This is a genomic window from Streptomyces ureilyticus, assembly GCF_011045025.1.
Taxonomy (GTDB): Bacteria; Actinomycetota; Actinomycetes; order Streptomycetales; family Streptomycetaceae; genus Streptomyces; species Streptomyces ureilyticus.
The window spans coordinates 1-55,834 of sequence record NZ_JAAKZX010000014.1; the positions used below are offsets into that span (position 1 = coordinate 1).

Genomic DNA, 55,834 nt, shown 5'->3' on the forward strand with positions numbered 1-55,834 from the left:
CCCCCTGTCCCTGCCCCCGGCCCGCCCGTTCGTCCGCTCATCTTCAGCTGACCGGGAGTGGTTGTTCGGCCCAGATGGTTTTGCCCGTGGCGGTCTGGCGGGTGCCCCAGCCCTGGGTGAGCTGGGCGACCATGTGCAGTCCGCGGCCGCCCTCGTCGAAGACGCGGGCGCGGCGCAGATGGGGAGCCGTGTTGCTGGCGTCGGAGACCTCGCAGATCAGGGCGCGGTCGCGGATGAGCCGCAGGCCGATGGGGACCGCTCCGTACCGGATGGCGTTGGTGACCAGTTCGCTCACCACCAGCTCGGTGATGAACGCCGCGTCCTCCAGACCCCAGGTCGCCAGTTGACGGGCGGTCTGGGCGCGGGCGGCAGCGACGATCGCCGGGTCGGACGGCAGGGCCCAGGCGGCGACCTGGTCGGCGTGCAGCGCGCGGGTGCGCGCGAGGAGGAGGGCCACGTCGTCGTCGCGGCTGTCGGGGAGCAGCGCCTTGAGGATGGCGTCGCAGGTGACGTCGAGCGAGGGTACGGGGGAGGCGAGGGCCTTGCAGAGCCGGTCGAGTCCGGCGCCGACATCGTGGTCGCGGGCCTCGACCAGACCGTCCGTGTAGAAGGCGAGCAGGGAACCCTCGGGCAGTTCGATCTCGGTGGACTCGAAGGGCAGCCCGCCGACCCCGAGGAGCGGCCCCGGCGAGAGCTCGACCAGGGTGACCGTGCCGTCGGGCCGCAGCACGGCGGGCGGCGGATGGCCGGCGCTGGCCAGGGTGCACACGCGCGAGACCGGATCGTAGACGGCGTACAGACAGGTGGCGCCGATCTCGCCGAACTCACTGGGGTCGGGCAGGTCCGCGGAGATGCTGTCGTCGCCCGAGGAGAGATGGGTGACCAGGTCGTCGAGGTGGGTGAGGAGTTCGTCCGGCGGCAGATCGACGTCGGCGAGGGTACGTACCGCCGTACGCAGCCGTCCCATGGTCGCCGAGGCGTGCAGCCCGTGACCGACCACGTCCCCGACGACCAGGGCGACCCGCGTCCCGGACAGCGGCACCACGTCGAACCAGTCGCCGCCCACCCCGGCCCCCGAACCGGCCGGAAGATAACGGAACGCGACCTCGACGGCCGCCTGTTCGGGGAAGTCGCGCGGCAGGAGGCTGCGTTGCAGCGTGAGCGCGTTGCTGCGCTCGCGGGTGTAACGCCGCGCGTTGTCCACGCCGACGGCCGCCCGCCCCGCCAACTCCTCGGCGAGCACCAGATCGTCCTCCTCGAAGCGCTCCGAGGACCGGTCCCGGGCGAAGACGGCCACCCCGAGCGTGATCCCGCGGGCCCGCAGCGGAACCGCCATGATCGAGTGGAAACCGTGCCCGCGTACGCTCGCGCTCCTGACCTCGCTCTGCCCGATCCACCGCACGAAGTCGGGATCGTCCGCCCCGCTGAGCACCGCCCGCCCGGTGGCCAGACAGCGCGCCGGCGGCGAGTACGGGGGGTAGGTGTCGGCCTCGCCGAGGTCGACCGCCGCCTCGGGCGAGTCCTCGGAGCCGGAGGCGTGCGCGATGCGCCGCAGCACCACGTCCGCGTCGACCGGTCCGGCGACCGGTTCGTCCCCGCGGGTCACGGATTCGAGCAGGTCCACGCTGATGAAGTCGGCGAGCCGGGGCACGACCAGACCGGCGAGTTCCTGGGCGGTACGGGTCACATCCAGGGTGGTGCCGATAGAGGTGCCCGCCTCGTTCAGCAGGGCCAGCCGCTGCCGCGCCCAGTGCTGCTCGCTGCTGTCGAACGTGGCGGTGCCGACCCCGCACACCCGGCCGGTGCCGGGATCCCGGACGGGCCACATCTCGGTGACGCGGGCGTGCTCACGGAGGGCGAACGGGGCCGGTGTGGAGCGCTCGTAACGCGTCGGTGCCGCCTGCTCGGCGACTTGGCCGATGTGCCGCAGGAACGCCTCGTCGCCCTCGTCCGTCTTGTCTTCTTCGTCCTCTCTGCCTGCCTCGTTCGTGTACTGGTCGCCGTAGTGTGCTGACGCGGCGGCGTGCCACCCGCTCGAGTCCTTGGTGAACGCGGACAGGGCGATCGAGGACTGGGCGAAGGCCCACTCCACCACCTCGCCGCCGTCCATTGCGCGGTCGTACGCCGGCTCGGGCGCGTCCGTGGTGGCGGTCACGAGGTGCGCCTCGGTCTCGCCGTTCCCGTCCAGCGAGGGAGTGGAGTGCAGGGTCAGATCGAGGCGGTGACCGTCCCGGTGGCGGAGGGCTGCCGTGCCGCTCCATTCCCGCGAGGCGGCCAGGGCGTAACCGGTGGCGTCGGAGAGTCCCACCGTGGCGAGCAGATCGGCCGCGCGACGCCCCACGATCTCCGGTGCGCTGTAGCCCAGCAGCCGGCGAGCTCCTTCGCTCCAGCCCGTGACGATGCCCTGCGGGCTGATGGTGGCTGTGGCGGTGGCGGCGGTGTCCATCGTTCGCTCAATTCGCGCCAGTCATGTCAGTCATGTCAGCGATAGTCCTGTTCAGTCCTCAGCGTGCGCGCTCAGGACTGAACGGACAAGTCGGACTCATGCCGAAAACGAATGCGCCGAAGACCGTACGAGGACGGTACGAAGACCGCGCACCGTGAGCGCGTCTTCGTCGCCGTACGTACCACGAAGGGGAGCCCGGATCGTTGCCCGCTCCGGACTGCCGTCACAACTTCCAACTCGGGTTGTACTTAAGACGTCCTTACCGTTAACAGCTAGCATCGTCCCCGTTGTCGAGTGAGTGGGGTGGGCATCGTGTCGGTCGAACCGCGGATCGCTGTCGCCGTGGTGACCATGGGGAACCGGCCCGTGGAGGTCGAAGCGCTACTGGTCTCGGTGGCCAAGCAGGACCTCCCGCCGGCCAGAGTCGTGATCGTGGGCAACGGCTGTCCTCTGCCCGAGTTCACCGGCCTCCCCTGCGAGGTCACGACCATCGAGCTCGACGAGAACCTCGGCTGCCCGGGCGGCCGGAACGTGGCGCTGCGGCAGCTGCGGGAGTTCGGTGACGTGGACGTCGTGGTCGAGCTGGACGACGACGGTCTGCTCGTCGACACCGACGTCCTCAGCAAGGTACGGGACCTGTACGCCGCTGATCCGCGCCTCGGCATCGTGGCCTTCCGCATCGCCGACGAGCACGGCGAGACGCAGCGGCGCCATGTGCCCCGGCTGGGCGCCAAGGACCCGCTGCGCGGCGGACTCGTGACGGGTTTCCTCGGGGGCGCGCACGCCTTCTCGATGCGGATGCTCGCGGAGATCGGCGACTGGCCCGCGGAGTTCTTCTTCGCCCACGAGGAGACCGACCTGGCGTGGCGGGCCGCGGACGCCGGCTGGACCATCCGGTACGTACCTGAGCTGCTGCTCCAGCACCCCAAGACCTCGCCCGCCCGGCACGCCATCTACCACCGCGTCACCGCCCGCAACCGCGTCTGGCTGACCCGGCGCCGGCTGCCCCTCCCGCTCATCCCCGTCCACCTGGCCGTCTGGATCGCCCTGACCCTCCTGCGCACGCGCTCAGTCGGAGGCTTGCGCGCCTGGTTCGGCGGCTTCGTGGAGGGACTGCGGGAGTCGGGCGGCGAACGGCGGCCGATGCGGTGGCGCACGGTGTGGCACCTGGCTCGGTTGGGACGTCCGCCGGTCATCTGAGGTCCGCGGACTTGGGCGGCCTTTGCGAAGTCCGTGCGCTAACTCCGCACCCCGCGGGGGCCGCAGGCCCCAGGAAGCGCGGGGCCGCGACATATGTGGCTCCGCCGCGATGGGGGTACCCCGCACTCCAGGGGCCGCACGCCCGCTTGAGGTGCCGCAGGCCCGATAGGGGCGCGGGGCTGTGACATTTGCGGCTCCGCCGCGCGACCAGCCCCCACCGGCCCGCAGTCGAATCTGCACTTCCAGCGGAGCTACTTCGCGTCCGCGTAGCACTCCACCACCGCCGTCGTGAACGGAAACCGCACCGGCGTCTCGCCGAACGTCAGCCGGCCCGCCAGGTCGGCCGCCTCCCGGATCGCGGCCACCACCGTGTCCGCCTCCTCGGCCGGACAGTGCACGATCACCTCGTCGTGCTGGAAGAAGACCAGCTCGGCGGCCAGTCCCGAGCAGCTGCGCCGGAGCGCGGCGAGCAGCAGCAGGGCCCAGTCGGCGGCGCTGCCCTGGACGACGAAGTTACGGGCGAAGCGGCCACGCGCGCGGGAGTTGGTGGACGCGTACCCCGGCACCCACTCTTCGGTGTCGACGGCCTCGACAGGCGGCGCGTCCTGCGGAATCCCCGCCTCCTCGCCCGAGTCCGCGGCGCCCACCGCCGGAGGACACGTCCGCCCCAGCCACGTTCGCACAAGCCGCCCCTCCTCACCCGCCCGCGCCGCGTCGTCCACATACGCCACAGCCCTCGGAAACCGGCGGCGCAGCGCGGCGAGGTTCTTCAGACCGTCCCCGGAGGTCTGGCCGTACACCGCGCCGAGCACCGCGAGCTTCGCCTGGTCGCGGTTGCCGGCGAAGGCGCGGTCGGAGACGGACTGGTAGAGGTCGGTGGCCCGGCCCGCGACCTCCATCAGGCCCGGGTCGCGCGAGATCGCGGCCAGTACGCGCGGCTCCATCTGGTCGGCGTCCGCCACGACGAGCCGCCAGCCCGGGTCGGCGATCACGGCGCGGCGGATCACCTTGGGGATCTGCAGCGCGCCCCCGCCATTGGTCACCCAGCGCCCGGTGACCGTCCCGCCCGGCAGGTACTCCAGCCGGAACCGTCCGTCCCGCACCCAGTCCTGCAGCCACGACCAGCCATGGGCGACCCAGATGCGGTACAGCGTCTTGTACTCCAGCAGCGGCTTCACGGCGGGATGTTCGACGGCTTCGATCTCCCACCGGCGCGTGGACTTCACCTTGATCCCGGCCTGCGCGAAGGCCTTGACCACATCGGCGGGCAGATCGGGCCGCACCCGGCGCCCGAACGCGGCCGACACCTCGTCCGTCAGCTCGGCAAGCCGCTTGGGCTCGCCCCCGCCCGCATACCGCTCGCCGAGCAGTTCGTGCAGCACCTCGCGGTGCACCTCCGCGCTCCACGGCAGCCCGGACGTGTTCATCTCGCCGGCCACCAGCGTGCCCGCCGACTCGGCGGCGGTCAGCAGCCGCACCCTCTCGGGGTACGCGGTCGCGTCGTGCCGCCGCTGCTGATCCGCGTACACCTCTATGAGCTGTTCCAGCGGTACGTGTACGGGGCGCGGCTCGAACAGGGAGGACTGCGAGCCCGGTTCGGCGGAACGCTGCGGCGGATCCGGCGGTACGGGGCCGCCGCGCAGCCTGGCCAGCGCGGCTGCCGCCGACCGGGGTTCGCCGAGCCGCCCCTCGTGGCCGAGCAGGAGGTTCTCGGCGACCTCGATGTCGTAACACCGCTCCACTCGGACGCCCGCGTCGAGAAGCCGGGGGTAGACCTCGCCCGTCGCCCGCCACACCCAGCGGGCGACCTGCGGCCGGGTGCGCACGGCCGTGACGAGGTCCGGCTCCTTCACGACCGGCCCCGCGGGCAGCCCGTCCGGGCCGAGGGGGGCGAGCTCGGCTCCGCCCTCCTCGGCCGGTGCGAGAGCCCACCGGTCGCTCATGATGGCGAGTCTCGCAGGAGGGTCTGACAACGGGGTCGCGTCAGCGGGGCGGCCGAGGGCCTGCCCAGCCCGTGACCTGCGCTTTCAGCCCTTCTCTCAGTCCTGTTCAGGCCTCTTCCTGGAGGGCCTTTGTCACCTTCTCCAGCCACTTCGCGATGCTGGCCTCCGCCGCCGCCTTGTCCATGCCCAGTCCGCTGAGGAGGCCCGTGCCGCCCTCGTGCTCCAGCAGCGCGAGCAGGATGTGTTCCGTGCCGATGTAGTTGTGGCCGAGCCGGAGGGCCTCGCGGAAGGTGAGTTCGAGGGCTTTCTTGGCGCTGCTGTCGTAGGGGATGAGCGCGGGTACGTCATCGGCGCGCGGCGGCAGGGCGGCGGTCGCGGCCTCGCGTACGGCGTCCAGGGTGACGCCCTGGTCGGTGATCGCCTTCGCTCCGAGGCCGTCCGGCTCGGCGATCAGGCCGAGGATCAGGTGCTCGGGGCGGATCAGGTCGTTGCCCGCGTTCTTGGCCTCGTTCTGGGAGATGACCACCACGTTCCTGGCCCGTGGCGTGAAGCGGCTGAAGCCCTGGCTCGGGTCGAGGTCCGACTCCGCCTTCGGCACGAACCGCTTCTGGGCGGCCTGTCGGGTGACCCCCATGCTCTTGCCGATGTCCGTCCAGGACGCGCCCGAACGCCGGGCCTGGTCCACGAAGTGACCGATCAGGTGATCGGCCACGTCGCCGAGGTGATCCGCGGCGATCACCGCGTCCTGGAGCTGGTCGAGCGCGTCGGTGTGGACCTTCTTGATGGCTTCGATGAGGTCGTCGAGACGTACGGATGCCGTGACAGCTGAGTTCTCGGTCATGCGTCAACCTTAGGTTGACAATAGAGGAGCGTCAACCTTGAGTTGACAACCGTCTGGGCGGCCGCCCCTTCAGGATTCTGTGAATGCCTGTCGGCTGTGCACGAGCAATTCACGCAGGGCGGGGCTGCGCGTGCTCTTCCAGATCAGGGCGAGCAACGCTGATGTTTCGACGTCATCGATGGTGCGGGCGATGAGCCGGTCGCCGTAATGCGCGGCCATCGAGTCGCTGAGGATGGCGACGCCGAGCCCGCGTGCGGCCAGGTCGGCTATGGCGTCCGCGGAGCTGGCCTGCAGCGCGATCGCGGGTTGGAGGCTCTGTGCGGCGCAGGCACGGTCGAACACCGTACGTAGGCCCGTGCCGAGTGGCATGCACACGATTGGGTGGGCGGCCAGGTCGCGCAGAGCGACCCGCCGCTGGTCCGCCAGGGGGTGCCCGGAAGGAACCGCTACGACGAGCCGCTCGCTGACGATGGTCAGCGCGTCCAGCCCGTGTGGGGTGGGGGCTGCGGTCCCGATGAGAGCCAGGTCGATGGTGCCGGCGCGTACGCCCTCGACGAGCCGGTCGGAGTTGTCCTCCAGTAGCGAGATCTCCACTCCGGGATGTGCCCGGTGGAAGGTGGCGAGAGCGTCGAACAGCGGTGTGACGGTGCAGCCGATGACCATCCCGACCCTGAGCCGACCCCGGATCAGGTCGGTCACCTCGCCCACCGCTTGGCCGGCCGCACCGGCTGCGGCCAGCGCGGCGCGGGCGTGTTCCAGCGCGGCCTTTCCCGCGGCAGTCAGGGTGGCCGTCCGCGCTGAGCGGTCGAACAACTCGGCGCCGAGTTCACGCTCCAACTGGCGGATCTGGGCGCTGACGCCGGACTGGCTGATGTGTACCCGCGCGGCCGCCCGAGTGAAGCTCTGTTCTTCGGCGACCGCGACGAAGTATTCCAACTGCCTCAATTCCATGACTGGCAATTCTAGATTCCAGAAGAACCATCTGTTGGACTTCTGAACAGCGGGTGATCAGGCTGGGAAGCACCGAAGCCCGACGCCAGGAGGTACCCGTGCCGGAGTACGAGAAGGCCATGCGCCCCGAAGACATCACCCGCTTGTTCGTCGAGCGGTCCAACGCCGGTGACGCGGCCGGGGTCGCCGCACTGTACGAAGAGGACGCAGTGCTGGCCTACCCGCCCGGCGACCAAACGGTGGGACGGGAGGCGATCCGCGCGCTGTGGGAAAAGGTGCTGGCCAACCGCCCCCACTTCGAGCCGGAACAACCGCTGCCAACGCTGGTCAGCGGCGACATCGCCCTCACCTCGACCCCGCCGAAGGACGGGTCCGGTGCCCGAGCCCAGGTCGTCCGCCGCCAACCCGACGGAAGCTGGCTACGCCTCCTCGACCAGCCCGAGTTCGTCCCTCCCTCCCGCTGAACACCTCGAGCGACATCGCCGTCTTCGCACTGAAGTTCGCGGTTGTTGCCCGGCCTGCTACTTCGGCGAAGCCACCAGCAGTCGAACCGCGAGCCCTGTGAAGACCGTCCCGCTGAAGATGTTCAGCCCCCGGGCTACGCGCCGACTGCGGCGCAGCAGGTTGGAGAGTCGCCCGGAGAGCAGGCCGACCGAGGCGTCGACGGCGAAGCCGATGACGACCAGGGTGACGCCGAGGATGAGGAACTGGCCCATGACGTGGCCGAGTTCCGGGTTCACGAACTGCGGCAGAAACGCCACGTTGAAGAGGATCACCTTGGGGTTGAGCAGATTGGTGACCGCCCCCTGCCAGAAGGCGCGACGCCGGCCCGGCCCAACAGCGCCGCCCTCCTCGACCGGTACGGAGCGGTCCCGGAACGCCTTGACCGCGAGATAGAGCAGATACGCCGCTCCAACCCAGCGAAGCACGTGGTACAGGGTCGGCAGGGCGGTGAACAACGCCGACAGCCCCAACATCGCGGCCACCGCATGCACCAGCATCGCGAACGCCACCCCGGCCGCCGCCATCACCCCCGCGACCGGCCCACCCCGGCCGCCCATCGCCACGATGAACATCATGTCGGGCCCAGGACTCACGACCAACGCGAGTGCGGCCACCAGAAACGCTGCGTAGAGGGAGGTGTCGACCATGCGCGCATGCTTCTCGTTGCCCCTACGGGGTGCGACCGAATTTCACGGACTGAGACAGGGTGCCTCCGGCAGCGGGCGGGTTCGCGCGTGGAGGCGCGCAGCGTACCCGGCACTGGTCGGGACGGGTCCCGCAAGTCCGGGAGTTCAATGCCTTGTTGATGTGCCTGCCTCAGGCCTGGCGCTGGATGATTCGGACGGGCGGCCTCCTGCCGCCCAACGGAACCTTGTAGGGGGACGCGTGGCAGGCTCACCCGACAGGCCCGACTCGCGGTCCGACGATGCCGAACAGCGTTTCAATCTGCTCATCATCGCCTCGTTCCTCCTCGGCTCGTGGCAACTCTCGTCGGGGCAGCGAGCCTGGTGATCCACCACAACATCGAGACGCCCAGGCCATACCAGGTGGCGTTCTCAACGGTCGGCGACAAGTGCCACGAGGATTCGGAAGACGAGGACTCGGGTCTCATCCTCGACCGCCGCTCCGGTCAGGTGCTGCACTGCGGCTTCGCCGGCTTTGGCGGTTCTGGCTCAGTCGGCCCCGACTACTACGGGCCACAAGGTGTATTCGCGGGCGACGAGGTCTATCGGGTCACGAAGCTGTCGCTGCCCCTCGCGCGCGGCGACGGTTTGAGCGACGCGGACCAGGACGCCGTGGAAAGACTGGTCGAGAAGATCGCCCGTGAGAACGGGCAAAAGGAGTCGCCACCGTTGCTTGAGCGGGTGACCTGGGAACTGGGCCTCAACGGCCTGGTTCTGGGCCTGACTTTGCTCATTGCCCTCGCTCTGCGGGGCTACTACATGGACCTGTAGACCGAGTTGAGCAGTCACGGGCGGTGCAGTGAACCGCCTGGGGCGGGTCGGAGGCTACCGGTGCCGGGTCGAGGCTCAGGCAGGAGTGCAGGGCCGTGGTCAGGCGGGTGTCGTTACGGGGTGCTCGCGCAGCAGCCGGGCGGCGCGCACGATCTGCGCCGGTAGGCGGCTGGTCTGTGGCGGTGTGCCGCCGGTGCAGCTCGCCACATCCAGCAGGCGGTCCAGTTCCGCCTCGCATGCTTTCTGGATGAGGACCTGGAAGTCCGGCCAGTTGCGGTAGAGGTACTGGCGGCTGGTGGCGGCCCCGCCGCGCGACCTCCGCCTCTCACCGCCGGCCCGAACCGCGTCTCGTACATCCAGGTCCCCGCCCTCAACGGCCTCACCTGGCCCCTGACATGGCGTTATCGGCCGACGACCCGTGACCACCTCGTCCACGCACTGCTCCTGCGCGGCGCCCTCCATCCCGAAGAGCCGTGACACGATCGAACACGTGAGTACGAGTACGCCCGGCACCCTGACCGTGGACCGCGCCTTCGAAACCGCCCTCTACGCCGACTCCGACACGGCCCTCGACACAGGCGCGTCCCTGCTCGCCGCCGACCCCTCCGCGGACGCCGAACTTACCCAGCGCGGCGAGGAGTTCATCGCCACGGCCTGGCGGCGCGGCTGGCAGCCCGCAGACGTTGTACGGATCGTGCGACGCGAGCTGGACGAGACGCACGTACGCCTGGTGTCGAGCCTCATCCTCAGCGCGGAGGCCCGCCAGAAGCAGCCGCGTGGACGCCGATGGTCGGCCCAACTCGAAGACCTGGACTCCAGCGACGTACAAGCCGAGCGCACGGACCGCTTCTCGCACGCGACCGCCGTACTGGAGCTCTACCGCCTGCTCCTCCGCCTGCCACCTCTCGAACCACTCGACGACCCGACCGCCAAGCCACCCCACAAGACACCGGGGGAGCGGCAGGCGCCCGAGTCCCGCATACTCCCCCGCATCCGCGCCCTCCTCGCCAAGGCGGAGGCGACCGGCTTCCCGGAGGAGGCCGAAGCCCTCACCGCCAAGGCACAGGAGCTGATGGCGCGGCACAGCATCGACGAGGCCCTGCTCGCGGCGCGCACCCCCGCATCCGCCGACGCACCCGGCGCGTGCCGGATCGGGATCGACCCGCCGTACGAGACGGCCAAGGCCACCCTCCTCGACGCGGTCGCCGCCGCGAACCGTTGCCGCGCCGTGTGGAACGAACCCCTCGGCTTCTCCACGGTGGTCGGCTTCGAACCCGATCTGGAGGCCGTCGAACTCCTCCACACCTCACTGCTCGTGCAGGCCACCGCCGCGATGACGAAGGCGGAGGCAGCGGCCCGCGCGTCCGGCCGCCGCCGTACGAAGACCTTCCGCCAGTCGTTCCTGGCGGCGTACGCCCACCGCATCGCCACCCGCCTGAAGTCCGCCACCGAGACCCAGGTGACCGAGGACCTCCTCCCGGTCCTCGCCACTCGCGAGGCCGCGGTCAGCGACCGAACGGACCGCATGTTCCCGGAGACGACCACGACCCGCCTGCGCGGCGTCAGCGACGCGGCGGGCTGGACCCAGGGCGCCGAGGCGGCGGACCGGGCCCAGGTCGAACGACATCAGCAACTGCCCTGACCGGCAGACACCGGAAGTAGAGCTCACGAACCCAGGCTCGCCGTAGGCAAGCCCTCGGGCCACTTCCCGTCCTCCGACCTCGTGTATGTCTCCTCGCCGAACCCCTCCCATGTGACCTTCATGGTCGAGGAGTTGACGGAGTCGATCACGCCCGCGGCCCGGTCCTTGTTGCCGTCGGTGCATTTCAGGGCGATCTTCTGCTCGCCCGACGGCCCCCCGGCGGTCCCACTGCACACGGACCCGCCCGTCGAGAACAGTGCGGCCTTCGAACCCTCGACCATCAACGCGACGAGCTTGCCCTCCTTCGAGGTGACCCAGCTGCCCTCCACCCCGTCGGCCCCGGCCGCACCCCCACCGGAACCACCGCCGGAGCCAGCCGAGCTGGCCGCAGCGCTCGGCTGCGGGGACGAGGCCTCGTCCCCGCCCCCGTCATCGCTGCCGCTGCACCCGGTCAGGACGAGCGCGGCAGCCAGCCCCGCCGCCACGGACGCGCTCCGCGCCTGCCTGCGCGAGAAGGTCGCCGAAGTCACTGAAGCCCCCAAGGGTCTGGCCGAAGAAGCGGGTCGCCGAACGACCACAAGCCGGTATCGACCGCAAGCTGGTAACGACCGCAAGCTACCAGTGCGTATACCAGGACCGTCTACCCAGGACCGACAGGACCGTCAGGACCCGTCTACCAGGACGATTTGCGCACACCGGGCAGAAAGCCCGCGTGTGCCTGCTTCCGCAGATTGACCCGCGAGAGCCCGAAGTTGCGCAAGTAGCCGCGCGGCCGTCCGTCCACACTGTCCCGGTTGCGTACGCGCGTGGCGCTGGCGTCCCGCGGCTGCCTGCGCAGTTCCTCCTGGGCGGCGAGCTTTTCGGCCTCCGAGGAGGACGGCCGGCGGATGATCTCCTTCAGCTCGGCGCGGCGGGCGGCGTACCGCGCGACGATCTCCTGGCGCTTCTCGTTCTTCGCGATCTTGCTCTTCTTTGCCATCAGACCTTCACCCCACGGGCACGAATCCTGGCCACGGCCGCCTCGATGCCGATCGTGTCGACGGTCTTGATCCCCTTCGTGCTGAGCTTCAGCCGTACGTGCCTGCCCTCGCTCGGCAGCCAGTAGCGCTTGCTCTGGATGTTGGGGTCGAAGCGGCGGGACGTACGCCGGTGGGAGTGGGAAATGGTGTTGCCGAAGCCTGGTTGGGCTCCGGTCAGCATGCAGTGGGCGGACATGGTGACGTACCTCTCTGGTTCGCTCTGCGCCCCGTTATTGGAAACGGGACCCGTTTTCATATACTAGCCACATGGCACGCAACGAACTCCGTCCGGTCATCAAACTCCGGTCCACGGCCGGGACCGGCTACACGTACGTCACACGCAAGAACCGGCGTAACGACCCGGACCGGCTGACCCTGCGCAAGTACGACCCCATGGTGGGCCGCCACGTCGACTTCCGAGAGGAGCGCTGATCCCGATGCGTGAGGGGATTCATCCGGCGTACGGCCCTGTCGTCTTCCGCGACCGTGCCGCGAACCACGCCTTCCTGACCCGCTCGACCATGACGAGCGAGAAGACCATCGAGTGGGAGGACGGCAACACCTACCCGGTCGTCGACGTCGAGATCTCGAACGTCAGCCACCCCTTCTACACGGGCACGGCCCGTGTGCTGGACACGGCGGGCCGCGTGGAGCGCTTCGAGCAGCGGTACGGGAAGCGCGGGGCCCGCTGATGCTGTCCGTCGCCATCGTCGGCGGACTGCACGCCGATGCCCGCAAGGCGGCCGTCGACCGGCTGCTCGCGGACGTACCGGGGGCCGTCGCGCTGCACCATGACCTCGCAACCGCCGTGCAGGGCACGGTCGTCCGGACAATCCGCAACAGCGACGGGCCGGTGTCGATCGGTGAGGCGCAGCTCGTCAACGACTGCGCGTGCTGTGCGCTGCGCGAGGACCTGGTGCCCGAGCTGGAGCGGCTCGCGGAGGACGGGACGACACAGCTCGCGGTCGTGGAGCTGTGGGAGTCGGTCGAGCCCAAGGCGATGGCCGAGGTCGTCGCGGGCGCCGGGCTCCGGCTGACCGGCGTGATCACTGCCGTCGACCCCGCGCTGGTGCTTCCGTATCTCGGCAACGGCGACGATCTCGCGGATGCGGGCCTCGCCGCTGCCGCCACCGACCAGCGCACGATCGCGGACACGTTCGCGCGTCAGCTGGAGTACGCGCCCGTGCTCGCCGTCGTCGAGTCCGAGGCGGCCGATGACGAGGACCGGGCGCTGCTGGCACAACTCCATCCGACTGCCCGCCAAGTCCCGCTCGGCCACGGTGGCTTGGCGGGCGCCGCGCTGGCCGGCTTCGACGTGGAAGCCGCCGCTGCCGCCCAGCACCCGGCCTGTGCACTGCTGCCGGCCGAGGCCGACGAGTGCGGTGTCTCCACTTTCGTATGGACCCGTCGGCGTCCCTTCCATCCGGAGCGGCTGTACGCGGCGCTGGAGGACCTGACCTGTGCCGCGGCCCGCAGTCGCGGCCGGTTCTGGCTCGCGGACCGGCCCGACACCCTGCTGCACTGGGACGCGGCCGGGGGTGCCCTGTGCGTGGAGAACGCGGGCCCGTGGCTGGCCTCGCTGCCGGACGCGGCCTGGGAGATGGTGCCGCCGGTGCGCCGCGCCGCGGCTGCCCTCGACTGGCACCCGGAGCACGGCGACTGCTGCCAGCACCTGGTCTTCACATCCCCGGGCCTGGACCGCGACGGCCTTGAACGGGTCCTGGAGTCCTGCCTGTTGACCGAGGCGGAGTACGCGGCGGGCCGCACCGCCTGGAAGCAGCTCCCGCCCGCCTTCGACACCCTCCTGGAGGTCTGACCCCATGCCCCGCAAGCCCGAGCGCAAGCCCCAGAAGTCCCGCCCCAACCCGCTGGACGTGGCCGGGATCACGTATATCGACTACAAGGACACCGACCTGCTGCGGAGGTTCATCTCGGACCGGGGCAAGATCCGCAGCCGCCGGGTCACCCGGGTTTCTTCCCAGCAGCAGCGCCAGTTGGCGCGCGCGATCAAGAACGCACGGGAGATGGCGTTGTTGCCGTACGCGTCACGGTAGTCACGCGCCGTCTCAACGGCCCTTCACCAGCGGTGTTCCCGCCGCCGGTGGAGGGCCGTCGTCGTTGACGGCCGGTCAGTTCGGCGACTGTTCAATGGAACACAAACCGTGCGAGATGCGTCTGTTCCTATAGAACGAGGGATTCGACCCGTACGGGACCAGTACGAGACCGGCACGAGCCCAGTACGGGGCCGGAGGCCGCATGCCATGCGATCTCCGGGGCAGGCGCTTGGTACGGCTGTGAACGTGTGAGGCGCGCGGGGCCGCTGTAACCGCAGGGCCACCGCGCGTGCACGTGCATCTGCCCATGCATCCGCACGTGAAGAGGGCTATGATCCGGGTCAATTGACCACTGCATCACTGGCACCAGAAACGCCAACTGCGCCACCGGGGAGCGACCTGTGGACCACGACGTGTACAACGGCATGGCTGCCACGGAGCTGTACGGGGCGGCCTGGCAGAAGAGCAGGCACAGCAACTCGCAGGGCTCCTGTGTGGAGTTCGCCCGGCTGCCCGGAGGCGAGGTGGCGGTGCGCAACTCGCGCTTCCCGGACGGGCCCGCGCTCGTCTACACGCGCGCCGAGATCGAGGCCATGCTCCTGGGCATCAAGGACGGCGAGTTCGACCACCTGGTGGCGGGCAACTGAGGGCGATCGCCCCCTCGCACGCCGTAACGCGCGTAGAACCGCGGCGCGAAAAAACGCCGCGGTTCCTCAGCCGGCCGTATGGAGCCGGAACAGCGCCCACACGACCTTGCCGTTGAGCGCGCCCGCGAGCGGGTGCCATCCCCAGCTGTCCGCGAACGAGTCCACCAGGAACAGTCCGCGCCCCGACTCCGCCGAGCAGTCGTCCGAGTCGCGCGCCTCCGGACTGTCGTGACTGGGGTCGCGCACGGCGCACACGAGTCTCCCGGTCCAGTGCATCAAGTGCAGCCGCACGGGCGGGCCTTGCTCGGGTCCGCGTGGGGTGTCCGAGGGGAGCGCATGCCGCAGCGCGTTGGTGACGAGTTCCGAGACCACCAGGCAGACGTCGTCGAAGCGGTCGCCTATGTCCCACTCGTCCAGAGTTCCACGCGTGAACTTCCGCGCGTCGCGCACCGCTTCGTAGCGAGCGGGCAGAGCACAAGAAGCGGCGTTGGACACGGCCGCGGGATCCAGTGGCGGAAGGCCCTGCCGTAACGGCTCGAGCATGGTCGATCCATTCGTCCCCATGCGAGGCACTCCCGGGAATTCGCGGTCGTTGCGATGCAGCGGTGGCGCGGGACCATGGTTCCGAATGCGTACGGCAGATGCAAGGGCAGATGCACGTGCACGCGCCTGAATTGGACCTTGACGTACCACTTCTTGCTCATTTTTTCCGCCATCTTCTTGCCGCTTTCTTGCCGTTGACGCCCGTCAGACCTCTCTCGAAACTCCCTCCGACCCTCCTTCCGACCCTCCTTCGAACCCCTCCGGCCTCCCTCTGGCCGGTCTTCGCCTTGTCACTTCCTGTCCAACCGCCCCGCGGGTCTTGCCGTTTGTGTAACCGAACGAGTACACCGAGGAGTGATTTAGTGGCAGACTGCGGCCCCTGAAGACGGTTGGGGAGGCTGACGAACGTGAGCGCGCAAGAGTCGGGATCGGTGGTACGTCGCATGCTGCTCGGCTCGCAACTCAGGCGGCTGCGGGAGTCGCGGGGGATCACGCGGGAGGCGGCCGGGTACTCGATCCGCGCCTCCGAGTCGAAGATCAGCCGCATGGAACTGGGGAGGGTGAGCTTCAAAACGCGTGACGTCGAGGATCTGTTGACGCTGTACGGCATCACCGACGAGACGGAGCGCAACTCACTGCTCTCCCTCGCCAAGGAGGCCAACGTCGCGGGCTGGTGGCACAGTTACTCGGACGTGCTGCCCACCTGGTTCCCGACCTATGTCGGCCTGGAGGGCGCGGCGTCCCTGATCCGGTCGTACGAAGTGCAGTTCGTGCACGGTCTGTTGCAGACCGAGGCGTACGCGCACGCGGTCGTCGAGCGCGGCATGAAGAACGCCAGCGTGTCCGACATCGACAAGCGCGTGGCGCTGCGCATGGAGCGCCAGAAGTACCTGCTGTCCGACAGCGCCCCGGACTTCCATGTCGTACTCGACGAAGCGGCACTGCGACGCCCGTACGGCGACCGGGAAGTGATGCGGGGTCAGCTCCAGCATCTGATCAAGGTGTCCGAGCGGCCGAACGTACGGCTTCAGGTCATGCCGTTCAGCTTCGGCGGGCACGCCGGCGAGAGCGGCGCCTTCACGGTGCTCACCTTCCCCGAGTCCGATCTGTCCGACGTGGTCTATCTGGAGCAGCTCACCAGCGCGCTGTATCTGGACAAGCAGGAGGACGTCACGCAGTACGGGAAGGCGATGCAGCAGCTCCAGGACGACAGCCCGGGGCCGAACGAGAGCCGGGACGTGCTGCGGGGTCTGCTTCAGCTTTCCTGAACGTCCTCTTCCTTGAAAGTTTCACAGGTTCTCCCAGATCTGTCCCAAGTCCCTTGGGCCACAAGTACGATGACGCGTGATCAGACCTTGACCATGAATCGGGGATTGAGGGTCACATGTCGTCCTACTTCACGGACCTGGCTCAGCAGTACATCGACGGAGAATGGCGTCCGGGGACGGGGTCCTGGGAGATCATCGACTTCAACCCGTACGACGGCGAGAAGTTGGCGTCGATCACCATAGCCACGGTCGACGAAGTGGATCAGGCCTACAAGGCGGCCGCCCGTGCTCAGAAGGAATGGGCCGCGACCAACGCGTACGCACGGCGCGGGGTGTTCGAGAAGGCCCTGCGGATCATCGAGGACCGCGAGCAGGAGATCGCCGATACGATCATCGCCGAGCTCGGCGGTACGCATCTGAAGGCGGGCTTCGAACTCCACCTCGCCAAGGAGTTCCTGCGCGAGGCGATCCATGTGGCGCTGCGTCCCGAGGGCCGGATCATCCCCTCGCCGGTCGACGGCAAGGAGAACCGCGTCTACCGCGTCCCCGTCGGCGTCGTCGGTGTGATCAGCCCCTTCAACTTCCCCTTCCTGCTGTCGCTGAAGTCCGTCGCGCCCGCCCTGGCGCTGGGCAACGCCGTGGTCCTCAAACCGCACCAGAACACGCCGATCTGCGGTGGCTCCCTGGTCGCGAAGATCTTCGAGGACGCGGGGCTGCCGGCCGGCCTGCTGAACGTCGTGATCACCGACATCGCGGAGATCGGCGACGCCTTCATCGAGCACCCGGTCCCCAAGGTCATCTCCTTCACCGGCTCCGACAAGGTGGGCCGCCACGTCGCCACGGTCTGCGCTTCGCAGTTCAAGCGCGCCATCCTCGAACTCGGCGGCAACAGCGCGCTGGTGGTCCTCGAGGACGCCGACGTCGACTACGCGGTCGACGCGGCCGTCTTCAGCCGGTACGTCCACCAGGGCCAGGTCTGCATGGCCGCCAACCGCGTGCTCGTGGACCGCTCGCTCGAGGCGGAGTTCACCGAGAAGTTCGTCGCCAAGGTGAAGACCCTCAAGGCGGGCGACCCGCGCGACCCGCAGACGGTCATCGGCCCGGTCATCAACTCCTCGCAGGCGGACGCCCTTTCGGGCGCCGTCGACCAGGCGATCGCCGAGGGCGCCACCGCGCTCGTGCACGGCTCCACCACCGACAACCTCGTCGAGCCCAGCGTCCTGACGGACCTGCCCGCCGGCGCGTCGATCCTCCAGCAGGAGATCTTCGGCCCGGTCGCGCTCCTCATCCCGTTCGACGGCGAGGAGGAGGCCGTACGCCTCGTCAACGACACCCCGTACGGCCTGAGCGGCGCCGTGCACACGGCCAACATCGAGCGCGGCGTCTCCTTCGCCAAGCAGATCGACTCAGGCATGTTCCACGTGAACGACGGCACGGTCCACGACGAGCCCCTGGTCGCCTTCGGCGGCGAAAAGTCCTCCGGCATCGGCCGCCTGAACGGCGAGGCGACGGTAGAGGCGTTCACGACACAGAAGTGGATCTCTGTGCAGCATGGGCGGAGCTTCTTTCCGTTCTGAAGCCTGCGCCTGAGGCCTGAGGGCCGGGCCGGCTCAGCCGTCGGTCCGGTCCCACGCCACCAGCGCCGCGCCCAACGCTGTGCCGAAGGTCAGTTCTGCCATCGAGGGTGTACGGGCACGTCGCCGAAGCGCCCGCAGCACGTCGCCGAACGGTTCCGCGCGCAGAACCGCAGCCGTCTCCTCGGCTCCTGCGAGGTCATCCCGGAGCACCTTGGCGTGCCAGACCGGCAGCAGATCCTTGCACAGGCGGTACATCCGCACGCGGCCGAGACGTAAGTCCTCGCGGTTGAGGTCGAAGACCCGGATCGAGTGGCAGCCCTTGGCTGTGATCGCCCGGTACTTCCCCGAGGCCGGAAGTAACTTGAGGTGGTCGGCCGGGTCGTCGACGGTTGGGTCGATCAGGAGGCTCTCACCGGTCACTTCGTCGCAGGGGTACTCCTCCCGCTTGGCGTTGCTGTTGCAGAACGAACAGGCGAGCAAGTGGTTGAGCCAGTCGAAGGTCCGCAGGGGCGCGAGTGCCTTGGGCTCGAAGTGATCGATGTCGGTGCCGAGATTGTCCAGGCAATACATGCACCGCCGGATACCAGGTGCCATGGGCTGGAGCAGGGAACGTATCGCCTCCTTGGCGGCTTGGGCCTTGTCCCACTGCGACGTTGCTGCCTCAACCGTGGCGCCCTGCTCCTTGATCTTCAGCGTCCGGCTCTCGCACAGCCGGGTGAGTCTCGCCGTCGGAGCGGGTCTCCGTAACGGGATCACCGGCGCCCTCCCAGTCTCGCCGCCACTTCGTCCACACGTGCCGAGAGCGAGCTGGTGAGGAGATCGCTCAACTCGCGGTATTCGCGGAGTTCCTCCTCGCTGGCCTCGTCGTCGAATACCTTCCGTTCCAGCCGTACGAGCCGTGCGCGCCGCTCCTCGGCCCGGCTGGAGTACGGAGTCTCCAGGCCGAAGAGCTCGGAGAGGGCTGCGTCCTCCCCGCTGCCGTAGACGATGCGGTGGTAGAGCGCGTCGTCTACGATCTCGGGCCCGCGCTCCTCCTCGGGGCCGGGCAGGCGGATGAGACCACCCGGATCTGCCGCCTGGCAGATGTACGGGCTGTGGCTGGTGACGATGAACTGGATCCGCGGGAAGTGCGTCCGCAGCCAGTCCCCTATCCGCCGCTGCCAGGTGACGTGGAGGTGCGCGTCGATCTCGTCGATGATGACGACGCCGGGCATCCGGACGACGGGACGTTGTTCGTCGTCCAGGGCGAAGTCGAGCGTCCCGTACGCGTTCTGCAACTGGCGGACGATGTCCAGGACGAGTGAAGTGACGGTACGGAAGCCATCACTCAGCTCCCAGAGAGGATGAGCGCGTTCAGGATGGTCGTTCGGGGCGATCCACAGCCCGTCGGCAGTGACGCGTAACGCGCGGTAGTCGTCGGGGAGGAGGCCATCGGAGAGCAGTGCCAGAACGGTCTTCATGAGGATGGCGGCATCCGTCTGGTCTTCGAGGCTGCGATGGCGCAGTTCCTTGAGCCAGGCCACTCCTTCGGCCAGGGAGGCATCCTCATTGAAGAGCGAAGCCATACGGCCCGCCGGGCCCGGAGCGAGCATCAGCCGCTGGGCGTCGCCGGCACCGCCCGTGAGGCGACGGAATGGGCCGTAGGCGGCGCAGAACCAGCCTTGGGGGTTATCGGCCCAGGGGCCGCGTGCCGCGCCTCTCCAGCCGAACTCCTCGCCGTCGTACGGAGCCAAGTGCGGTTGTGGGGGTAAGCCGTAGTTCTGCCGGTGGGTCGCGCCTTCTGGGAGGGTCCAGTCCAGCCCGAGGACGATACGACCGCTGGGTGCTCCGCCACTGCCGGTGAGGCGGTCGACGCCAGGGTCGCGTTGGACGACTGCCTGAGCCCAGGCCGACTGCTCACCAGTGGTGATCCAGCCCCTGAAATCCTGTACGAGGGTACGGGCGACCTGGGGCCCGGCGAGGGCCAGCGCGAGGGCCCGGAGCAGCGTGGACTTTCCGGAGCCGTTGCGCCCAGCGATGACGGTCCAGCTGCCGCCGTCCTTCGTGGGCAGCGGGAGTTCATCGACGGCGCGGGCTCCGGTGAACCCCTTGACGTTGGAAAAGCCAATTCCGGATACGTACACGCGACTTCCCCCTCCCTGCCCTTGGTGCTGGGCGGGGTCAGCCTCTCATGTGGGTCTGACACGGGGAGGGGCGGTGGCCTTAGCCCTTGAGGTGGCTGATGAAAGCCGTCCAGGCAGGGGCGGCGATGATCAGGGCGGGGGCTGCGAGGTGCTTGCTGTCGCGGACGGGGACGATGGTTGGGTCGTTGCGGGCCACCTCTACGCAGTTGCCCCCGTCGGAGTTGCTGTAGCTCGACTTGCGCCAGACGGCGGTGCTCAGGTCGGGTCGGGGGGATCGCATGACGCGCAGTCCTCCATCAATTGACGGATCAACCCCACGGATTCCTGTGGCGACAGGGCGGAGTCTCGAAGCAGATCGTAAGACAGCTTCAGCCGCTCGACGTCAGTCGGTTCTTCGAACAGGTCGCCGTTCACGTTGGTCTCGGTGTACGCCGCCGACTTGCCGTCCGGCAGCCAAAGGATCGTGAGTGCTGTCCCCATCAGGAGGTGTAGCCCAGCTGAGAAGGGCAACACCTGGAGCGTGACCTTTGGTTGTTCGGCGGTGGCCAAGAGGTGCTCTAACTGCCGCTTCCAGGCCTCCTTGTCGCGCGTAGTGCGCCGCAGCGAGGCTTCGTCCAGAACCGCGCGGAAGTGAGGAGCGCCCTCGCCGTGCAGCAGCTTCTGGCGGCTCATACGCGCGGCGAGCTGCTCCTCCAGTTCCTGATCCTCGCCACGGAACCTCAACGCCAGGACCTCGTAGGCGTACTCCTCGGTCTGGAGCAGTCCGGGGAGCGCGCCGACGGCGTACTCGTAGCGCACAGTTGCCCGCTTCTCCAGCTCCATGAAGCGCTTGTACCTGTCCTGGAAGACGTCTTCCTTGGCCAACTCCCAAAGATCGCCGAGGTGTTCATCAGTTCCGTACACCCTGTCGAGTGCCGCCATGACCTCCGGCGACCCCAGCTTGACCCCCGTCTCCAGCTTGTGCAGATACGTCCGGTCGTACGTCGTCTCGTTCGCGAGGTCGGTCAGCGACTTGCCGGATGCCTCGCGCAGCCGAGCCAGTTCCTTGGCCAGCACCTCTCGTGCTGACCCGTTGTGATGGTTACTGCGGCTCGGGTTGGACTTGCGTGGTGGCACGGATCGTCCCCTGTGGTCCTGACGTACGGGCCTACGCCCCTCCACTACCGAGCGTAGCCCGCACTCCGTCACGCTGTAGAGGCATTCGGCAACTCCATGTGACGAAGGGAAGGCTCGCATGACTGCTTCAAATCCCGCCCGTGGCTGGCGAGTCGACCGCATCCCCGGCAAGCGGATGACGGCGACCGACGACGGCGTACTGCTGCCGCTGTGGCTGTTGTACGACGGCAAGCACAAGGCAGACGCGGCGTTCCGCCTCAGCCTGGCCGAGGCGGAGCAGCTGCATGCCGAGCTGTGCTACTCACTCGGTGACGGAGAGGCGCCAGCCTGCCGCCCTGCTCCGGCACGCTGGCCCTGACGCCGGACAGGGGAGTGGACCGCCATCCCGCATGCCGAGGCGCGTCGGGTGCTTGTCGAAGCCGCTGGGCGAAGGAGCGTGGCGTGAACTTGGCGGGTCCAGGGTGAGCGTGCTGTCTTCCGCTCGGCGCCGGTGATTCCTGCCTGCGGAGGCTGTCCTTCGGGAATGTGACAGTTCGGCCCTCGACTGTCACATTCCCGGGCCTCGTAGGCCTGGCACCCACGGCCGACACGTACCGCGCGACACAGGGACGCTCAGGCCCACTCCTCCGCCTTGACTTCGGTCTGCTTCAGCACGCGCTCGATGGCCTCCGGCTCCTTGTCCGGTGGGTAGCCGTAGTACCCGAGCAGGAACTTGACCTTCGAACGGATGCGGTCCCGAGCCTGACCCCTGACGCGCCAGTCGACGGTGACGTCCTTGCGTACGAGGTCGCACAGCTTGTGGGCGATCTCGGTCAGGACGCCCTCGCCCATCTCAAGAGCCGAGGGGTTGGCGGCGACGGCGTCGTAGAAGGCCAACTCGTCGTCATCAAGGCCGAGTTCCTTCGCCCGGGCGTGGTCGGCGGCGAGTTCGCGTGAGACCTCGACCAGGAGCTCGATGGTCTCGGCGGAGTTCATGAGGCCGTTGTGATACCGATTGATCACTTGCTGCATCTTCTCGGTGAACGCCTTCTGGCGGACGACGTTCCCGGAGTGGGTCTGGCGGATCTGCGCATTGAGTGCGCGGCGGAGTGCCCTGATGGCCAGGTCCGGACGGTTGCTGGCCCTGACCTGCTGGATGAACTCCTCGTCCAGGTGCGAGATGTCCGGCTTGGTGAGGCCGGCGGCGTCGTAGATGTCGACGACGCCGTCGGCGGCGACAGCCTGGGCGTTGAGCTGCTCGATCAGACGGGTCACGTCCGCCTCTGTGGCCAGCCCCTCGTCCTTCCGCTCATCGCTGACGATCTTCTCTCGGGAGGTTCGGACGGCCGCGAAGAAGTGGATGTCCGGTATCAGGTCCTGAATGTCGGGGTGTGTGGCGCAGAGGGAGAACGACCGGGAGAGCAGCCGTGCGTAGTGCATGAAGAGCTGCTGGCGGGTGGGCTTGCCCGGCTCCAGTTCGGGTTGGGCCTCTTCGAGGAACTCCAGGACGGTGCTCAGGGCCTCCGTGTAGCCGTCGGCGTCCAATGTCTCACGCCATCCGCACGGCCGCAGCAAGTCCTCGATCCGCTGGTGCATGCGCCGCACGGACGACAGCGCCTCGTCGATGGGGGCGCCGATGGTCCGCCGTTCCCGGTCGGCGGGGGAGTACTCGGCGAGAGCTGCGGTGATGTGGTGGGCGACACCGAGGAAGTCCACGACAAGACCGGAGGGCTTCTCGTCCCAGGTGCGGTTCACGCGGGCGATGGCCTGCATCAGGGCAGCGCCACGCATCCGTCGGTCGAGGTAGAGGGTGTGGAGGGGCGGGGCGTCGAAACCGGTCAGCCACAGGGACTGCACGATGACCAGCTCCAGTTCGTCGTCCTCGTCGACGACGCGCTTCTGGATCTCCTTGAGCTGGGTGGGTGTGCGGACGTAGTCGGCGACCTCGGGGCTGTCGTGACCGGCGTTGCCGGTGAAGACGACACGGATCTTCCCGGTCTTGTCGGGGTACAGCTCGGTCTCCTCGTCCCGCTCGCCGACCCATTCGGGCCGGAGACGGGCGAGGGCGTTGAAGAGCCGCGCGGCGATGGCGCGGGACGAGCACACGATCATGCCCTTGCCGGTCTTGCCGGTGAGCTTGGTCATCTCACGACGGCGTACGTCCCAGTGCTTGAGGACAGTGGTGGCCAGATCCTCTATGCGCTCCTGGTTGCCGATGAGGTCCTCGAAGGAGGCGAAGCGGCGGCGGGCGCGGGTCTGTTCGGCTTCGGAGAGTCCTTCGACCAGCCCCTCGGCCTGTGCGTTGAGGTCGTCGAGGTCGATGTCCTCGGGGATCCGGACCTTGTGCAGGATCGGCTCGTAGAAGACGGGCACGGTGGCACCGTCGTCGACGGCCTGGGTCAGGTCGTATGTGTGGATGACAGGCCCGAAGACGCCCTTGGTGCTGCCGGTCGTGTTGTCGATCGGCGTACCGGTGAAGGCGAGGAAGGTCGCGTTGGGGAGGGCGTCGCGCAGATGGCGGGCGAAGCCGTCCTCGAAGTCGTAATGGCTGCGGTGGGCTTCGTCGACCACGACGATGACGTCGCGCCGCTCGGAGATGACGGGGTGCCGGGCGCCGGCCTCCTTCTCCTCCTTGCTGATGCGGAACTTCTGGAGGGTCGTGAAGACCACGCCGCCACTGTTCTCGCGCCGGGTGAGGAGTTCCTTCAACTGCCCCGAGTTCTCCGCCTTTTCGGGGAGATCGCCGATGAGGCGGTGGAGGCTGTTGCTGCGGATGAAGGTCCTGTAGAGCTGGCTGTCGAGATCGATCCGGTCGGTGAGCAGGACGACCGTCGGGTTCGACAGTTCGGGGGTCTGGGACACCTTGCCGGTGTAGAAGACCATCTCCTCGCTCTTGCCGGCCCCCTGTGTGTGCCAGACGACGCCGGCCCTGCCGTCGGTGGCGACGGCTGACTCGGTCGCGGCCACGGCTGCCTTGACGGCGAAGTACTGGTGGGCCTTGGCGAGCTTGACGGTGTCTACGTCACCGCCTGTGCCTTCGGCGGAGTAGGAGAGGTAGAAGGCGATGAGGTCCAGCAACCGCTCGGGGTCGAGTGGCCCGTGGATCATCCGTTCCAGAGCCCGGCCGTCGCGCCGCTCGTGCTTACGGAGAAGTACGCCGTCCTGGTCCGCATGCCAGGGGGCCATGTGCTGCCAGGACGTAAACGGGGTGCCGAGACGGGCGGTTATGCCATCGGAGGCGACAGCGAGGAGGATCGTACGGAACACTCCGTCGAGCTTCAGCTCGCGCCGGTAGTTCTGGATCTGGTCGTAGGCCTTGCGGGCGTCGTCAGGGCCGCTGTCCTTTTTCAACTCGATGACGGCGAGGGGGAGTCCGTTGACATACAGGACGATGTCGAAGACGAACTCCCGGCCGCGGACACCCTTGACCCGGACCTGGGAGGCGGCGACGAGGCCGTTGCCGTGAGGGTTGTCGAAGTCGACGGGCCAGACCGTCTCGTGCTTTTCCGCTCCGGTGAGGGGCTCCTCGTAGGTGACCTTCACACCGCCGGCGAGACGCTTGTAGAAGGCCCAGTTCTCGCGGATGTCGGAGCCGGTGGACTGCTTCAGCAGGTCACTGACGACCGCCCCGACGGCGGACTCGGGGAGGTGCGGGTAGCGGGTGGCGATGGCTCGACGCAGGCGCGGGTAGAGAACGAGGTCTTCCTTGCGCTCGGGATCGCGCTCGGGCCGAAGATCCTTGCCGCTGATGGGCTGCCAGTGCTCACCGAGCTTGTCGAGGGCGTCGATCTCCCAGTCCTGCTCGGAGAAGGTGAGCGCTTCGGCGTGACTGGCCTCTATCTCGGATACGGCCAACTCGTCGGCGTCGGAGGTCCCTTCGGGGCCTGACGCCGTCGGTTCGCTTTCGATGGTCATACGGCTTCCTCTACGGCGCGTTCGGCGTCTTTGATGCGGAGCTTTCCGGTTACGAGTTGGGGGAGGAGGGTGTCGCGAAGGCTGGCGAGGGTGTGGTTTTCGGTGTCGGCACTAACCGACACCTTGAGCAGGTTATTTGCGTACTCGCAAAAGCTCTTCAATTCCGCATTAGATGGGATGCGGATGAGATGTCGCAGTGCTAGATGTCGATTGACTCCGGGCACGGCTGAGTCTCCAACGAGGTCCTTGAATCCTGCGGATTCGAGGATGAAATACAGTGCTTCTGCAGTGAGATCCGGTGAGATTGGTCGCACGTGGTAGGCGGTATCGATCACCCAGCCTGGTTTTGACATCCAGGATACGTGTCCAGCGTTTGCACCCTTTCGTCCAACCACTGGACATGCAGTATCTGTCAAGGCCGAGTCGTGCCACCCTACCTGCCCAGTGCACCCGAACACTGGTGTTTCTCCAGCTTTCCGCTTCGGCGCAGGAAGAGCCTTTCCGTAGGTGAGATCCGCGATGTCGCTAACTGCGACTTCTCGGTTCTCATTCCAAATATATTTCTTAAGTATGGCTCGCCCGAGAGAAAGGGCATTGGTGGCGATGCGCTTGTTGAGTGCCAATTTTTCATCGAGTGCACTGAGTATCTCGACAACTGCCTGCTGCTGCTCAAGCGATGGTACGCGAATTGGCCACTTTGGTAGATCAACTAGGGGGATTCGGTCGACTGTTGCCCCGTGGATAGCGCGGGCCTTGATCTCGTTCTGAAACTCGGGCCCAAGGTAGGTGTACAGAAGGAATCGAGGATCTACTCGGTCGCGGTAAGGTCGAAGAAGTCCCATGCGTCGCCCAAGGCATGCCTGCAAGCCCGCAGGCATGAGGGCAGCATCCCCCAGGCGCGTCTCGTAGGAGAAAAGCAGGTCCCCCTCTTGTGGGGTGACACGTCGCGTCCATTTCTTGAAGTCCGATTCGCTGAGATGCGCGGACTCCTCCAGATCCAGACGTCCGTTGTCCAGACTTGAGATGCTAAGGAACCAGGGGCCGTTCGCGGTCTTTTGCGGTGTTGCGTGTGGGCCGTCGAAGACCGTAGCGATGTCCCCGATAGTGCGGGTGATCCATTCAGTCACTGAACCCTCCTCAGCTGTTCCTCAACCACCTTCGCGAGTCGTTCTGACTCCTCAAAATTGTCACGCAGTGCAGAAGCCAGCCGAGACACCTTTTCCTCCACTGACTCCGCATCCGGATCGATTGCTTCCTCGGCCATCCCTACATGCCGACTCGGGATTAGTACGAAGTCGTGATCCCTTAGTTCGCTTAGTGATGCGCTTCTGCAAAAACCTGGCACGTCTTCGTAAACCCCCGCCCTCTCGGCCCCTCGCCAGGCCCGAAACGTGTCTGCGATTCGATTGATCTCCTCTAGTCGCAGACGCTTTACTGTCCGGCTTCCTGGCTCCAGCTCACTCATTTTGGATGCGTCGATGAACAGCACCTCCCCTTTCCGCCCTCGAACCCATTTCGAATGTCGCCCCTTGCCGTCTGCCAAGAACCACAAACAAGCCGGAATCTGGGTCGACCGGAACAACTGCGCTGGCAACGCCACCATGCAAGCCACCAGATCCCCCTCGACCATGGCCCGCCGAATATCCCCCTCGCCTCCCGACTTACTGCTCATCGACCCGTTCGCCAGAACAACCCCCGCCCGCCCCCCGGGCGCCAGCTTGCTCACCATGTGCTGGATCCAGGCGAAGTTCGCGTTGCCGACCGGCGGCGTCCCGTACACCCACCGGTCGTCCATCCCGAGCCGTTCCCCGCCCCAGTCCGAGATGTTGAACGGGGGGTTGGCCAGCACCACGTCCGCCTTCAGGCCCCCGTGCTGGTCGCTGTGGAAGGAGTCCGCCGGCTCCTCACCCAGGTCCGCCTCAATCCCGTGGATCGCGAGATTCATGTGCGCCAGGCGCCACGTCGTGAGGTTGCGCTCCTGGCCGTACACGGACACGTTGAAGCGGTCACCGTCATGCTTCTCGATGAACTTCTCGGCCTGCACGAACATGCCGCCCGAACCGCACGCCGGGTCCAGGACCCGCTCGCCCTCCTCCGGTTCCAGCATCTCGACGAGCAGCTTCACCACACTCGCCGGCGTGAAGTACTCGCCGCCCTTGCGCCCTTCCTGAAGGGCGAACTGCGCGAGGAAGTACTCGTACACCTCACCCATGAGGTCCCGCGCTCCGACCCGCCTGCCGTCCTTGCCCACCTGGGCCTGGAAGGTGAGCCGGTCCAAGAGCTTCACCAGGCCGGCGAGGGTCGTCTCGTCCACCCGGCCGCTGTTGTACTGCTTCGGCAGCGTGTTCTTCAGCGAGGAGTTGAACTTCTCGATCGTCTCCATCGCCGTGTCGATGACCTTGCCGAGACTCGGGTCGCCCAACGTCCCCTTGGCCCGCTCCAGTACGACCTCCCACCGCGCCGTCGGCGGCACGTAGAAGATCCCGGCGCCCGTGTACTGCGTGCGCTCCTCCAGGGTTTGGAGGATCAGCTCCTCCGGTGCCTCGTCCTCGAAGCCGAGTTCGGCAATGATCCCGCCGCCCGACCGCAGCTCGGCCTCCAGCTGTGCCCGCTTCTCGGACATCGCCTCCGAGACGTACTTCAGGAACACGAGCCCCAGCACGAAGTGCTTGTACTCGGCGGCGTCGAGGCTTCCGCGCAGCTTGTCGGCGGAGGCCCACAGGATCGCCTTCATGGGCTGTGGCTTGGTTTCCTTCTTCTTACGTGGGGGCACGGGAGCTCTCTTCTCTCTTCTTCGGGGAACTGTCCTACAGGTCCTACGGGCACTGCCGATCAGCGCCGCCGCAACGCCAGGTCACCGTCGGCTACCCCGGCCGCGATACGCGCGGCGAGGTGGTCGAGGGCCGCCAACTGCCTGCGCACATCAGCGCGTAGCCGTTCCGTCTCCGTCAGGATCGCCTCCAGTTCGGCAATTTCCTCGGGTGAAAGCTGCGGCAGATCCATGTCACGCACGCTGACGCGCCGTACGAGAGAACCGCTTCCGCGGTGCTGGTTACGTGGGGACTGCAGCAGTTGGGCCAGCGCGTGGGGGCGCATCCACAACGCGTCCGGGCCGACGGGCTCGCCCTTGGCCACTGCCACGAGGAACTCGCGGTACCCGGCGATCCGCAGTCCCTGGACAGGGGACAGCAGTACGCATCCGCCCGCCTCGTCCACCTGGCAGCGCACCCCTTGCTCAGCGAGCACGATCACATCGCCCCGTTCCGTGATCTTGGCGGACGAGTAGGCCGCCAGAGCCTCCGGGCTGATCCGCCGCTGCCCGACCGGGAGTTCACCCGCCATCTCCTCGCGGCCGATCACCGGCAGGCCGGCCTCCCCGATGTCGGCGTCCTTGATGCGGTGCCCGCCGAGTGACTTCAACTGCCCCGCCGTGACGTGCTGGTCGAGTTTGCGGTGCCGGACCGGCGTACGGCGCTTGGCGATACCCATGGCGGCGAGCCAGTCGCGCAGCTGCGGCATCGCCGCCATCGCGGCCCGCCGTGCGGTGACGGTCTCCTCGAAGTGGTCGACACCGGTCTCGGCGGTAACGATTCGGTGTGCGGGCAGCACGGAGCGGCTGTCGAGCAGTTGCTCCCCGCCCGGATATGAGGACCGCAGCGATACCGATCGCGCATCACGTGGATCGGGCTCGCCCTCGGCGAGCACCAGCTGCGCGACTTCGCCGATCCATTTCCGCCCGCCCGCCCGCTGCGCGATGCGGTCGGCGTCAATGAGGAGGACCTGCTGGTCGGAGGCTTCGTACGTCGGCGGGCGGAGGACCAGCAGTGCGTACTCCGCACCTGTGCGGAACGGGTGGATACGGCGAGGGAGTTGGACGATCGCCTCGACGCTGCCCTGAGCGAGTAGCTGCTCACGAGCATCGACCGTCGGGGCAGGAGCTGCTCCACGCGTACGGGTCAGCGTCCATGTCGGGACAACGGCATAGGCATGCCCGTCAGGGTTGAGGCGCCGGACCGCTTCCTGCGCCCACCACAGAGGTCCTTTCTCGTCTCGTTCCCGCTCCCCTGAGGCGTACGGGGGGGAGGCCAGCACGATGTCGGCCGTGGAGAAGGTCCACGGCTCGGCTCCTGGTGCTCCTCCCCACCAGCGCGGGGTGTCCAGATCCGACGGGCTCGGGCAGACGTCCGTGAACATCTCGTGGCTGAGGAGTCGGTACGCCAGGAGCTTTCGCCGCAAGGGGTCGGGCTCGACCGCCACCAGCTCGCCGTGGCCTCGCAGCCTGCCGGTCGGGCCGCCGTCCATGCCGAGGAGCAGCTCGCCCAGGCCCGCGCACAGACTGATGGTGGAACGCTGGTCAGGGCCACCCTCGTTCGGTCCGATGAGCGAGGCCACGAGAGCGACGATCTCTCGTGGCACCGTGTCCATGACGAGGTCGGATTCCAGGCGCTTGGCCAGTTCCAGGTCCTCGTCGATGCCGAGGATCGCGTCGGCCGCCCTGCCCAGTGAGCCGATCTCGTACCTGAGGGACGAGACCGCTTGCCGCACCTCGGGTCCGGCCGCGGTGTAGTCCTCTCGCAGTCCTTCCGGGAGATACTCGGGCAGGAGATTCTCTCCCTCGCCCCACATGGCCAGGGTCGCCAGAGCCTGCGCGATCAGAGTCTCCGTCGAGCCCAGGTGGTGCTTCAGCGTCACGAGGCGTCGTAGCTTCAGCCCCTGCCGGAACCGGTCACCGTAGGTGGGGACCTTGCCGCTCCCGTCCGGCTCCGTGTCGGGAACGGGGCGCAGACTCAGCCAGTCCGCGATCTCGAGCGCGTCGAAGAGGGGCTTGCTCTCGCTACCGCCGATCGGCTCGGGGAAGGGCGGGCGCCGGTCCTTGGCCGAGGCCAGGGCTGCACGTGAGAACCGGCGCCGCCAGTTGCTGACCGTGGGCCGACCGACTCCGGCAAGTTCCTTGATCTCGCCGAGCGTCACAGGAGCGTAGGGCGCGGGTCCGGTCCTCGAAGTCGCCTCTGCCATCAGACCCTCACCGGTTCCCGACCGGAGAGCACGGCCGCTTTGCGGGCAAGGACAGCCGGCACCTGACTGTGCTGCCGGTGCAGCGCGGCCTTCTCGGGCGACACGTAGTGCATGAGTTTGAGCAGGGTGTCGAAGTCCTTCGGCAAGTGGCGGTGGCAGATCCGCTCGTGGTGGCCGATGCGGTTGCGGAACTTGCGTACGTGGTCCAGCTGTTGCTGCAGTGCGCCACGGCGGCCCTGGTAACCACGGAACGTATGACGCAGAGCCGGGTTCCAGAACTGCATCTCGTAGTTGAGGCCACGGCCGGTCAGGCCCACCCAGAAGCCGAGCGTCAACTTGGCCACCATGTCGTCCGCGGTGAAGCCGGCGCCGTACTCACGGTGGAGGGCCTGCTGGGCACTTCGCACCTGCTCGCGTCCCTTGGTGGTGAGCTGGACGCGCGGGGAGTCCCACCAGTCCGTGCGGTTGTATCGTCCGCTCAGCTTGGCGTGGAACGAGTTCCGCATGGCGACCTCGAAGTCGCGCAGCACGCCGAGGAAGGCGCGGGAGATCTCGCCGTCCCAGCAGTACAGACGCAGCGCCATGGCCAAGTCGCCGCCGCACTCGTCGAGAAACGGCTGGAACCGCTCCGCCGAGATGGCGTCGACAATGCGCTTGGCCTCGTCCTCCGTCACCGCTGTTCCTCTCCTTGACTGGAAGTTCCGTGTTAGCCTCGGATACGTGCGCCCCGGAGCACTGTCACTGCATTGCACACAGCCCGGGGCACAGCTCTTTCCGAAGCCCGGCGAACGGGCAGGCAACAGCTGCGCGGTGACCTGACTGCGGTCTCACCTTCAACGCCTACTACGTTAGATCGTAGCGCTCCTTTGTGCAATGAGGTTCCTGAGAACCCGGCTTCTCAGGAACGGTTGAGAGCTTCTGACCCGCCACATGCTCGCCAGAGCTAGACGGCGAGACCGCTCAATCGCGGACAGAATCTGACCTATATCGCCCATAGCTTCGTCGGTGTCAGGCCAGAGAACACACCGACGAAAGGCGGCCGGTCATGGTTGCTCACGTTTCCCCTGAGGCGCACGGCGATGAGCGTGGGGCGCTGCTCTCCTTTCTGGAGGAGCAGCGCGGAGGCATCCGCAGGGCGGTGCTCGGGTTGACGGAGGAGCAGGCGGCTTCGCGGCCCAGTGTCAGTGAGTTGTCGCTCGCGGGGCTGGTCAAGCATGTTGCCGAGGTTGAGCAGGGGTGGATCGCGCGGGCCAGGCAGGAGGCCCCCGCGGTGCGCCGGGACGAGTCGAACTGGCACGAGTGTTTCCAGCTCGCGGGTGACGAGACGCTCGAGTCGCAGCTCGCGTACTGGGAGAAGGTCGCGGCCGAGACGGAGGCGTTCATCCGGTCGGTGCCCAGCCTCGACGACACCTTTCCGCTGCCGGAGGCGCCCTGGTTCCCGCCGGAGGGGCGGGTCTCGATGCGCTGGCTCGCGCTTCACCTGATTCGCGAGACGGCCCGGCATGCCGGTCACGCCGACATCATCCGCGAGTCCCTGGACGGGAAGACGGCCTTCGAGCTCGTCGCCCTGGAGCAGGGCACGAGCCGGGGCTGACCCGCCCGGTTCTACGCTGGCCCCATGTCAGCGATCCGTCTTCTCGTACTCGGTGCCGTCCGGCAGCACGGGCGGGCCCACGGTTACCAGGTGCGCAACGACCTGGAGTACTGGGGCGCGCACGAGTGGTCCAACGCCAAGCCGGGGTCGATCTATCACGCGCTCAAGCAGATGGCGAAGCAGGGTCTGCTGCACGCGCATGAGATCGCGCCCTCCACGGCCGGTGGCCCGCCGCGTACCGAGTACGAGGTCACGGAGAAGGGCACCGAGGAATACCTCACGCTGCTTCGCGGATCCCTGACCGCGTACGACCAGAGGCCGGACGTGCTCTCGGCCGCGCTCGGCTTTATGGTCGACCTGGACCGTGAGGAGGTCCTCGAACTCCTCGAGGAGCGAGTGCTCGCCATAGAGGAGTGGCGCAAGGCCGTCACCGAGTACTACACGCCCGAGGACGGTCCCGAACAGCTCGGCCACATCGGCGAGATCATGAACTTCTGGGTCACCTCCGCCGACACCGGCGCCCAGTGGACCCGCGGCCTGATCGAGCGGATCAGGAGCGGCGCGTACGTCTTCTCGGGCGAGGGGAACCCGTTCGTGGGCGTGCTCGCGGACGACGAGGAGAACCCGTACGCGACGGGGGAATCCCATCCCGGGGACGCGCGCTGACTCCAGTCGACCGGGCAGCATTAATCAAGTTTGACTAGGTGCCTTGGTGGGCATAGCCTTCACCGGGCAAGCTACTAGTCAAGTTTGACTAAGCTGAACCGGAGGGAGCCGGATGACCGACGCGATCGTCGTCGAGAACGTACGGAAGCGATACGGGGACAAGGCGGCCCTGGACGGGTTCGATCTGGCGGTGGGCAGCGGCACCGTCCATGGTCTGCTCGGGCCGAACGGAGCCGGCAAGACCACCGCGGTACGCGTGCTGACCACACTGCTGCTCCCGGACGAAGGGCGCGCGGAGGTCGCCGGGTACGACGTCGCGCGGGAGGCCGGACGGGTGCGGCGGCGTATCGGCCTGCTCGGTCAGCACGCCGCGCTCGACGAGGAACTCGGCGGACGGCAGAACCTGGAGATGTTCGGGCGCCTCTACCACCTGGGCGCCCGGCACGCGCGCGTGCGGGCCGACGAGCTCCTGGAGCGCTTCGGCCTCGCGGACACGGGTCGCAAGGCGGTGAAGCAGTACAGCGGCGGCATGCGGCGCCGACTGGACCTCGCCGCCTCCCTCATCACCGAGCCGGAGGTGCTCTTCCTGGACGAACCGACGACGGGGCTCGACCCGCGGGGCCGCGCGGAGGTGTGGGGTGCGGTGCGCTCCCTGGTCGGCGGCGGCACGACCGTACTGCTCACCACTCAGTACCTGGAGGAGGCCGATCAGCTCGCCGACCGCATCTCGGTCGTCGACCGGGGCCGGGTCATCGCGGACGGCACGGCCGACGAGCTGAAGGCGAAGACCGGCGGCGACCGCATCGACGTGGTGCTGCGGGACGGCGGCCAACTGGGCGCGGCCGTCGCCCTGTTGCCCCTCGACAAGTCCGAGGTCTCCGTGGACGCCGACCGCCGCCGCCTCAGCGCCCCGGTCACCGACCGCATGGCGGCGCTCGCCGGGGCCGTACGCGCCCTGGAGGAGGCCGGGATCGTGGCAGAGGACATCGCCCTGCGACGGCCGACGCTGGACGAGGTGTTCCTGCACCTCACGGGAGACGGCCCCGCAGGATCCACAGGAGACGAGCACCGCGATCACGCTGTGAAGGAGGCCGTGTGAGCACGACGTACGAAGAGAGCCGCGTGGCGACGTACGAGACGAGCCGTGCCGGGGCGTGGGCGTACGTCCTCACCGACTGCTGGACCATGACCCGGCGCGAACTCGCCCACTGGGCGCGGCAACCGGTGCAGATGATCGTCGGGCTCGTGTTCCCTGTGATGATGCTGGTGATGTTCGGCTATCTGATCGGCGGCGGACGGGGGATCGAGGGCAACTACATCGACTTCCTGGTGCCCGGGATGCTGGCGCTGACCATGGCCTTCGGGCTGGAGGCCACGATGATCGCCGTCACCCAGGACCTCAACAAGGGGGTGATCGACCGCTTCCGGTCGATGCCGATGACCAACGGGGCGGTCCTGGTGGGCCGTTCGGCCGCCGACATGCTCCAGTCGGCGTTGGGTCTGGCCGTGATGATCGGCGTCGCGTACGCGCTCGGCTGGCGGGTGCACGGCACGTTCGGGTCCTTCCTGGGGGCCGTGGGGCTGCTCCTGCTCTTCCGGTTCGCGATGCTGTGGATCGGCATCCATCTGGCGATGGTGGCCGGGAAGCCGGAGATGGTGCAGGCCGTGCAGATCCTGGTCTGGCCGGTCAGCTTCCTGTCCAACGCGTTCGCGGACCCGGATGAGATGCCGGATTGGCTGGGCCCGGTGGTCGAGTGGAACCCGATGTCGCACACGGCCACAGCGGTACGCGACCTGCTAGGCAGCCCCGGCGGCGAGCCCGGCCACATCTGGCCGGCGATCGTCTGGCCGCTCGCCCTGCTGGCGGTGTTCTTCCCGCTGGCGGTACGGAGGTTCGGGCGGCTCAGCCGGTAGGCAGGACAGACGGGGGCCCCGCCGTGTGACGCGCCGTGCGACGGGGCCAGTCTGTCCTGAGGTGTGGGTGGTCGATCCCCGCCCTGCGGCCCGGTCCGGCGCCTCAGTGGTGGAATCCCGTCGCCGCATCCGTGTCGTGCGTCAAGGGATGCGGTTGGCGGCGCAGCTCGGGCAGCAGGCGCCCCAGGTCCTCGACGAACAGTTCGGCGAGGTCGGAAGAGAAGCCGTTGCGGCACACCACGCGCAGCACGGAGAGGTCCTCGCGGTTCGCCGGGAAGGCGTACGCGGGGACGAGCCAGCCGCGCTCGCGCATCCTCCGGGACACGTCGAAGACGTCGTACGCCGTAACGTCGGTTGCTGTCGTGAAGGCGAAGACCGGCAACTGATCGCCACGAGTGAGGAGCCGGAAGTCTCCGAGCCTCTCGACGCGGTCGGCGAGCCCCATGGCCACGTCCCGCGTCGCCTGCTGGACCGCCCGGAAGCCCTCGCGGCCCAGCCGCAGGAACGTGTAGTACTGCGCGACGACCTGGGCGCCCGGCCGGGAGAAGTTGAGTGCGAAGGTGGGCATGTCGCCGCCGAGGTAGTTCACCCTGAAGACCAGTTCTTCGGGCAGCTCGGCGGCGGACCGCCACAGGGCCCAGCCGACACCCGGGTACACGAGCCCGTACTTGTGCCCCGAGGTGTTGATGGAGGCCACGCGCGGCAGCCGGAAGTCCCAGAGCAGGTCCTCGTCGAGGAAGGGAGCGACCATCGCTCCGGACGCCCCGTCGACATGGACGGGAATGTCGAGTTCTGTTCGCTCTTGCAACTCGTCCAGGGCGGCACAGAGTTCGGCGATCGGCTCGTACGACCCGTCGAAGGTGGACCCCAGGATGCCGACGACACCGATGGTGTTCTCGTCGCACAGCTCCGCAGCCGCCTGCGGGTCGAGGTGGAACCGGTCGCCCTCCATGGGCACTTGGCGCGCCTCGACCTCCCAGAAGGTGCAGAACTTCTCCCAGCAGACCTGGACGTTGACGCCCATGACAAGGTTCGGGCGAGCTCCGGGATACCGGTTGGCATTCCGCTTGGCCCACCGGCGCTTGAGCGCCATGCCCGCGAGCATGCATGCCTCGCTCGACCCGGTCGTCGAGCAGCCCACGGCGGCGGACGGATCCGGCGCGTTCCACAGGTCGGCGAGCATCGCCACGCACCGCCGCTCCAGCTCGGCCGTTCGCGGATACTCGTCCTTGTCGATCATGTTCTTGTCCCGGCACTCCGCCATCAGGACGTCGGCCTGCGGTTCCATCCAGGTGGTGACGAAGGTGGCGAGGTTGAGGCGAGAGTTCCCGTCCAGCATCAGCTCGTCGTGGACGAGCTGATAGGCCGTGGCCGGCGGCAGGGGCCCGTCCGGCAGTCGATGCTGGGGCGGGGCCTCGGTCATGCCGCCGACCGGATTGGCCTCGCCGTAGAAGGGGTTGACGGACCGGGGGCGCTCGTCGGGCTTCTCGGGGCCGGTGTGGAGCGGCATCGTGCCTCCGGTCGGTCAGGTCGGGCTTCCATGATGGGCCACGGAGGATCATAACCGGGTAAAGGTGGCATAGCGGCTGGACGTGGTGAGCTACTCACAGGGTGGCCGCCATCAGTGCACAGGGTGTACGCAAGGGGGCCATGGAACCTGGAGACGTCATTCGGCGTTGATAGCTTTGGTCGTCCGAAGCAGAAAAGACATCGTCTGCGCCTCACTTCACCCTCAGGAGCCCGGAACCGTGACGCTTGCCCTTGGACCAAGCTGGTTGGATCCGGACTATCTCCTCGACGCGTTCGGCATCTGGGGACTGCTCGTCATCGTCTTCGCCGAGTCCGGCCTGCTCATCGGCTTCTTCCTGCCGGGTGACTCGCTGCTGTTCACGGCGGGGCTGCTGATCGCCGAGGGCACGCTGGACTTCCCGCTGTGGGCGGCCGTCGTGCTGATCTGTATCGCCGCGATCCTCGGTGACCAGGCGGGCTACATGTTCGGCAAGAAGGTGGGGCCCGCGCTGTTCAAGCGCCCGGACTCACGCCTTTTCAAACAGGAGAACGTGGTCAAGGCCCACGACTTCTTCGAGAAGTACGGGCCCAAGTCCCTTGTACTGGCCCGCTTCGTGCCCATCGTGCGGACGTTCACGCCGATCATCGCGGGCGTCAGCGGCATGCGGTACCGCTCGTTCCTCACATTCAACATCCTCGGCGGCATCCTCTGGGGCGCGGGCGTCACGCTGCTCGGCCATTGGCTGGGCCAGATCGACTTCGTGAAGAAGAACATCGAGGCGATCCTCATCCTGATCGTCTTCCTCTCCGTACTCCCGATCATCATCGAGCTCCTGAAGGCCCGCGGTAAGTCGAAGAAGAGCCCGCAACAGGCTCCGGAGGCACCGCCCGCGATGGACGACGCGACGACTCAGCTGCGCGCCGTGCCACCGGTCCACCAGGACCAGACGCACGGCCACCAGGGCCGTGGCCAGGGCGCATACGGCACCCAGGGTCAGGACCAGGGATACGGCCACCAAGGCGGCCAGGGTTACCCGCAGCAGCAGCCACAACAGCAGCCCCCGTACGGCTCGGACCAGGGCTACGGGCAGCAGCAGGGCCAGCCGCCCTACGCCGCCCAGTACCCGCAGGGGCAGCCGTACCCCCAGGGCCAGCAATATCCCCAGGGCCAGGGCTACCCGTACGGCCAGGGCCAGGACTACCCGCAGAACTGAGCGGGCCGAGAGTGGGGGAGCGACCAGCCACAACGCACCCGCACTCGCCGGCGAACCGGTAGCCCCGAGCTACGAGGCGCCCTTAGAAGCCTCGCGTTCGCTTCGCCGCGCGCCGCCCCTCGGTCGAAACCCCCGGCAGCCGCATGAACAGCCGCGAAATCTCCGACCCGAGGTTCACGCCAATCGCGATGGCCATCGCAAGGGCGGCGGCCTTGGACAGCGAGACAAGCCCGGCGTCCAGGTTGTTCTGGGCGATGGACAGCAGCCCGAAGTACGTCGCAGAACCCGGCAGCAACGGCCCGATCGCCGCCGTCGTGTACGGCAGGGCGGACGCGAACCGGTAACGCGACAGAAGCTGTCCGAACAGCCCCACCACACCCGCCGCCACAGCCGTGGAGGCGACCGGCGAGAGCTCGCCCGCATAGTGCATCGCGCCGTACACCGACCAGGCCACGCCCCCGTTGAGGGTCACCATCAGCACGGTGGATCGTTCCTGCTGGAGCAGTACGGCGAAGGCCAGCGCCAGCAGCATCGAGGCGACGATCCCCCACACGGGCTGCTGGGAGCTGCTCACGGTGGCGTCCGGATCCAGCTCCGCGCCCAGCTCCACCCCGAAGTACAGCGCCAGCAGAACCCCGGTGACGATGCCCACGTAGAAGTACATGACTTCCAGCAGGCGTGCGGCGGCGGTGATGTAGAAGCCGGTCAGTCCGTCCTGGACGCCCGCGACCAGCGCCCGCCCGGGCAGCAGCGCGAAGAGCCCACCGGTGACCACCGCGGACGACTTCACGTCGACGCTCGCCAGGGTGAGCGCGATGCCGATCGCGGCCGGAGGCATCGCGGCCACCGTGAACTGGTAGAACTCGGGCAGCCCGCGCCCCGCGCACAGCCACGCCAGCCGGTCGCCGAGCATCGCGCCGAGCGCGGCGGCGACGAACACGAGGGCGTCACCGCCGACGAGCACGGAGGCCGCGCCCGCGAGCAGCCCGGCGGCACCGGTCAGTACCCAGCCGGGATAGGGGTGCCGGTTGCGTCGTATCTCCGCGAGCCGCCGGTAGGCCTCCTCCAGGGAGACCTCGATCTCGTCGTCGCTGATGTCGTCGACGAGCCGGTACACGGCCGCGAGCCGCGTGTAGTCGGTGGCCCGGCGGCGCACCGTACGCGAGGCCGTGATCGGATCGTCCACCAGGGACGGCTGGTACGACATGGACAGCAGCGTGAAGGTGACGTTCGGCTCGCAGCGGTCCAGGCCGTACGAACGGCAGACGGCGAGCATCGCCGCCTCCACGTCCTCGGCGCCCTCGCCGCCGGCGAGCAGCAACTCGCCGATACGCAGCGTCAGGTCGAGCACGCGCGGGACGGCGGGGCCGCCGTCGTCCTCCGTGCGCTGGACGGGCTCGGCGACGGGCCTGTCGGCCACCGGCATACGCAGCATCGTGCGCATCCGGTCCTGCCAGGGCACCTCCTTGGTCAGCTTGACCACGGGGATACCGGTCGGCGGGGTGAAGGCGGGCGCCCGGTACGTACGCGGTGCGTTGAACGCCGAGCCCCCCGGCTCGGCGGACGGCGGCTCGGGTGGCGCGAGCCCCTCCGGGATCGCGAACTCCGACGTCGTATGCGACTCGTCCTCGAAGGCCGCCGCCACCCCGCTCGGCGGCGCGAACGCACTCCTCGCCTCGTCCGACTGCGGCTTACGGTCCTCCCAGTCCAGCTCGGCCACCAGCTCCCGCCCCACTTCTCAATACGTCCGTTTCTGATACGTCCGTTCTCGTACGGGGTCCCCCATACGCCGTATCTCTGATGTACGCCTCAGCGCAAGAACACACGAAAGAACACACGAACGGGCCGCGTCACCCTTTGGGTCACGCGGCCCGCCGGTACATCACTTGGCCTCAGTGGCCGCCGGTCTCCTTGAATCGCTTGTAGGAGCGCTCGATCTCGGCCTCGGCGTCCGTGCGGCCCACCCAGTTGGCGCCCTCGACGGACTTGCCGGGCTCCAGGTCCTTGTAGACCTCGAAGAAGTGCTGGATCTCCAGACGGTCGAACTCCGACACGTGGTGGATGTCACGGAGGTGCTCCACGCGCGGGTCGTGCGCGGGGACGCACAGCAGCTTGTCGTCGCCGCCGGCCTCGTCCGTCATACGGAACATGCCGATCGTGCGGCACTGGATGAGGCAGCCGGGGAAAGTCGGCTCGTCCAGGATGACGAGGGCGTCCAGCGGGTCGCCGTCCTCGCCGAGGGTGTTCTCGACGAAGCCGTAGTCGGCCGGGTAGCTGGTCGAGGTGAAGAGTCGACGGTCCAGGCGGATCCGACCGGTCTCGTGGTCCACCTCGTACTTGTTCCGCGAACCCTTCGGAATCTCGATCGTGACGTCGAACTCCACCGGTGGCTCCTCCATGATCAACACATACGTCTGGTGGTTAAGTGTCCCTCACGCAGATGTGTGATCGCGAAAGGGGCTGATGGTCGTGCCGGAGCTGAAGGCTTGGCGGGCCGCGCGACCACATGTGGAGCGGATCGCGCGAGCCGTGCGGCCGTGGCTGGTACGGGCTTTGGAGACCGTCAGGCGGTCGCTCGTACAAGCCGTGGAAGCCGTCAGGCCTTGGCTCGTACGGGCCTCGGGGGCGGTGCGGCCGTGGTTCGCGCGGCTGACGACCGTGCAGTTCACGGCGGGCGCCGCCCTCCTCGGCCTCGCACTGACGGCAACCGTGGTGACAGCGGCCGGCCCTTGGGACTCCAGCGGTCAGCGTACGGCCGAGCGGGACCTGGCGGCGTCGCGGGAGGGGGCAGGTGGCGCAGATCACGGCACCGGATCCGGCCCTGGATCCGGTACGTCTCCGAAGGCGCCGCGTCCCGCCCCCAGCGCCCCGTCCGTACTCGCCGGCCTCGGGCGTACGACCGGCACCGTTTCCTCGCCCACCGAGAAGGCCCTCGCCGATGTCCTGGACCCGCTGCTCGACGATCCCTCGCTGGGCTCGGAACGTACGGCCGCGGTCGTCGACGTGGCCACCGGCAAGAGGCTGTACGGCAAGGCCGCGGACGAGGCGCTGACGCCGGCCTCCACCACGAAGATCGCCACGGCCGTCGCGGCACTCTCCGCGGCGGGCGCCGACCACCGCATCGCGACCCGTACGGCCCTCGAACCCGGCACCAAGGAACTCGTCCTCGTCGGCGGCGGCGACCCCACGCTGACCGCCCGCGAGGAAGCGAACGGCAACGCCAGCCTGCGTACGCTCGCCGACAAGACCGCCCGCGCCCTCAAGTCCCGCAAGCTGGACGCGGTGACGCTCTCGTACGACACCACTCTGTACGACGGCCCTGCGCTGCACCCCATCGGTCCCAACAACGCCAACATCGCGCCGGTCACCGCCCTGATGGCCGACGAGGGCCGCCTCGACGACTCGTCCTCCGGCACCGCGGACCGCAGCACGGACCCGGCGGCGGACGCGGCCCGGCAGTTCGCGGCCCTTCTGAAGGACCGCGGCATCAAGAGCAAGTCACCCGGCCCCTCCAAGGCGACGGGCCGCGCGGAGTCTCTCGCGAAGGTCGAATCCCCGCCCCTGTCCGCCCTGGTCGAGCGGATGCTGACCAACAGCGACAACGACATCGCCGAGGCCCTGGCCCGCCAGACCGCACTCGCCTCCGGCGAACAGGCCAGCTTCGAAGGCGCTTCCGCAGCGATCCGTACGCAGCTGAAGAAGCTCGAACTGCCCCTGGAAGGCGTCGAGTTCGCCGACGGCAGCGGCCTGGACCGAGCCGACCGCCTGACCGCGAACCTGCTCACCGCCCTCCTCGCCAAGGCAGGCGCCCCCGAACACCCCGAACTCCGCCCCGCCCTCACCGGCCTCCCGGTAGCAGGCTTCACCGGCACCCTCCGCAACCGCTACACGGACCAGCCCGGCACAGGAGTCGTACGAGCAAAGACGGGCACGCTGACGGGCGTACACGCCCTGGCAGGCACAGTGGTGGACACAGAGGGCCGCCTACTGGCCTTCGCTTTCCTGACGTCTTCGAACCGTCCGATGGATCCGGCCGCAACCCAGAAGGCACTGGACGGAGCGGCATCGGCGCTGGCGAACTGCGGCTGCGGCGCGTGAGGGGCCGGCCGCGGCGCTGAGGTGGCCGCGCCAGCCACACGCAACCCGCGGCCGAGCTGCAAACAGGAACCCCCGCGAACGGGCACACCCTGCACCCAGCGGCAGCGCTCACGTACGGTTGAGGGCATGACGAGCATCGGTGGTGCCGAGATGGTCGACTGGAATCTCGCGGTGGCGACCGCGACCCGGCTCGTAAGGCCGGGCCCAGAGGTGAGTCGCGACGAGGCCAGGGCCGTCGTCGCGGAGCTGCGCCGGCATGCGAAAGCCTCGGAGCAGCACGTCCGCGAGTACACGCAGATGGGCAGCGAGGACCTGCGTGACACCCCCATCCTCGTCGTCGACCGCCCGGGCTGGGTCCGGGCGAACGTCGCCGGGTTCCGGGAGATCCTCAAACCGCTGCTCGACAAGATGCAGGAACGTCGCGGCAACTCGCCGGGCGGAGCCGTCCTCGGCGCCGTCGGCGGCAAGGTCACCGGCGTAGAGCTGGGCATGCTCCTGTCGTTCCTGGCTTCCCGGGTGCTGGGCCAGTACGAGACCTTCGCCCCGGCGACCCGCGAACTCCCGGCGGGCGAGAACGGCGGCGGCAGGCTGCTCCTGGTCGCCCCGAACATCGTGCACGTGGAGCGCGAACTCGACGTACAGCCCCACGACTTCAGGCTCTGGGTCTGTCTGCACGAGGAGACGCACCGGACGCAGTTCACGGCCGTGCCCTGGCTGCGCGACCACCTCGAGGGCGAAATCCAGTCTTTCCTGGAGGAGACCGAGGTCGACCCCATGACGGTCCTCGAACGCATCCGGGAGGCCGCGCAGACGCTCGCCGGCAGCCGTCCCGAGGGCGAGGAGGGCGACGACGGCGGACGGTCCATCGTCGAGATCGTCCAGACGCCCGCGCAGCGCGAGATCCTCGGCCGGCTGACCGCCGTGATGTCCCTCCTGGAGGGCCACGCGGACTTCGTGATGGACGGCGTGGGGCCCGCCGTGGTCCCGTCCGTCGCCGAGATCCGCGAGAAGTTCCAGCAGCGCCGCCAGCGCGGGGCCTCCCGCCTCGACCTGGCGCTGCGCAAGCTGCTCGGCCTGGACGCCAAGCTGCGCCAGTACCGGGACGGGGAGCGTTTCGTACGGGCGGTCGTGGACCAGGTCGGCATGGAGGGGTTCAACCGCGTGTGGACCTCGCCGAACACGCTCCCCACCAAGTCGGAGATCTCCAAACCGGCGGACTGGGTTGCGCGGGTGCACCGCAAGGCAGAGTCGTGAACTGAATCAGGCCGAGGACAGGTGAGCGCCCCCGCTATCACCCGTCCGAGGGACCGTGGGGCATGAGTAGGCGTGCAATGCTCGGGGAACGGCCCGTTTCTGTCACCATCTAGGCACTCTGCGTGACCGAACCTCGGGCTCACCCCCGACAATTTCATGAAGGGAACCGGACATGGGTCCCCATCCAGCGGTCGCGGCGATACGCCTGGCGGTCCGCCGCGTCCTCCACGAGATCCTTGACGACGTCCTCACCGACCACACGCCCGCCCGCCCTGACCCTGCGCGCAGCGCCATCGCGCCCGCCGACACCGCGTACGAGCAGTCGCCCCCGCCGCTCGTGCTCGTGGCATGCTCCGGCGGCGCCGACTCCATGGCGCTCGCCTCCGCCCTCGCCTTCGAAGCACCCAAACTCGGCATCCGCGCCGGTGGCATCACCGTTGACCACGGTCTGCAGCCCGGCTCCGGCCTGCGCGCCGCGGAAGTCGTCGTACGACTCACCGAACTCGGCCTCGACCCCGCCGAGTCCATCGGTGTCTCCGTAGGCCGGGAGGGAGGGCCTGAGGCCGCCGCCCGGGACGCGCGGTACGCCGCCCTGGACGCCGCCGCCGAGCGCCACGGCGCCGCCGCGGTCCTGCTCGGCCACACCCGTGACGACCAGGCCGAAACCGTCCTCCTCGGCCTCGCCCGCGGCTCCGGCATCCGCTCCCTGTCCGGCATGGCCGCGGTCTCCGGAGGCCCGGGAGCCGCCCGCCGCTACCGCCGCCCCTTCCTGCACCTCGACCGGCAGACCGCCCGCAGGGCCTGCATGGTCCAGTCGCTCCCCGTCTGGGACGACCCGCACAACTCCGACCCGGCCTATACGAGGTCGCGCCTGCGCCAGGAGGGTCTGCCCGCCCTGGAGAAGGCCCTCGGCAAGGGCGTCGTCGAAGCCCTCGCCCGTACGGCACAGTTGGCCCGCGACGACGCCGACGCCCTCGACGCGTGGGCCCGCCAGGCCGAAGCCTCCGTACGGGACGCCGCCGGCCTCCTGGAGTGCGCCAAGCTGTACGCCCTGCCGCCCGCCGTGCGCCGCCGGATCCTGCGCCGAGCCGCCATCGAGGCCGGGGCGCCCGCCGGTTCGCTGTTCGCCCGGCACATCGAGGAGATCGACCGGCTGATCACCGGCTGGCGCGGCCAGGGAGCCATCAATCTGCCGGGCAAAGTCGTCGCCCGGCGGCAGGGTGGCAGACTGGTGATTCGGCAAGGCTGAATCCGGGCCTTCCGCCGGCCCCTTGCGCGGGTCGTGGGCGGCCCGAGCGGCCGCCATACATGCGGGACGACCGAAAGTGATGCGGGTGGACGCGAAAGACATGGGCACCGACCTCAAGTCGGTGCTCATCACCAAGGAAGAGATCGACGCGAAGCTGGCCGAGCTGGCCGCGAAGATCGACGCGGAGTACGCGGACAAGGACCTGCTGCTCGTCGGAGTCCTCAAGGGCGCCGTGATGGTCATGGCGGACCTGGCGCGCGCGCTCTCCACCCCCGTCACCATGGACTGGATGGCCGTGTCCTCGTACGGCGCGGGTACGCAGTCCTCCGGCGTCGTGCGGATCCTGAAGGACCTCGACACCGACATCAAGGGCAAGCACGTCCTCATCGTCGAGGACATCATCGACTCAGGTCTGACGCTGTCCTGGCTGATCTCCAACCTCGGCTCGCGCGAGCCCGCGTCGCTCAAGGTGTGCACGCTGCTGCGCAAGCCGGAGGCGGCCAAGGTCGCGATCGACGTGGAGTGGGCCGGCTTCGACATCCCGAACGAGTTTGTCGTGGGCTACGGCCTCGACTACGCGGAGAAGTACCGGAATCTGCCGTTCGTCGGTACGCTCGCGCCTCATGTCTACGGTGGCTGAGGCACTCTCGTAGAGAGTGGCGAACCCCACGTACTAGAGGAAGACGGTCCGGGAACCCTTGCGGGTTCCGCGCCGTTGGAGCATGCGTAGACGGGTTTGTCAGCCGGACCGTGCGGCTTCGGGTGACAATGCTGGGGTACCGTCAAAAACAGTCTTATCAAACTCACTATGGCAGGAGGGACGGGGCGACACCGCTCCGTATGGATGGACGTGAAGCGATACTTCCGTGGGCCGGTCATGTGGATCGTGCTGGCCGTCCTTGCCGTGGTCGTGTTGATGCAGGTCGTCGGCTCGTCCGGCGGCTACAAGACGGTGGACACCGGCCAGGTCGTCCAGGCGATCAGTGACAACAAGGTCCAGCAGGCCAAACTCACCACCGGCGACGAGCAGATCATCAAGGTCGAGCTGAAGGACGGCCAGAAGGTCGAGGGCAGCTCGAAGATCCAGGCGAGCTACATCGGCGACCAGGGCGTCAATCTCGCCAGCACACTGCAGACCAAGTACGAAGACAAGCAGATTGCGGACGGCTACACGGTTTCGCCGTCCAAGCAGAACCCGTTCGTCGGCATTCTGCTCTCCCTGCTTCCCTTCGTTCTCATCGTGGTCGTCTTCCTGTTCCTGATGAACCAGATGCAGGGCGGCGGCTCCCGGGTCATGAACTTCGGGAAGTCCAAGGCCAAGCTCATCACCAAGGACACCCCGAAGACGACGTTCTCCGACGTCGCGGGCTCGGACGAGGCCGTCGAGGAGCTCCACGAGATCAAGGAGTTCCTCCAGGAGCCGGCCAAGTTCCAGGCCGTCGGGGCGAAGATCCCCAAGGGCGTACTGCTGTACGGCCCGCCCGGTACGGGTAAGACGCTGCTCGCGCGCGCTGTCGCGGGAGAAGCCGGCGTCCCCTTCTACTCGATCTCCGGTTCCGACTTCGTCGAGATGTTCGTCGGTGTCGGTGCCTCCCGGGTCCGGGACCTGTTCGAGCAGGCCAAGGCGAACGCCCCGGCGATCGTCTTCGTCGACGAGATCGACGCGGTGGGCCGTCACCGCGGTGCCGGCCTCGGCGGCGGTCACGACGAGCGCGAGCAGACGCTGAACCAGCTGCTCGTCGAGATGGACGGCTTCGATGTGAAGGGCGGTGTGATTCTCATCGCCGCCACGAACCGGCCCGACATCCTCGACCCGGCCCTCCTGCGCCCCGGCCGTTTCGACCGCCAGATCGCGGTCGACCGCCCGGACATGCAGGGCCGTCTGGAGATCCTCAAGGTCCACCAGAAGGGCAAGCCGGTCGCGCCGGACGTCGACCTGTCCGCAGTGGCGCGTCGCACGCCGGGCTTCACCGGCGCCGACCTGTCGAACGTGCTGAACGAGGCTGCGCTGCTCACCGCGCGCAGCAACCAGAAGCTGATCGACAACCACATGCTGGACGAGGCGATCGACCGTGTGGTCGCGGGCCCGCAGAAGCGGACCCGGATCATGTCGGACAAGGAGAAGAAGATCACCGCGTACCACGAGGGCGGACACGCCCTGGTCGCGGCGGCCTCACCGAACTCCGATCCGGTCCACAAGATCACGATCCTCTCCAGAGGCCGTGCTCTCGGCTACACGATGGTGCTCCCGGACGAGGACAAGTACTCGACCACGCGCAACGAGATGCTCGACCAGCTCGCGTACATGCTGGGCGGGCGCGCGGCCGAGGAGCTCGTCTTCCACGACCCGACCACGGGCGCGGCGAACGACATCGAGAAGGCCACGGCCACCGCGCGAGCGATGGTCACGCAGTACGGCATGACCGAGCGTCTCGGCGCGATCAAGTTCGGCGGCGACAACAGCGAGCCCTTCCTCGGACGTGAGATGGGTCACCAGCGCGACTACTCGGAAGAGGTCGCCGCGCTCGTCGACGAAGAGGTCAAGAAGCTCATCGAGACCGCGCACAACGAGGCCTGGGAAATCCTGGTCGAGAACCGCGACGTCCTCGACCAGCTGGTTCTCCAGCTGCTGGAGAAGGAGACGCTGAATAAGGAGCAGATCGCCGAGATCTTCGCTCCCATCGTCAAGCGCCCGGCCCGCCCCGCGTGGACCGGCTCCTCCAGGCGCACTCCGTCCACCCGCCCGCCGGTGCTCTCCCCCAAGGAGCTGTCGCTGACGAACGGGACGAACGGCTCGGCGCCGGCGATCACCGCGAAGTCGAGCCCTGCCGCCGAGGCAGCGCTTCCGGTGGCCGAGCCGGCTCCGGAGGATCGTCCCGAAAGCTGACCACCTGCCCTGGCCTCCCACCCGTCTCCCGACCACCACCCCTCAAGGGGTCCCTTCGGGACACTGGCCTCAATTGGCCCGGAACAGATGCCGCGCCCCCCTGGTCTAGCCTGGGGGGCGCGGCATATTCGTATGCCCGTACATGAACGCGTGATCCGTACGCGTGGAGGCACAGGAACGAGGCACCAGATGATCGACCCCGTGAGGCTGGACGGCGAGGGCGAGATCGGCGAGTTCGACGAGAAGCGCGCCGAGAACGCCGTACGAGAGCTGCTGATCGCGGTCGGTGAGGACCCGGACCGGGAGGGGCTGCGGGAGACGCCGGGGCGGGTGGCACGGGCTTACCAGGAGCTGCTGGCCGGGTTGCGGCAGGAGCCCGAGGATGTGCTGACGACGACGTTCGATCTGGGGCACGACGAGATGGTCCTGGTGAAGGACATCGAGATTGTCTCGCTATGTGAGCATCATCTGCTGCCGTTCCATGGGGTCGCCCATGTTGGCTACATCCCGGCCGAGACCGGGAAGATCACCGGTCTGTCGAAGCTGGCGCGGCTTGTCGAGGTGTTCGCGCGGCGGCCGCAGGTGCAGGAACGACTCACCACGCAGATCGCGGACTCGCTGATGCGGATTCTTGAGGCACGCGGCGCCATTGTGGTCATCGAGGCCGAGCACATGTGCATGTCCGTGCGCGGGATACGCAAGCCGGGGGCCAAGACGACGACGTCCGCTGTGCGGGGGCAGTTGCGGGATGCCACCACTCGTGCCGAGGCGATGAGTCTCATCCTGGCCCGGTGAGCCTCGGCTGAGCTGAGAGCTCCGTCGCGTCTGCCTGGTTGTTGTGCGTGTGGGGCTGCGAGTGCCTTGCGGCTTGTCGCGCCCTTACGCCGCCGGGGCCGCGTTGCCGTTTGTGTCGTCGTCCTCCGGGAGTTTGCAGACTCGCTCGAGGAAGAAGGCTGCGGCTATGACGGCGATGCCCGCAAGGACTGAGAAGCCGGCGTAGATGGCCTGGTCGCGGCGGGATGGGATGTCGAGGGACTCCAGGAGGAAGGCGCCCGTTCCGCCGTACATGCCGGCGACCAGGGCGGCCACCAGGGCGCTGGCCTGGCCGAAAACCACCGCTCGGGCCGCCACCAGCGGGTCGACGCCCGTGGCGCCGGGGCGGCGTTCGCGCTGGGCCTTGAGGCGGGCTCTCAGGGAGAGTGCCGTGGCCAGGAGGACCACGGCGATCAGGGCCAGGACGATGGGGGCGGCGAGGGGGACCCGGGGGAGCGTGCCCACCGCGTTCCACAAGCGCGCGCCCGCCCAGGACAGCACGCCGGCGACCACGAACACGCCGGCCAGCGTCCTGATGCGCAGCTCTTTCACGATGCCCCTTCGTCGCAGCCGGAGATGGTCCGGTAGGTGATCCGGTAGACCTTAACGACTAGTCGGGCAGCTGTAGTTCCAGGTCGGCGCGGGGCGCGACACCTTCGCGGGGGACGGCGGCCAGGAGCCCGGCCACCGGGCCGACACCCGGGAGTTGGGCGTCCGGCTCGACGTCGTGCCAGGGGGCGAGGACGAAGGCCCGCTCGTGTGCGCGCGGGTGGGGGAGAGTGAGTTCCGGGTCGTCGGAGACCATGTCGGCGTACGCGACGATGTCCACGTCGATCGTGCGGGGGCCCCAGCGCTCGTCCCGTACGCGATGGAAGGCCTCCTCTACCGCGTGCGCCCGCTCCAGCAGGGAGGACGGGGGGAGCGTGGTGCGCAGGACGACGACCGCGTTGAAGTACGTCGGCTGGCTGTCCGGCTCCACGCCCCAGGGCTCCGTCTCGTACACCGGAGAGACCGCCTTGACCCGTACGCCGGGGGTGTCCTCCAGGGCGTCGACGGCACCCTGGAGAGTCTCCAGGCGGTTGCCGAGGTTCGAGCCGAGGGAGAGCACGGCCCGTTTGGGGTTGTGCAGGGTGGTGTCGGCGGCGTCCACTCGTTCCACGACGGAGGCGGGCACCGGCTGTACGGTCGGGTCGCTCTGACCCTCGGTCAACGAGGCAGTCATACTCGGCTCCGGGTGATGGTGACGGTCACGTCGTCGAAGGGGACGGTGATCGGCGCGTCCGGTTTGTGGACGCAGACCTCGACCTCCTGGACCCCGTCGTGCTTCAGACAGGCCTGAGCGATGCGCTCGGCGAGCGTCTCGATGAGATCCACGGGCTCGCCCTCGACGACGGCCACGACCTCCTCGGCCACTATGCCGTAGTGCACGGTCTTCGCCAGGTCGTCGTCGGCAGCGGCCGGCCGGGTGTCCAGGCCCAGCGAGAGGTCCACGATGAAGGTCTGGCCCTCCTCGCGTTCCTTGGGGAAGACACCGTGGTGCCCGCGGGCCTTCAGGCCGCGCAGCGCGACACGATCCACGCGAATCACTCCTGCAGTCGTCGGTAACGGCGGTCACCGCCCTATGCGGTCGGCACACCAGCCACAGTCGAATCTACCTGCGGTCACTGACAACGCTCCGTCACCGGGGCTCGGGCGCGGGCGCAGGCCAGGAGGTTTCATCGACTGTTGGTCTGGAGGGACCCTGCGGCTCACGGGCTGGTCCCCGCCCATACCCAGGGCCCCGCGATCCCAACCACTACTTGGCCCCTACCCACTCAGGAGGACGAGTCGTCGGCCTCTTCCTCGCCGGATTCGGCCAACACCGGGGAGGCGTGGTGCGACCACAGTTTCCAGCCGTCGGATGTGCGGCGGAACACATTCGTGGCGACGACGAGCTGACCCACCAGCGGTCCCAGTTCGTCGCTGTCCTCCGGGGCCGGGCCGCCGCTGAGGATGTTCTCGGTGCAGGTCACCAGAGCGGTGTCGGAGATGACGGACACGTGCACGTCCGTCAGGAAGAACTGGATGTACTCGGTGTTCGCCATGATCAGCGCGTACGACCGGAGCACCTCGCCGCGGCCGGTCAGTACGGGCCAGCCGGGGTGGACGCAGGAGACCTCGGCGCCCCGGTCCGTGGCTTCGGTGGTTTCGGCATCCTCCAGGTCTTCGGGATCCGCGGTGTGTTCGGCTCCGTCGATGTCCATGGGAGCGAGCCAGAGTGTCGCCAGCTCTTCGAAGTCGCCTCGTTCCATCGCCTCGTAGAAGGCGGTGTTGACGCGGGCGACCTCTTCGACGTCGGTGCGGGGTGCGCTCACTGGGCTCCTTCTGCCGCCCGGGCGCCTTCCACGGCCCTGGCCACCCGGACCGCGTCGGCGGTGGCCCGCACCTCGTGGACGCGGACCGCCCACGCGCCCTGGTGGGCGGCGAGCGCGGAGACGGCGGCGGTGGCGGCGTCGCGTTCCCTGGCGGGTGGCGGGGCGCCCTGTGGCCCGGCCAGTACCCGGCCGAGGAACCGCTTCCGGGACGCGGCGACCAGTACGGGGTGGCCGAGGCCGCGGAGGCGGTCGAGGTGGGCGAGGAGGGTCAGATCGTGCTCGGCCTCCTTCGAGAAGCCGAGGCCCGGGTCGACGACGATGCGGTCCGCGGCGATGCCACCCTCGAGAACGGCCGCCACGCGCGCGTGGAGCTCGTCGACGACTTCGGAGACGACGTCCTCGTACCTGCCCTGGACGTTTCCGCCCTCCAGGAAGCCTCGCCAGTGCATGACCACGAAGGGGGCGCCGGCGTCCGCGACGACCCGGATCATCGTGGGGTCGGCGAGGCCGCCGCTGACGTCGTTGACGAGAGCGGCGCCCGCGGCGAGGGCCCGTGCGGCGACGGAGGCGCGCATGGTGTCGACGGAGACGGTGACGCCTTCGGAGGCGAGGCCGCGTACGACGGGGATGACGCGTTTGAGTTCCTCGGCCTCGTCGACGCGGGTGGCGCCGGGGCGGGTGGACTCTCCGCCCACGTCGACCAGGTCCGCGCCCTCCGCGACCAGGTCGAGGCCGTGCTTGACGGCGGCCGTCGTGTCGAACCACCGGCCGCCGTCCGAGAAGGAGTCGGGCGTGACGTTCACGACTCCCATGACGGCGCACCGGTCCCATGCCGGGAGCCCTGCCACTTGGCCTCGCCCGCTGTTCTTGGTCATACGCCCAGCCTAGGCCTCCGGCGTCGGACCGGTTCGAAGCTGCGGGTTCGTTGTGGCTTGTCGCTCCCCCACTCTCGAATTCGCTCGAGCGGGGGGGGACCCCATCGCGGCGGAGCCGCAAATCGATACAGCCCCGCGGCGGAGCCGCACACCGGTGCCGGCGGCGGGTCTCCGTGGCAAAAGTGCGTTTGCATACGTGGGCATCTGTCGCCCTCTGCGCGGTGCCGCTGTCACGGGAGTGACTGTTTCGAGTGACCTCTGAGTGTTGAGGTGGTGTCAATCCCCGGAAGTGGCTGGGTTTTTACGGGGCGGGGCTCCAAGATTCGCCTACGCGCGGTAAGTTTCTGGCCATGCCACGTGGACGTCACCGTCATTCCCCACCACTGCACCGGCTGCTGCCCCCCTCGGCGATCGCAGGCGTCTCGCTCGTCTGTGCCGCCGGGCCCTGGTTGTTCTCGGACGCGTGGGTGCTCCGCGGGCTGGCCGCGGGCGCCGCGGCGACGGCCGTCGTGGGCGCGGTCGTCATGCGCCACTGGGACGTGTCCGCGGGCAAACGCGTCGCGGACCTCACGCGCGCGCGTGCGAGCGACGAGTGGCGCCACGAGGAGCGGGTCGCCGAGCTCGAGACCGACCTCGACGAGTCGCGCGAGCTGCGTACCAAGCTGGAGCACCGGCTCCGCGAGAAGCGGGCGGAGCTCCAGGGCCTGCGCAACGAACACGCCGCCCTGCTGCGGCGGTACGCCACGGCGGAGACCGAGCGGGCCAGCGTCTTGGAGAGCCGCCGACGCCTCGCCATAGAGACGACGACTCCGGCTCGAGCCCTGCCCGCGGCGGCTTCGCCGGACCCGGTGGCCGAGGCGACCGAGAAGCCCGCTCCGGCCGCCCGTGCCGCTGCTTCGGTGCTCTACGCGAAGGCCAACGCGGCGCTGGACCGGCTGGCGGAGGCGGCCACCGCGCACTTTGACGTGGCCGAGGGCGAGCCTTGGACGGACGGTACGGCGAAAAACGAGGCAACGAAGGACGATTCGGCGGAGCGCGGTTCGCCGGAGGACGCAGCGGCAACGGAGACATCCGCAACGGACGCGTCGGCACAGGACGCTTCCGCAACGGGCGTATCCGCAGCGGACGCGTCGGCACAGGGCGTTTCCGCTACGGACGCTTCCGAACCGAACTCTTCGTCCGAACCGGACGCTTCGGAGGACGCGAGCGGCTCCTCCGCGGTGGACGGCGCCCCGGATAGCGGCCCGGCGGCAGACGCACCCGACGGAAGCGAGTCCCCGAACAGCGGCTCTACTGAGGGCGATTCGGCGTCCGACGAGCCCGGGCCCGGCAAGTCGCCGAAGGGCGGCCCAGCGAAGGCCGCGGCAACCAAGAGTGCCCCCGTGAAGGCCGGTGCGCCGAAGGGTGCGCCTCCGGCCGGCGGTCCGGGCAAGGGCGGGCCCACGCCGGGCGGTTCACCGAAGGGCGGCGCTCGCAAGAAGGCCCCCGCGACGGGCGAGGCCGGGAAGGAGGGCGAGGCGACGCAGGGGAAGCCCCAGGCGGTCGGCAGTCATGAGCGCACGGCCGCCGCGAACGCACCGACGCCCACCGAGTCCCCGGCGTACCCCACCACCGCGGCCGACCTGAGGCCCGCCCACAAGGCCGGGCTTCCCTCCGGGCACTTCACCGTGCCCAAGGCCGTGGCGGTCGTTCCTGCCTCTCCGGTACGGCGGCCCTCCGTAGAGGGCGGTTTCGACTTCTTCGGTACGCAGCAGGAGGCGTCCCAGGCCGCCTTGGAGGCCGTACAGAACGAGGACCTCGCCGACGTGGTGGGCCAGGAGGCGCTGGCTCTCCACAAGGCCGAGTCCGAGGCGCAGTTCAAGCCCGCGGACGAGGAGTCCCGCGGCGTCGGCCAGCAGGTCATCGACCTGACCGCGCACGACGAGACCGAGCAGATCGACGTGGCGGAACTGCGGAGCGCGGTTTCCTGAGCCTCCGCGGCAACGGCTTGAGGGCAGTGGCAACGCAACGCGCCACTGCCCTCAGTCATCCACCAAAGCTCAGGCCCCGGCCATCCACCGATCCGGCCGGGCCTCCCGCCGCCCCGTCCGCGACCGGTCCGCCTGCCCGTACAGCAACTCCGCCGCCTCCGAGGCGTCCCGCAGCCGGGCCGTCACCGTCTTGTTGGCGCCCGTGTCGATGTGCACATGGGCCAGCCCGTGCAAGCGGGCCCACGGCCCCTGCGCCATGCGTACGCTCTGGACCTTGGCATGCGGGACGAGCGCGAGGCTGCGGCGCAGCAGCCCGTGCCGGGACGCGAAGACGGTGTCGGTGACGGCGAGTCCGTAACCCCGCCACCACAACGGCATGCACCAGCGAGCCCGGCTCGGCGGTCGCGACAGGGCACCCGGCACCGTCACCCCCGGCAGCACCCGCGCGATCACCGACTCGGCGACCTCGCGCGGAGCGACCGGTACGAGCACGGAGTTGGACGAGCCCGCCACGTCCAGCTCGACCCGGACCCAGTCCCGTCGCCGCCAGAGCAGCGGTTCGACGATGCGGACGGTCTGTACGCGGCCGGGCGGCACCGTCTCATGCGTACGGTCGAGGAGTCCGTGGTCGATACGGAGCCCGTCCGGGGAATCGCCCACGGTCCAGTCGTACTCGCCGACGAAGCGCCCCACGCTGCTCGCGCCCGCCGCGCCGAGCAGCGGCAGCGCGACCGCGAGAACCGTCCACACGCTTTCCGAGGCCCACCACACCACCGGTGGTACGACGAGCGCGCCGACCAGCGATCCCCAGGTGGCGCCCGTCAGCACCAGGGACACGGCGAGGACCCGGGCCGGTACGTGCAGCAGCTGCTGGGCCGGTGCCTCGCCCACCTCGTGTGCCGTCTCGGGGGCGAAACCGGCGGCGCGGGCCAGGAGTTCGGCCCGCAGTACACGGGCCTCGTCCTCGCCCAGGAAGGCGAGTTCGTCCTTCTTGTCGGTCCCTATGACGTCGAGTTTGAGTTTGGAGACGCCCGCGACGCGGGCCAGCAGTGGCTGGGTGACGTCGACGGCCTGGAGCCGGTCGAGCCGGATGTGTGCCGAGCGCCGGAACAACAGGCCCGTACGGATGCGCAGTTCGGTGTCGGTCACCGCGAAGTGGGTGAACCACCAGGTCAGAAAGCCGTACAGGGCGGCGGCCGGAATGACGATGGCGATCGCGATCAGCAGGGTGGAGGTCGTCAGCCGGGTCAGCTGCCGCTGCGTCTGGTCCGGGTCGTGGAACGCCCAGCCGGCGATCACTGCGATTGGCGCCCAGGCGCGGCGCAGCGGCGTCACGGGATGCAGCCGCCGCTCCGTCACGGGCTTCTCCTGGCGTACGTCGTGCTCGACGTCGCCGACATCTGACGTCGTCACAGCCCCGCCGATCTGGCCTCGCCCAGCTCCGTGAGCCGGTCCCGCAGCCGTTCCGCCTCGGCCGGGTCGAGGCCGGGAATGCGCGCGTCCGTCGCCGCGGCGGCCGTGTGCAGCTGCACGCTCGCCAGCCCGAAGTGCCGCTCGACGGGACCCGAGGTCACCTCGACCAGCTGCATGCGCCCGTACGGCACGACCGTCTCCTCACGCCACAGCACACCCCGGCTGATCAACAGGTCGTCCGCGCGTTCCGCGTACCGCCAGGACCGCCAGTTGCGGCCCAGCATCGCCCAGCCCCACAGCAGCAGCGCCAGTGGCAGCAGCGCGAAGGCCGCCCAGCCGGGCCCGACGAGCAGGCCGAGCGGCAGCCCCGTACCGAGCGTCAGCGGCACCAGCCAGACCACGAGCAGCAGCCGGCGCATCCGCAGCAGTCCCGGCGGCAGGCCGGTCCACACCGGCTCGGGCTCGGACTCGGTGCTCCTGGTGGTGCCCATGTTTCCCCTGCTCCCCGTCTCCATTCCGCAAGCGTACGTACGAGACACTGTTCCCATGACTCCCACGACGGAGACCACGGTCGGCATCGGCGGCGCCGCGGAGAGCACCGACATGGTGCTCAACATCGGGCCCCAGCACCCGTCCACGCACGGTGTACTGCGCCTCAGGCTCGTGCTGGACGGCGAGCGGATCCAGCACGCGGAGCCGGTCATCGGCTATATGCACCGTGGCGCGGAGAAGCTCTTCGAGGCGCGCGACTACCGCCAGATCATCGTGCTCGCCAACCGTCACGACTGGCTCTCCGCCTTCTCGAACGAGCTGGGTGTCGTCCTCGCCGTGGAACGCATGCTCGGCATGGAGGTCCCGGCCCGCGCGGTGTGGATGCGCACGCTCCTCGCGGAGCTGAACCGCGTCCTGAACCATCTGATGTTCCTCGGTTCGTACCCGCTTGAGCTGGGCGGAATCACCCCGGTCTTCTACGCCTTCAGAGAGCGCGAGGAGCTTCAGGCCGTCATGGAGGAGATCTCCGGCGGGCGCATGCACTACATGTTCAACCGCGTAGGCGGCCTCAAGGAGGACCTCCCCGCCGGATGGACCGCACGCGCGCGTGCCGCCGTCGCGGACGTCCGCTCGCGCATGGACGTGTACGACAACCTGGTGGTGGGCAACGAGATCTTCCGCGGGCGTACGCGCGACGTGGGCCGGATGTCCCCGGAGACGGTGCACGCCTACGGAGTGAGCGGTCCCCTCGCCCGCGCCAGCGGAGTCGACTTCGATCTGCGCCGCGACGAGCCCTATCTGGCGTACGGGGAGCTGGGCGACGTCCTGAAGGTCGTCACGCGGCAGGAGGGCGACTGTCTGGCCCGCTTCGAGGTCCTCCTGGAGCAGACGCACAACTCCCTGGACCTCGCCGACGCCTGCCTGGACCGGCTCGCCGAGCTGCCGCCAGGCCCGGTCAACCAGCGGCTCCCGAAGGTGCTCAAGGCCCCGGAGGGTCACACATACGCCTGGACCGAGAACCCGCTCGGCATCAACGGCTACTACCTCGTCAGCAAGGGCGAGAAGACCCCGTACCGGCTGAAGCTGCGCTCGGCCTCGTACAACAACATCCAGGCGCTGGCGGAGCTGCTGCCGGGGACGCTGGTCGCGGACATGGTGGCGATCCTGGGATCACTGTTCTTCGTGGTCGGGGACATCGACAAGTAGGGCTTTCCCGGCTCTCTGCGCTCTCTGTGCTCTCCGTAGAGGGCTGTTTTCGCCGGGCGGCGGATCGGGCAGCGGGTTCGGAATCCCA

The 55,834-nt window shown here is 68.5% G+C and carries 55 protein-coding genes (1 of these 55 cut by a window edge); 25 read left to right on the forward strand and 30 right to left on the reverse strand.

Annotated features, from left to right (window positions below; all coding sequences use genetic code 11):
* Positions 1 to 43 precede the first annotated feature (43 nt).
* Positions 44 to 2,446 (reverse strand): SpoIIE family protein phosphatase, encoded by a 2,403-nt coding sequence (locus G6048_RS06885; protein ID WP_165338551.1) that lies wholly within the window; start codon positions 2,444 to 2,446, stop codon positions 44 to 46.
* A gap of 351 nt (positions 2,447 to 2,797) precedes the next feature.
* Between G6048_RS06885 and G6048_RS06890 the strand changes: the two genes are divergently transcribed.
* Positions 2,798 to 3,646 carry a glycosyltransferase family 2 protein gene (locus G6048_RS06890; RefSeq protein WP_206341279.1) on the forward strand — a complete coding sequence of 283 codons (849 nt, stop codon included), beginning with the start codon at positions 2,798 to 2,800 and terminating at the stop codon, positions 3,644 to 3,646.
* 251 nt (positions 3,647 to 3,897) lie between these two features.
* On the opposite strand, the gene G6048_RS06895 is transcribed toward G6048_RS06890, so the two are convergent.
* The 3 genes from G6048_RS06895 to G6048_RS06905 form a co-directional block, all read right to left on the reverse strand.
* Complete coding sequence (locus G6048_RS06895; protein ID WP_165338552.1) at positions 3,898 to 5,589, reverse strand: bifunctional 3'-5' exonuclease/DNA polymerase; 1,692 nt, start codon at positions 5,587 to 5,589, stop codon at positions 3,898 to 3,900.
* A 106-nt stretch (positions 5,590 to 5,695) separates the two neighbouring features.
* Complete coding sequence (locus G6048_RS06900) at positions 5,696 to 6,430, reverse strand: Clp protease N-terminal domain-containing protein (RefSeq protein ID WP_165338553.1); 735 nt, start codon at positions 6,428 to 6,430, stop codon at positions 5,696 to 5,698.
* 69 nt (positions 6,431 to 6,499) lie between these two features.
* Positions 6,500 to 7,381 (reverse strand): LysR family transcriptional regulator, encoded by an 882-nt coding sequence (locus G6048_RS06905; protein WP_165338554.1) that lies wholly within the window; start codon positions 7,379 to 7,381, stop codon positions 6,500 to 6,502.
* 98 nt (positions 7,382 to 7,479) lie between these two features.
* Between G6048_RS06905 and G6048_RS06910 the strand changes: the two genes are divergently transcribed.
* A complete protein-coding gene (locus tag G6048_RS06910; protein ID WP_165338555.1) occupies positions 7,480 to 7,845 on the forward strand; it encodes a YybH family protein in 366 nt (121 codons plus the stop codon).
* 57 nt (positions 7,846 to 7,902) lie between these two features.
* Here the strand turns inward: G6048_RS06910 and G6048_RS06915 are convergent, their stop codons facing one another.
* Positions 7,903 to 8,532, reverse strand: coding sequence for a LysE family translocator (locus G6048_RS06915; protein ID WP_165338556.1), 630 nt, complete (start codon positions 8,530 to 8,532; stop codon positions 7,903 to 7,905).
* A gap of 330 nt (positions 8,533 to 8,862) precedes the next feature.
* Here G6048_RS06915 and G6048_RS06920 point away from each other — a divergent pair, with 330 nt between their 5' ends.
* Positions 8,863 to 9,339, forward strand: coding sequence for a hypothetical protein (locus G6048_RS06920; RefSeq protein ID WP_165338557.1), 477 nt, complete (start codon positions 8,863 to 8,865; stop codon positions 9,337 to 9,339).
* 99 nt (positions 9,340 to 9,438) lie between these two features.
* Here G6048_RS06920 and G6048_RS06925 read toward each other — a convergent pair whose 3' ends face one another.
* Positions 9,439 to 9,819 carry a hypothetical protein gene (locus G6048_RS06925; RefSeq protein WP_165338558.1) on the reverse strand — a complete coding sequence of 127 codons (381 nt, stop codon included), beginning with the start codon at positions 9,817 to 9,819 and terminating at the stop codon, positions 9,439 to 9,441.
* Position 9,820: 1 nt separating this feature from the next.
* Between G6048_RS06925 and G6048_RS06930 the strand changes: the two genes are divergently transcribed.
* Positions 9,821 to 10,981 (forward strand): DUF2786 domain-containing protein, encoded by a 1,161-nt coding sequence (locus tag G6048_RS06930; protein ID WP_408056120.1) that lies wholly within the window; start codon positions 9,821 to 9,823, stop codon positions 10,979 to 10,981.
* Positions 10,982 to 11,004: 23 nt separating this feature from the next.
* On the opposite strand, the gene G6048_RS06935 is transcribed toward G6048_RS06930, so the two are convergent.
* From G6048_RS06935 to rpmB, 3 genes are all read right to left on the reverse strand, one after another.
* Positions 11,005 to 11,466, reverse strand: a complete 462-nt coding sequence (locus G6048_RS06935) for a hypothetical protein (RefSeq protein ID WP_328825689.1) — start codon at positions 11,464 to 11,466, stop codon at positions 11,005 to 11,007.
* Between the two features lie 188 nt (positions 11,467 to 11,654).
* Positions 11,655 to 11,960 carry a 30S ribosomal protein S14 gene (gene rpsN / locus G6048_RS06940; protein WP_165338561.1) on the reverse strand — a complete coding sequence of 102 codons (306 nt, stop codon included), beginning with the start codon at positions 11,958 to 11,960 and terminating at the stop codon, positions 11,655 to 11,657.
* Positions 11,960 to 12,196, reverse strand: a complete 237-nt coding sequence (gene rpmB, locus G6048_RS06945; RefSeq protein ID WP_165338562.1) for a 50S ribosomal protein L28 — start codon at positions 12,194 to 12,196, stop codon at positions 11,960 to 11,962. The genes rpsN and rpmB overlap by 1 nt, the downstream gene beginning before the upstream one ends.
* A gap of 71 nt (positions 12,197 to 12,267) precedes the next feature.
* Here rpmB and rpmG point away from each other — a divergent pair, with 71 nt between their 5' ends.
* From rpmG to G6048_RS06970, 5 genes are all read left to right on the forward strand, one after another.
* Positions 12,268 to 12,432, forward strand: a complete 165-nt coding sequence (gene rpmG, locus G6048_RS06950) for a 50S ribosomal protein L33 (RefSeq protein WP_009297985.1) — start codon at positions 12,268 to 12,270, stop codon at positions 12,430 to 12,432.
* Positions 12,433 to 12,437: 5 nt separating this feature from the next.
* Entirely contained in the window at positions 12,438 to 12,692 is a 255-nt protein-coding gene (locus G6048_RS06955; RefSeq protein WP_165338563.1) for a type B 50S ribosomal protein L31, read from the forward strand.
* On the forward strand, positions 12,692 to 13,816 hold the full coding sequence (locus G6048_RS06960; RefSeq protein WP_165338564.1) for a CobW family GTP-binding protein: 1,125 nt from the start codon (positions 12,692 to 12,694) through the stop codon (positions 13,814 to 13,816). Before G6048_RS06955 ends, G6048_RS06960 begins: the two co-directional genes overlap by 1 nt.
* 4 nt (positions 13,817 to 13,820) lie before the next feature.
* The gene (rpsR, locus tag G6048_RS06965; RefSeq protein ID WP_165338565.1) at positions 13,821 to 14,054 is read left to right on the forward strand and encodes a 30S ribosomal protein S18; all 234 of its coding nucleotides are present in this window, start codon (positions 13,821 to 13,823) and stop codon (positions 14,052 to 14,054) included.
* Positions 14,055 to 14,479: 425 nt separating this feature from the next.
* Positions 14,480 to 14,701: a DUF397 domain-containing protein gene (locus G6048_RS06970; protein ID WP_165338625.1), complete on the forward strand. Its 222-nt coding sequence runs from the start codon at positions 14,480 to 14,482 to the stop codon at positions 14,699 to 14,701.
* A 66-nt stretch (positions 14,702 to 14,767) separates the two neighbouring features.
* Here the strand turns inward: G6048_RS06970 and G6048_RS06975 are convergent, their stop codons facing one another.
* Positions 14,768 to 15,244: an ATP-binding protein gene (locus G6048_RS06975; RefSeq protein ID WP_165338566.1), complete on the reverse strand. Its 477-nt coding sequence runs from the start codon at positions 15,242 to 15,244 to the stop codon at positions 14,768 to 14,770.
* A 443-nt stretch (positions 15,245 to 15,687) separates the two neighbouring features.
* Between G6048_RS06975 and G6048_RS06980 the strand changes: the two genes are divergently transcribed.
* Both G6048_RS06980 and G6048_RS06985 read left to right on the forward strand, forming a co-directional pair.
* On the forward strand, positions 15,688 to 16,512 hold the full coding sequence (locus G6048_RS06980; protein WP_165338626.1) for a helix-turn-helix domain-containing protein: 825 nt from the start codon (positions 15,688 to 15,690) through the stop codon (positions 16,510 to 16,512).
* 116 nt (positions 16,513 to 16,628) lie between these two features.
* Entirely contained in the window at positions 16,629 to 18,089 is a 1,461-nt protein-coding gene (locus G6048_RS06985; protein ID WP_165338567.1) for an aldehyde dehydrogenase family protein, read from the forward strand.
* 33 nt (positions 18,090 to 18,122) lie between these two features.
* On the opposite strand, the gene G6048_RS06990 is transcribed toward G6048_RS06985, so the two are convergent.
* From G6048_RS06990 to G6048_RS07005, 4 genes are all read right to left on the reverse strand, one after another.
* The gene (locus G6048_RS06990) at positions 18,123 to 18,845 is read right to left on the reverse strand and encodes an HNH endonuclease family protein (RefSeq protein ID WP_165338568.1); all 723 of its coding nucleotides are present in this window, start codon (positions 18,843 to 18,845) and stop codon (positions 18,123 to 18,125) included.
* Positions 18,842 to 20,212, reverse strand: a complete 1,371-nt coding sequence (locus G6048_RS06995; protein ID WP_165338569.1) for an AAA family ATPase — start codon at positions 20,210 to 20,212, stop codon at positions 18,842 to 18,844. Before G6048_RS06995 ends, G6048_RS06990 begins: the two co-directional genes overlap by 4 nt.
* A gap of 79 nt (positions 20,213 to 20,291) precedes the next feature.
* Positions 20,292 to 20,492: a DUF397 domain-containing protein gene (locus G6048_RS07000; RefSeq protein ID WP_165338570.1), complete on the reverse strand. Its 201-nt coding sequence runs from the start codon at positions 20,490 to 20,492 to the stop codon at positions 20,292 to 20,294.
* Positions 20,468 to 21,328: a helix-turn-helix domain-containing protein gene (locus G6048_RS07005; protein WP_328825690.1), complete on the reverse strand. Its 861-nt coding sequence runs from the start codon at positions 21,326 to 21,328 to the stop codon at positions 20,468 to 20,470. The genes G6048_RS07000 and G6048_RS07005 overlap by 25 nt, the downstream gene beginning before the upstream one ends.
* Positions 21,329 to 21,446: 118 nt before the next feature.
* On the opposite strand from G6048_RS07005, the gene G6048_RS07010 reads away from it, so the two are divergent.
* Complete coding sequence (locus G6048_RS07010; RefSeq protein ID WP_165338572.1) at positions 21,447 to 21,686, forward strand: hypothetical protein; 240 nt, start codon at positions 21,447 to 21,449, stop codon at positions 21,684 to 21,686.
* Between the two features lie 254 nt (positions 21,687 to 21,940).
* On the opposite strand, the gene G6048_RS07015 is transcribed toward G6048_RS07010, so the two are convergent.
* From G6048_RS07015 to G6048_RS07035, 5 genes are all read right to left on the reverse strand, one after another.
* A complete protein-coding gene (locus tag G6048_RS07015; protein WP_165338573.1) occupies positions 21,941 to 25,222 on the reverse strand; it encodes a type I restriction endonuclease subunit R in 3,282 nt (1,093 codons plus the stop codon).
* Positions 25,219 to 26,349 carry a restriction endonuclease subunit S gene (locus G6048_RS07020; RefSeq protein ID WP_165338574.1) on the reverse strand — a complete coding sequence of 377 codons (1,131 nt, stop codon included), beginning with the start codon at positions 26,347 to 26,349 and terminating at the stop codon, positions 25,219 to 25,221. Before G6048_RS07020 ends, G6048_RS07015 begins: the two co-directional genes overlap by 4 nt.
* Entirely contained in the window at positions 26,346 to 27,956 is a 1,611-nt protein-coding gene (locus tag G6048_RS07025) for a class I SAM-dependent DNA methyltransferase (RefSeq protein ID WP_206341274.1), read from the reverse strand. Before G6048_RS07025 ends, G6048_RS07020 begins: the two co-directional genes overlap by 4 nt.
* A 98-nt stretch (positions 27,957 to 28,054) precedes the next feature.
* Positions 28,055 to 30,238: an N-6 DNA methylase gene (locus G6048_RS07030; RefSeq protein WP_165338576.1), complete on the reverse strand. Its 2,184-nt coding sequence runs from the start codon at positions 30,236 to 30,238 to the stop codon at positions 28,055 to 28,057.
* Complete coding sequence (locus G6048_RS07035; RefSeq protein ID WP_165338577.1) at positions 30,238 to 30,912, reverse strand: Abi family protein; 675 nt, start codon at positions 30,910 to 30,912, stop codon at positions 30,238 to 30,240. The genes G6048_RS07030 and G6048_RS07035 overlap by 1 nt, the downstream gene beginning before the upstream one ends.
* A gap of 371 nt (positions 30,913 to 31,283) precedes the next feature.
* Between G6048_RS07035 and G6048_RS07040 the strand changes: the two genes are divergently transcribed.
* From G6048_RS07040 to G6048_RS07055, 4 genes are all read left to right on the forward strand, one after another.
* Entirely contained in the window at positions 31,284 to 31,832 is a 549-nt protein-coding gene (locus G6048_RS07040; protein WP_165338578.1) for a DinB family protein, read from the forward strand.
* A gap of 24 nt (positions 31,833 to 31,856) precedes the next feature.
* Entirely contained in the window at positions 31,857 to 32,498 is a 642-nt protein-coding gene (locus tag G6048_RS07045; RefSeq protein ID WP_165338579.1) for a PadR family transcriptional regulator, read from the forward strand.
* 112 nt (positions 32,499 to 32,610) lie between these two features.
* Positions 32,611 to 33,597, forward strand: a complete 987-nt coding sequence (locus G6048_RS07050; protein WP_165338580.1) for an ATP-binding cassette domain-containing protein — start codon at positions 32,611 to 32,613, stop codon at positions 33,595 to 33,597.
* A gap of 86 nt (positions 33,598 to 33,683) precedes the next feature.
* Positions 33,684 to 34,412: an ABC transporter permease gene (locus G6048_RS07055; RefSeq protein WP_165338627.1), complete on the forward strand. Its 729-nt coding sequence runs from the start codon at positions 33,684 to 33,686 to the stop codon at positions 34,410 to 34,412.
* 103 nt (positions 34,413 to 34,515) lie between these two features.
* On the opposite strand, the gene G6048_RS07060 is transcribed toward G6048_RS07055, so the two are convergent.
* Entirely contained in the window at positions 34,516 to 35,922 is a 1,407-nt protein-coding gene (locus G6048_RS07060; protein ID WP_165338581.1) for a glutamate decarboxylase, read from the reverse strand.
* A gap of 238 nt (positions 35,923 to 36,160) precedes the next feature.
* On the opposite strand from G6048_RS07060, the gene G6048_RS07065 reads away from it, so the two are divergent.
* A complete protein-coding gene (locus G6048_RS07065) occupies positions 36,161 to 37,135 on the forward strand; it encodes a DedA family protein (protein ID WP_165338582.1) in 975 nt (324 codons plus the stop codon).
* Between the two features lie 82 nt (positions 37,136 to 37,217).
* Here G6048_RS07065 and G6048_RS07070 read toward each other — a convergent pair whose 3' ends face one another.
* Positions 37,218 to 38,846 (reverse strand): threonine/serine exporter family protein, encoded by a 1,629-nt coding sequence (locus tag G6048_RS07070; protein WP_165338628.1) that lies wholly within the window; start codon positions 38,844 to 38,846, stop codon positions 37,218 to 37,220.
* 181 nt (positions 38,847 to 39,027) lie between these two features.
* Entirely contained in the window at positions 39,028 to 39,519 is a 492-nt protein-coding gene (locus G6048_RS07075; protein WP_033321679.1) for an inorganic diphosphatase, read from the reverse strand.
* 79 nt (positions 39,520 to 39,598) lie between these two features.
* On the opposite strand from G6048_RS07075, the gene dacB reads away from it, so the two are divergent.
* From dacB to folE, 6 genes are all read left to right on the forward strand, one after another.
* Positions 39,599 to 41,233, forward strand: coding sequence for a D-alanyl-D-alanine carboxypeptidase/D-alanyl-D-alanine endopeptidase (gene dacB, locus G6048_RS07080; RefSeq protein ID WP_165338583.1), 1,635 nt, complete (start codon positions 39,599 to 39,601; stop codon positions 41,231 to 41,233).
* A 126-nt stretch (positions 41,234 to 41,359) separates the two neighbouring features.
* The gene (locus tag G6048_RS07085) at positions 41,360 to 42,487 is read left to right on the forward strand and encodes a zinc-dependent metalloprotease (protein ID WP_165338584.1); all 1,128 of its coding nucleotides are present in this window, start codon (positions 41,360 to 41,362) and stop codon (positions 42,485 to 42,487) included.
* Positions 42,488 to 42,659: 172 nt separating this feature from the next.
* Positions 42,660 to 43,736 carry a tRNA lysidine(34) synthetase TilS gene (gene tilS / locus G6048_RS07090; RefSeq protein ID WP_165338585.1) on the forward strand — a complete coding sequence of 359 codons (1,077 nt, stop codon included), beginning with the start codon at positions 42,660 to 42,662 and terminating at the stop codon, positions 43,734 to 43,736.
* Positions 43,737 to 43,815: 79 nt separating this feature from the next.
* A complete protein-coding gene (hpt, locus tag G6048_RS07095; RefSeq protein WP_165338586.1) occupies positions 43,816 to 44,376 on the forward strand; it encodes a hypoxanthine phosphoribosyltransferase in 561 nt (186 codons plus the stop codon).
* Between the two features lie 204 nt (positions 44,377 to 44,580).
* Positions 44,581 to 46,623 (forward strand): ATP-dependent zinc metalloprotease FtsH, encoded by a 2,043-nt coding sequence (gene ftsH / locus G6048_RS07100; RefSeq protein WP_165338587.1) that lies wholly within the window; start codon positions 44,581 to 44,583, stop codon positions 46,621 to 46,623.
* A gap of 189 nt (positions 46,624 to 46,812) precedes the next feature.
* Entirely contained in the window at positions 46,813 to 47,418 is a 606-nt protein-coding gene (gene folE, locus G6048_RS07105) for a GTP cyclohydrolase I FolE (protein ID WP_165338588.1), read from the forward strand.
* 84 nt (positions 47,419 to 47,502) lie between these two features.
* Here the strand turns inward: folE and G6048_RS07110 are convergent, their stop codons facing one another.
* From G6048_RS07110 to folP, 5 genes are all read right to left on the reverse strand, one after another.
* Positions 47,503 to 47,988, reverse strand: a complete 486-nt coding sequence (locus G6048_RS07110; protein WP_165338589.1) for a DUF3180 domain-containing protein — start codon at positions 47,986 to 47,988, stop codon at positions 47,503 to 47,505.
* Positions 47,989 to 48,046: 58 nt separating this feature from the next.
* Positions 48,047 to 48,658 carry a 2-amino-4-hydroxy-6-hydroxymethyldihydropteridine diphosphokinase gene (gene folK / locus G6048_RS07115; RefSeq protein WP_165338590.1) on the reverse strand — a complete coding sequence of 204 codons (612 nt, stop codon included), beginning with the start codon at positions 48,656 to 48,658 and terminating at the stop codon, positions 48,047 to 48,049.
* A complete protein-coding gene (folB, locus tag G6048_RS07120) occupies positions 48,655 to 49,014 on the reverse strand; it encodes a dihydroneopterin aldolase (RefSeq protein ID WP_165338591.1) in 360 nt (119 codons plus the stop codon). Before folB ends, folK begins: the two co-directional genes overlap by 4 nt.
* 236 nt (positions 49,015 to 49,250) lie before the next feature.
* Positions 49,251 to 49,790, reverse strand: a complete 540-nt coding sequence (locus tag G6048_RS07125; protein WP_165338592.1) for a nuclear transport factor 2 family protein — start codon at positions 49,788 to 49,790, stop codon at positions 49,251 to 49,253.
* A complete protein-coding gene (folP, locus tag G6048_RS07130) occupies positions 49,787 to 50,665 on the reverse strand; it encodes a dihydropteroate synthase (protein WP_165338593.1) in 879 nt (292 codons plus the stop codon). The genes G6048_RS07125 and folP overlap by 4 nt, the downstream gene beginning before the upstream one ends.
* Before the next feature lie 350 nt (positions 50,666 to 51,015).
* On the opposite strand from folP, the gene G6048_RS07135 reads away from it, so the two are divergent.
* On the forward strand, positions 51,016 to 52,635 hold the full coding sequence (locus G6048_RS07135) for a hypothetical protein (protein WP_206341276.1): 1,620 nt from the start codon (positions 51,016 to 51,018) through the stop codon (positions 52,633 to 52,635).
* 69 nt (positions 52,636 to 52,704) lie between these two features.
* Here G6048_RS07135 and G6048_RS07140 read toward each other — a convergent pair whose 3' ends face one another.
* Together G6048_RS07140 and G6048_RS07145 are read right to left on the reverse strand one after the other, a co-directional pair.
* A complete protein-coding gene (locus G6048_RS07140; protein WP_165338594.1) occupies positions 52,705 to 54,048 on the reverse strand; it encodes a PH domain-containing protein in 1,344 nt (447 codons plus the stop codon).
* On the reverse strand, positions 54,045 to 54,563 hold the full coding sequence (locus G6048_RS07145) for a PH domain-containing protein (protein WP_165338595.1): 519 nt from the start codon (positions 54,561 to 54,563) through the stop codon (positions 54,045 to 54,047). Before G6048_RS07145 ends, G6048_RS07140 begins: the two co-directional genes overlap by 4 nt.
* Before the next feature lie 31 nt (positions 54,564 to 54,594).
* Between G6048_RS07145 and G6048_RS07150 the strand changes: the two genes are divergently transcribed.
* Positions 54,595 to 55,746 carry an NADH-quinone oxidoreductase subunit D gene (locus tag G6048_RS07150; RefSeq protein WP_165338596.1) on the forward strand — a complete coding sequence of 384 codons (1,152 nt, stop codon included), beginning with the start codon at positions 54,595 to 54,597 and terminating at the stop codon, positions 55,744 to 55,746.
* On the opposite strand, the gene G6048_RS07155 is transcribed toward G6048_RS07150, so the two are convergent.
* A protein-coding gene (locus G6048_RS07155; RefSeq protein ID WP_165338597.1) for an SAM-dependent methyltransferase crosses the window boundary here: on the reverse strand, positions 55,711 to 55,834 show its final stretch. 1,010 nt of this gene lie beyond the right edge of the window; only the last 124 of its 1,134 coding nucleotides appear in the window; its start codon lies beyond the right edge, outside the window — the gene reads right to left on this strand; the stop codon is at positions 55,711 to 55,713. The genes G6048_RS07150 and G6048_RS07155 overlap by 36 nt on opposite strands.

Coding starts and splice junctions, on each gene's coding strand:
- G6048_RS07010 (WP_165338572.1), top strand. CDS start 21,447: ATGACTGCTTCAAATCCCGCCCGTGGCTGGCGAGTCGACCGCATCCCC.
- folP (WP_165338593.1), bottom strand. CDS start 50,665: ATGACCAAGAACAGCGGGCGAGGCCAAGTGGCAGGGCTCCCGGCATGG.
- G6048_RS06915 (WP_165338556.1), bottom strand. CDS start 8,532: ATGGTCGACACCTCCCTCTACGCAGCGTTTCTGGTGGCCGCACTCGCG.
- G6048_RS06885 (WP_165338551.1), bottom strand. CDS start 2,446: ATGGACACCGCCGCCACCGCCACAGCCACCATCAGCCCGCAGGGCATC.
- rpmB (WP_165338562.1), bottom strand. CDS start 12,196: ATGTCCGCCCACTGCATGCTGACCGGAGCCCAACCAGGCTTCGGCAAC.
- dacB (WP_165338583.1), top strand. CDS start 39,599: ATGGTCGTGCCGGAGCTGAAGGCTTGGCGGGCCGCGCGACCACATGTG.
- rpsR (WP_165338565.1), top strand. CDS start 13,821: ATGCCCCGCAAGCCCGAGCGCAAGCCCCAGAAGTCCCGCCCCAACCCG.
- G6048_RS06980 (WP_165338626.1), top strand. CDS start 15,688: ATGCTGCTCGGCTCGCAACTCAGGCGGCTGCGGGAGTCGCGGGGGATC.
- G6048_RS06985 (WP_165338567.1), top strand. CDS start 16,629: ATGTCGTCCTACTTCACGGACCTGGCTCAGCAGTACATCGACGGAGAA.
- folK (WP_165338590.1), bottom strand. CDS start 48,658: ATGACTGCCTCGTTGACCGAGGGTCAGAGCGACCCGACCGTACAGCCG.
- G6048_RS06905 (WP_165338554.1), bottom strand. CDS start 7,381: ATGGAATTGAGGCAGTTGGAATACTTCGTCGCGGTCGCCGAAGAACAG.
- G6048_RS06900 (WP_165338553.1), bottom strand. CDS start 6,430: ATGACCGAGAACTCAGCTGTCACGGCATCCGTACGTCTCGACGACCTC.
- G6048_RS07045 (WP_165338579.1), top strand. CDS start 31,857: ATGTCAGCGATCCGTCTTCTCGTACTCGGTGCCGTCCGGCAGCACGGG.
- G6048_RS07050 (WP_165338580.1), top strand. CDS start 32,611: ATGACCGACGCGATCGTCGTCGAGAACGTACGGAAGCGATACGGGGAC.
- folE (WP_165338588.1), top strand. CDS start 46,813: ATGATCGACCCCGTGAGGCTGGACGGCGAGGGCGAGATCGGCGAGTTC.
- G6048_RS06895 (WP_165338552.1), bottom strand. CDS start 5,589: ATGAGCGACCGGTGGGCTCTCGCACCGGCCGAGGAGGGCGGAGCCGAG.
- G6048_RS06955 (WP_165338563.1), top strand. CDS start 12,438: ATGCGTGAGGGGATTCATCCGGCGTACGGCCCTGTCGTCTTCCGCGAC.
- rpmG (WP_009297985.1), top strand. CDS start 12,268: ATGGCACGCAACGAACTCCGTCCGGTCATCAAACTCCGGTCCACGGCC.
- G6048_RS07145 (WP_165338595.1), bottom strand. CDS start 54,563: ATGGAGACGGGGAGCAGGGGAAACATGGGCACCACCAGGAGCACCGAG.
- G6048_RS06890 (WP_206341279.1), top strand. CDS start 2,798: ATGGGGAACCGGCCCGTGGAGGTCGAAGCGCTACTGGTCTCGGTGGCC.
- G6048_RS07030 (WP_165338576.1), bottom strand. CDS start 30,238: ATGGCAGAGGCGACTTCGAGGACCGGACCCGCGCCCTACGCTCCTGTG.
- G6048_RS06970 (WP_165338625.1), top strand. CDS start 14,480: ATGGCTGCCACGGAGCTGTACGGGGCGGCCTGGCAGAAGAGCAGGCAC.
- G6048_RS07000 (WP_165338570.1), bottom strand. CDS start 20,492: ATGCGATCCCCCCGACCCGACCTGAGCACCGCCGTCTGGCGCAAGTCG.
- G6048_RS07025 (WP_206341274.1), bottom strand. CDS start 27,956: ATGAAGGCGATCCTGTGGGCCTCCGCCGACAAGCTGCGCGGAAGCCTC.
- rpsN (WP_165338561.1), bottom strand. CDS start 11,960: ATGGCAAAGAAGAGCAAGATCGCGAAGAACGAGAAGCGCCAGGAGATC.
- G6048_RS07040 (WP_165338578.1), top strand. CDS start 31,284: ATGGTTGCTCACGTTTCCCCTGAGGCGCACGGCGATGAGCGTGGGGCG.
- G6048_RS07150 (WP_165338596.1), top strand. CDS start 54,595: ATGACTCCCACGACGGAGACCACGGTCGGCATCGGCGGCGCCGCGGAG.
- tilS (WP_165338585.1), top strand. CDS start 42,660: ATGGGTCCCCATCCAGCGGTCGCGGCGATACGCCTGGCGGTCCGCCGC.
- hpt (WP_165338586.1), top strand. CDS start 43,816: ATGCGGGTGGACGCGAAAGACATGGGCACCGACCTCAAGTCGGTGCTC.
- G6048_RS07085 (WP_165338584.1), top strand. CDS start 41,360: ATGACGAGCATCGGTGGTGCCGAGATGGTCGACTGGAATCTCGCGGTG.
- G6048_RS07055 (WP_165338627.1), top strand. CDS start 33,684: ATGACCCGGCGCGAACTCGCCCACTGGGCGCGGCAACCGGTGCAGATG.
- G6048_RS06975 (WP_165338566.1), bottom strand. CDS start 15,244: ATGCTCGAGCCGTTACGGCAGGGCCTTCCGCCACTGGATCCCGCGGCC.
- G6048_RS07060 (WP_165338581.1), bottom strand. CDS start 35,922: ATGCCGCTCCACACCGGCCCCGAGAAGCCCGACGAGCGCCCCCGGTCC.
- G6048_RS07135 (WP_206341276.1), top strand. CDS start 51,016: ATGCCACGTGGACGTCACCGTCATTCCCCACCACTGCACCGGCTGCTG.
- ftsH (WP_165338587.1), top strand. CDS start 44,581: ATGGACGTGAAGCGATACTTCCGTGGGCCGGTCATGTGGATCGTGCTG.
- G6048_RS06960 (WP_165338564.1), top strand. CDS start 12,692: ATGCTGTCCGTCGCCATCGTCGGCGGACTGCACGCCGATGCCCGCAAG.
- G6048_RS07015 (WP_165338573.1), bottom strand. CDS start 25,222: ATGACCATCGAAAGCGAACCGACGGCGTCAGGCCCCGAAGGGACCTCC.